The organism is Desulfobotulus mexicanus (assembly GCF_006175995.1).
GTDB lineage: Bacteria > Desulfobacterota > Desulfobacteria > Desulfobacterales > ASO4-4 > Desulfobotulus > Desulfobotulus mexicanus.
Genome location: NZ_VDMB01000018.1, coordinates 1 through 57,671, shown reverse-complemented (window position 1 = coordinate 57,671; position 57,671 = coordinate 1). Strand labels below are relative to the sequence as shown.

Here is a 57,671-nt window from a genome sequence, read left to right as displayed (position 1 = left end):
TGCGGAATGGAAGGCATCAGCTCCATGAAAGCATCCAGGGCAAGCCCACGGGTATCCGGCACTATCAGGGAGGAAACAAGGATAGACCTCAGAAGTTCCTGAAGCTGCTCATGGCGAAGCAGCACATCCCTGCGCTGCATCCATTCAATATCAGGGCCAAGGGGGGTCACTTTTTTCAGATTTTCCACAATCTCATTCAGCATGGGATATGAAAAAACCTTTGTGACCAGCTCCAGCACGGGTCCAGCCACTTCCTGCAGATCTTCAAGGATATCAGGAGTGATAAAAGGCTCTTCACATACAGCATCCACCCGCCGGAGAAGAAAATGCAGCATAAGGCTGTTTTCTGAGGGCTCCCAGCTTCCGGGGCTGCTGACACGGCTTAAACTGAGATCCATATCAATGGTGGGCAGGCTTCGGTTGTACATGGCATAGTCTGCCACAAGCTGCCCTGGAAGACCCAGCACCCTCTCCCAGTTTTCGGGCTTTGAAAGAATCATGGTCCTCAGCCCGTTGTCGGGGGAAGCATAAAGAAGCCCCAGAAGATAGATCATTTTCTCCTGAGAATCCTGCCTGTTCCGCAGACTGTAAAAGACAGGATAAAGGTAGTGCTGACGGACAAGACCTGTCAGTCTTTCCACCATTATTTTTTCCTGCTCAGGGAAAAAGTCAGGGAGTATCCTTGACGCAAGATTCCTGCCCCTGCCCACGGGAAAGTGAACATGCAGCTCTTTATAGGACGATGGCTTTATCAGCTCCATGACATCAAGGTGGCGGTCCATCTTCTCAAGTTCATTGTACTGAGCCGCAAAAAGGGCTGTCATACCCAGCAACCCCACCCCAAGAATACCACCGGCAGCCAGGGGGTGCCGGTATCTGCCCAGCCTGAAATCAAGGGATTCCTTATGGGCTGTCATGCTGAAGGGCCCGCTGCTTTCAAGGCCCTGACCTTCTCCGTGAAAGCTCATGCGCATCAAGTAAGGCGTTCTGGAAAAAGGATCCTCAGCCAGAAGAACCTTTGTGAAAGCCGAAAGCACACCAAGCCATCTCCCTGCATTCTCAAGAAAGTCAACCATGGCAAGGTAATCACCGGAAGGAACCCTTGTGAGGGCAAGGGGAAGCATGGCAGCGTAAATATCCAGCGCCCTTTGAATGTCCGGAAAACCTGAGCCTTCATTCCATACAGCTTCCAGGGACATGCCCTGAGATTCCAGAAAGGATACCCACTGGCTGTACCCTGTTACAGTATCCATGTGGGTCAAAGAAAGGATCAGGGGAACGGGTTTTCCGGACGGAGAAGCCATGAGGTTGATCTTGCCCCGCAGATAAAGGGCAAGGCGCTTAAGGTTTTCAGGGGTTTCTTTTTCAAGCATGGAACCCTGGATACAGACAACCCCGTGGGGTATTCTTTTGCCCGGAAGGGCCTTCCAGAGTTTGACCAGCGCCCTTCTTCCGTCAGCTTCCTTATGGAACAGAATGCCCGAGGGCATTTCCATAAGCACAGCCTTTGAAGAAAGACAGATCTGAAACAGGGGGGATGTGGTATGGCCCGCCTGAAACTGCAGGGACAGGGCCTCATAATCCGTATATTTCCGTATAAGCTCCGTCTTGCCGCTCCCCGATTCCCCCATGAGCACATACACGGGAAGCCTGCCGGTATACCGCCTTATTCTCCATGGTATCCCGGTCAGAAACTCCTTCCAGACCCGGACAAGGCTTTTTGCTGGCATGGCAGGTTTTTTATCGGGGCCAGACTTTTCGGAAGAATCTTCTTTCGCCTTTTTTCTCTTACGAATCCATAGGATCAGCAGCCCCACCAGGGAAATTGCCAGGGCCATGCCAATGACAATCACCTTGGGGGGAAGGTTCAGGGTCTGCTGAAGCCAGGACTTCACAAATGAATTGAGCATGTTCAAATATTTCATATACGGCCACAGATCCTTAATATTGATGAAAAGTCAGGCCTGATACACATCTGTATCAATGGTTATTCCCATGCCCTTCACCATCTTCATCATCTTCTTCACCATGGGATTCAGAGGGAGGGAAAGGTGCAGCTTCAGAAGCCATTTCAGATCCTTCCTGTTCACCCTCCGGGAACAAAGGCCTGCCATCCTCCCCTGCCCTGCTTATATTTAAGGTATTGTCCCTGACGGATACAAGAAGTTGCCCCCCCTCTTCCATCCCATCCTCAATGAGCATTTCAGCAAGGGGGTCCTGAAGCCTTGTCTGTATGACCCGCTTCAGGGGCCTTGCACCGTAAAGGGGGTTGTACCCCTCTGCGGCCAGAAATTCCCTAGCCTCTGCATCCACCTCCAGGTGTATCTTTTTATCCTCAAGAAGTTTGGAAAGACGCATTAGCTGAATATCCACGATGGGGTTCATGACCTCAGGCGTAAGGGGACGGAAAATGATAATATCATCGAGGCGATTGAGAAATTCCGGCCTGAAAAAGCCCTGTACCACCTCCATGATGGCCTGCTTCATCTTTAAAACGTCTTCTTCCGTCTCTGCGGCCTCTATGCGGTCCGCTCCAAGGTTTGAGGTCATGAGAAGAACGGTGTCATAGAAGTGGGTTGTGCGGCCCTGCCCGTCGGTGAGCCTTCCGTCATCAAAAACCTGAAGAAAAATATTATATACATCGGGATGGGCCTTTTCTACCTCGTCAAAAAGAACAACGCTGTAGGGTTTTCTTTTTACCTTGTTGGTCAGCACCCCGCCCTCATCATATCCCACATAACCGGGAGGCGCTCCCGTAAGGCGGGCCACAGAGTGCTTTTCCATGAACTCGCTCATATCAATCCGTATCAAAGACTTTTCATCATCAAAGAGAAACTCTGCAAGGGCCTTGGCAAGCTCCGTTTTACCCACCCCCGTAGGCCCGAGCATCAGAAATGAAGCCACAGGCCGGTTGGGATCCTGTACCCCTGCCCTGGAACGGCGTACGGCTCTGGCAACGGTACCAAGGGCTTCATCCTGCCCTGCAACCCGTCTGCGCAGGTGAGACTCCAGCTTAAGCCAGCGATCCTTTTCCCCTTCCATCATCTTTGACACAGGAACTCCGGTCCAGCGGGAGACACAGACAGCCACATCCTCAGGCATCAAATCTCTGGGGCCGGCTTCTCCGGCATCACTGCCCCCATCAAGATCCTGATACTGTTCCAGTACCTTTTCAGCTTCGGGAATCACCTTGTACTGAAGCTCGGCTACCCTTGCAAAATCTTCCTCACGAATCCTCTGTTCAAGCTCTTTTTTAGCGGATTCAAGGCTTCTTCCAGCTTCCTGAACAGCTATCAGAGCATTTTTCTCATCTTCCCATGCGGATACCCTTTTTTCACTTGCTTCCTTAAGGGCCACAAGCTCAGCCCCAACAATTCCAAGTCGCTCCACACTGGCCTTGTCCGTCTCCCCCTCCAACGCCCTTACTTCTATCTCAAGGGCCACAATCTCCCTTGCCATACGTTCAATGTCTTCGGGTCTCGAAGCAAGGGCGATGCGCAGACTGGCCGCTGACTGATCCACAAGGTCGATGGCCTTGTCCGGAAGAAAACGGTCTGTGATGTAGCGCTTGGCAAGCTTCACGGCCGACTGCAGGGCCGCATCCGTAATATGAACGCCATGGTGGGTCTCATACTTTTCCTTGATCCCCCTTAAAATGGCCAGACTCTGCTCCATGGAAGGTTCATCCACGGTAACGGTCTGGAACCGGCGCATTAGTGCGGCATCCTTTTCAATATGCTTGCGGTATTCTTCCAGCGTTGTGGCACCGATGCAGCGTATCTTACCCCTGGAAAGGGCTGGCTTGATGAGGTTGGCCGCATCCATTGCACCTCCCGAAGCCCCTGCACCCACCAGCATATGAATCTCATCAATGAAGGTGATCACATTTCCTGCGGACTCTATTTCCTCCAGCACCCGCTTGAAGCGTTCTTCAAACTCCCCCCTGTATTTTGCCCCTGCAATGAGCTGTCCCAGATCCAAAGCCAGAATGGAAATATCCTTGAGACTGTCTGGTACATCCCCCTTTACAATGCGAAGGGCCAGTCCTTCCACCACGGCGGTTTTGCCTACACCGGGTTCACCAATTATAATGGGATTATTCTTAAGACGACGGCTCAGGATCTGTACGGTCAGATGGATTTCTTCATCCCTGCCAATTACAGGATCCAGCTCTCCCCTGCGGGCCGTTTCCGTAAGATCCCTTGTGTATTTTGCCAGATATTCAAATTCCTGCGAAAGGCCTGTTCCACCCTTTTCAGAGGCAGATGACCGCATGGCCTTCAGCGTTGTCCCCAGCTTTTCTTTATCTGTTCCTGATTCGGTCAGTGCAGCCGCAGGCTCTCCCACATCCAGCATGGCCAGCAGCAGGTGATGAATACCGATGGCAGATTCCCCAAGCTGAGTTGCCGTTTCTTCGGCCAGAATGAAAAGCCTTTCCAGATCCCGGTTGATGGGCGTCTGCTGGGCACCTGCAAGGGCCTTGGGAAGGGTAAGAAGATGACCGGATATCCTTGCTTCCAGAGACTCCATACTTGTTCCTGCATCGGACAAAGCCGAACGGACAGGGCTTCGGGGGGCCTCCAGAAGGCTTGAAAGAAGATGCCATGGGGTCACACACTGATGCTCCTTCTTGACAGCCAGACGACAGGCCTTTTCGATCAGCTCCTGGGACTTGAGATTAAAACGGTCAATAATCATCCTCTTATCCTTTCATTGATTTTTCCGTTATCCGTGCTGTCCTTATGGGAAAGACTAAAGCTGCACCGTCACCTGACCGGCAAAACTGATGGAAATCACCCCACCCCACATGCACATCAGCTTACTGGAATCCGTCAGTGCCGGAAAATTGCCTATGAGTACCGTGGGTTTTCCGGGAACCCATGGGGCCACCGTCACCGGGACACAGGGCATGGGTGTCAGCACACCCAGAGCGGCTGCCGTTGCTGCTGCCACCGCAGGGTTGCTCGGCGTGGTACACATGCCAAAGGGAGGGATATTCACAATCGGTATAAAATCCATGATGGTTGCGGCCGGGGTCGTGGCAAAAACCATATTTACGGGCAGCACAATCAGGGAAGAAGGCGCAACGCCGAAGCTGCATGTCATCACAGCACCATTGGTTACAAGGAATCCCATGTAAAACCTTTCTTTATACTCTGCCAGTGCCCTAAAATTGAATATTACGTACGATCATTTTTGAAACAAAGCGATGAATATAATGGCTATTTATTACTTTCTCCCCTCACCCCGACACTCAGGCCAACAGTCTTCAGTACATTACACAAGTCCAGTTTTTAGCCTGTGTGCCGGGCAAGGCCCCGGCCCCTCCCTCTGGGCTGGGCTTTACCCATAATTTTTATCAAGCCTGTTGAGTTGTAAAAATTTAATTTTGAGGGTGTCCAAATACTCTTTTACCCTCACCTTCCTTAATGACCTTAAAGTCCTTAACGACAATACCCACGACCAGCCTCAACGCCATAAAGGAACAGGTAGGGTAGCACAGAATCTGCACCTGCGAATGGATTGTAGAGCCCCTATTTTTGTAGGGGCAGGCCCCTGTGCCTGCCCTGGGGTGAGGAAAAAGCCGTTCAAACCTGAAGCCTTTCTGCCTCCATACGCTTTCTGTGGTGGCTGCGGGCGAGTTCAAGGGCCATGGCCTCATCCGTTGCTCGGCAGGCGGAACAGATTTCAAAGCCCTCTACCTCATGAAGCCTTCTCAGGGGCAGCCTGCGCAGGCATGCCTCACATACTTCCGTTTCAGAAGCTGAAGATGCACCATGGAAAGAGCGTTCATCTTTCTGCGCCAAAGCAGGCCCCTGAATTGCTCTTTCTGGCGGAAGCAAAAGAAAACAGTCTGGACAATAGCGTTTTTCCTCCACAGGCTTTGCACCACCAAGGGGGATGCTCCGTCCACAGCCTGCGCAGAGAACACTTTTCATGTGATCCGGAACGAAAAATGCATCTTCCCTGCTCCCCCCGTCTTCTTCCGCTTCTTCAAAAGTCTCTTCCCTGACGGGCCGGGGCGGAGATGGTGCCATGACAAGATCCTGAAAACAGGTTCTGCAGAATTTCCATATACCGACCCTGCAATCATCCTCACCAAGGGGAGCGCCGCAGAGTTCACAACCCGGCATCTTTTTATCTTCATCCCCTCCATGGACTTCCTGGATTTCCTGGCTGGCCCCGCCGCATTCCTCTGTATCCTTTGCACTGACAGCCCTGTCTCCACCCGCCAGCAGCGTTTCAAAGCATAGGGAGCAAAAGGGCCAGTCTGCTACCATGGTCATGCCCTCATCTGAAAGCGACTCAATGCCACACCCCTTACATTTCACAGGAAAACCCCCTTCCATTTCAGTTTGCTCTTCAATCTGCCAGCGACCTGCAGGTATAAACAGAAAGCTTTATTCAACAGGGATCAGAAATCCACAAAGGCATCGGGATCCACCTTGAAAAATTCCCGCATGGCCTGCCACTCCGGACTCTCCTTCATTTCTTCAAACTGCATGACATCCTCACTGCGCAATGCCAGAAGCATAAAAAAACGACTGAAAAGCTTAGGAAAATAAAGTCTTGGATCAAAATTTTCTATGGTCTGCATAATATCATCGGCCACAAGGGCCGCCCTGGGGTACATTTCCTTTTCCATGAGCTGCTCAAAAATTTTAAGCTTTTTCAAAAGCAGCTCCAGATGAACGGAGCCCTCAACCAGAAGCCCATCGCCGGACGGGGCACGGGGACCTGCCCCGCCAGGAGCTGCAACTTTTTCCTGTTTTTCTTCTTCGGAAACCTCTGCTTCCTCCGGGGCCTCCTCTGCCACAGCCTCCTCAGTGTAAACCAGCCTCTGGAAAGCCCTGAGCCAGTCGGATATTTTTAAAAGCCCGTCCAGCAGAGGCTCTGCGGCATCTTCAAGGACCTGAGACATGACCCGTCTTAGGTCTGTAGCAGCTTCCAGGGCATCCCCTGCATCATCGGAATGGGTTTCCTGCAGCCACTGCTGCCAGATTCCCCCCTTTGAGGATTCTTCATGCTGAAGTTTTTTCAAAAGCTGATTAAAAAACCAGCCCAGCCCCACCTGCCCGTGCTTTTCCCGCTTCTTTTCAGGTCCCGTATAATTCCAGTTTGTTTCCAGAAAAAAAGAAAGACCCGAAAAGACTTCTTTCAGACCCCGCACCCCATCTTCAAGAAAAAGGCCGTAAAGGAAAAAACCCATAAGCCTTACATCATAAATCCCTTCTTCAAAAACCCCCTCAACGGCCACTGCCGCTGCCATGTACTCACCGTTCTGGGCGAGGGTGGCAATGTCCACAAGCCTTGGATCCGTAATGTCAAGGCCTGGTTTTTCACTGGGTGACAGCTCTCTTCTCAGGTATTCAATATTCATTGATCCCATCCCTGACTGATGATTAAAAAAGCACGGTGGACTTTCCTATGGATGCAAAAAAACAAGACTACTCAAGAACACAGCCTGAAAAAACCGGCAGAATACGGTGCTTTGAATCGCCACCCTCTATGACATCATAACCAAGGGAAGCACCGGATCTGAGCTGAACCGGATTTTTTTTGCCTGACAGCACAAGAAAGATTTCAAGCTCCACTCCCACAGCCCCCAGAACAGGAAACACGATTTCCTCAAGACGCCTGTTGATCAGCTGCATCCAGGGAAGACCGCAGGGTGCCGTTTCACTGTCCGTGAACATCTCCACCCGAAGGCCCCTTGCTGGCTGACGTAAGCTGCCCCCAAGCACTGCATTGCGACCAAAAACAGCCGTTCCGAGGATAAAGGCACTGGCGTTCAGGCGGGCATGATGCTTTAAAGTCCCCTTCCTGACATGGACAGTAAGTTCAGGAAAAACCGCATCCATCACCCAGTGAAGGGTGACCGGGGAGCGAAGGGAAAGCATCTGCAGGGTGCTGCGCTGACCTTTTTGATAATCACTGTAAATTCTTGTATCCGACTCAGGATAAACACTTCTGAAAAAATTCAGCAGGAGAAAATGATCAAAGTAATGAATAAACTGAATAAAGCTCAGCGCATCAAGGGTGTGGGACTCCATTCTTTTAAAAAAATAACTTGGAAGGGGACTCTGGGCGGACAAAAGCCCCATATTCACGGAAATCAGTACATGGGAATAGGGTTTTTGAAAAAAACGAATGTCTTCAAACAGGGTTTCCCTTGAACAGGAGTCCGGATGTCCAAGGAAAAAAATCTGATCCATTTTATAGCCATGGTGCATGAGAAGACGCATGAGAGACAGGGCATCGCAGTCCCGGATTCTCTTACGGATTCTACCCTCAAAAGAAGCCATTCATCCCTCTTTTTTCGTCTATACTCAAAAATAATATCAGATCAGACACCCGCATCCAGCATCAAGGCCTCAAGAAGATCCTCAAAACGGTCCAGCTCCATACGGATTTCCTTCCAGGATACAGCCTCTTCGTCCTCGCTTAAAACCATATCCTTTTGATCGCTTAGCCCTGCAAGGACCGTAATACGCTTCAGCTCCGCCTGAAGACTTTCAAGGTGTCCGGGAAAGGATAAAAAAAGACGGTCAAGCTCTTCTTCAAGATCAGAAAACATGGCAGCAGGCATGGCTTTTTCATCAAAGGCCTTTTCCATTAAGGATTCAGGCCCTGATTTTTTTGCATCCCCATCGGCCCCGGACCAGCATCGCCTGAGTTTTTCAATGGCAAACAACTCCTTTGACCCATCCATTTTCCAGATACCCTCTTTGTGGGTGAAACGCTTTTCCCTTTCATTGGAATCCTGAAAGGAATGGAGAAAATCAGCCCGACAGAATCGGCCCTTAAAAATTCATCTCCATCCAGTAAGAGCCCAGATAACTCAGGATAAAATAAAAAAGAATCAGACAGGAAAGAGACCCCCCATAAAGCAAAAAGGGGGAAATCCTGTCTTCTGCAACCGGAGTCAGCTCCCTTTCCCAGACATGTGACAATCCAGACATCTCCGGCACAGGAATACGGTTGGTAAGCCTTTCCATAAACTCCTGTCTTTTTGCCGGATTGTTCACCATACGGCCATTGAAGCCATCACTCAGACAGAAATAATACACCTCAAAAATCGCAGGCAGGGTCTGGGGTTTCAGCAAAAGATCCTCCAGGGTCTCGTAGAAAACCACACCCGCCGCATCCGTATCAAAAAGCTCCCTCTGCAGAGGCGGCCAGCCTCCGGATATGGCAGGATCCATGTAGCGGGTCTGAACCCCTTCATCGAGATGGGCCACAATGGGAAAAAGGATATAATACACATCCCTTTCCATAAGCTCCCTGGAAAGGGCCTCCCTCAAATTTTCAAGGGCTTCACGGATTACAGACCTTGCCTGCACAAGATCATCGGGACCGGGTTCCCGGATACGGGTATAAAGTCCTGACCTTTCAGGATCGTTTTCCTTTTCTGAAGCAAAGCTCTCTCCCCCTTCCCCCACAGAGGCCCTGAATGGAGAAAAAACCCTGTCCCTTGTCCTGAAAACCTTATATATTTCAGCCCATAAACTTTTATTCATGCGGTTTTTCCCCTCCTGACGGGAGTCAGGCCTGATTCCATTTCCACCTCTACAGGCGTATCCGCCACCCAGGCATTGAGAATGCGCTGCACATGGCGCCTGAAATTCTCCAGCAAGGGCATGACAGCTTCGCCCACGTCGCGAAAACCAAGGGAATACACCTCTTTGAGGACCGTGTTCCCTGAGGGTTTTCTGCAGGGGGCATGCTGACAGCGTGCATCCTCCAGCAGCCCCATGGCTTCCCTGTACTCAGGTATCCTGTCTATTCCTGAAGCCGCAAGAATCAGACGGATATCTTCCACGTTCAGTATGGTCTTGTTCATCAGTGTCACAAGCTGCAGAACACCGTCTTCATGCTGAAGAAAGGTATTTTCCATAAAACCCCGCCCGGCCCAGTCCCAGCGAACCCCTGGAATCTGTCTGGTAAAGGGAACAATACTGAGCTTCTGGCCCATAAAACGGGAAATCCATGGCTGATGCCAAAGACCTTCCACGGCAATCTGCCTGCCACCGTCAAAGGCCTCCGGATAATTAAGGATCAGTCCGTTGACAGCCCCCCCTGACCCGCCTGATGCATAATCCATCTCGTAGGAACCGCTGCTCCCGGATACAATACCCGGCATCAGGGGAGAAAGGCCTTCCTTGCTCACCTCATACACCCCCTTTACCGAATGCAGGGCAAACCCGTACTCTGGTCTGGGATGGAAAAGATCATAGCGTTCCCTCAGCCCCTCACAGAAGAGGGGATGGGTAAAATCCTTTTTAAGGTTCACCACGGGAGCAACAAAAAGCTGAAACATATCCGGATGCAGCACCGTATTTCTGGGCCAGCCATCATCCATATCCAGACATATGGTCAGCCGCTTCCAGGCATCCGGAGAAGGGGGCAGCTCTACATTCATGAAAAGATCCTGCTGGGGAAGGGTAAAAGCCAGCCTTTCCCTTTCCAGAGGATGGGTAATCAGCTCGGCCCCTTCCTCTCCCTCAGCCAGCGGCTGCATGCCAAATTTTAAGGTACAGGGAAGACCTTTGCTGTTTTCGTCCACGTCATCCTCATAAACCACGGAAGCCTGCTTCAGATGCTTTTTTATGATGTGCAGCAGCTTAAGAGAATCCCTGAAATCATTCAGATGGGTGATGTGCATGTTCAGTGTCCATCTGTCATCACGGCGTGCAAAGGGCGAAGCCAGACGCAGAAGAATACGAAAACCCCGGCCTGCCCCCAGCAGGGTACTGACGCTTTTCACTGCAAGGGGAAAAAGTCTTAGGCCCGTAACAAGCCTGAAAAAAGCCTGCCTGCCATCCGGCACCGTCATAAGAAACTCCGAGCCTGCGGGAATGCTCACTGGATCCACAAGCTGGGATGAGGGTCTGGCCTGAAGAAGGGCCATGGCAGGCACAGGAGAAACAAGGTAATCAAAAAACTGATGAAAAAGCCTCTGTCTCAGGGCCAGCACATGGCGTTCCGCCGCAAGCCTTGACCTTGCGCCAAAAAAGGCCATGGCCTCCATGAGCCGCTTCACATCGGGATCGTTCCGCTCCAGAGGAACAGATGGATACAATGCCGCATAGGAGATACGGAAACTCTCAAGGGCATTCATTTCCTCCTGAAAGGCCTTGTACATTCTTTCGTCCATGCGCATCATTTCCCCCGATAATATCAGCCAATCTTAACCATGGAACCCTGTACATTGACAATGGAACCCTTAAGAGTTGTGAGCTGGCCCTCAAGGTCAAGGGCTGCATCCGCTGCGACCTTCACGGCCAGCCCTTTCATTTCAGCCTTGGTCTTGCCGGAAAGATTCAGCATCAGGCCTTTCATCTCCGCCTTCTGCTTCGCTTCTGCAACAACATCCATACCCGAGAAAGACGCCTTGTTATCGGCCTTGATATCCACACTCTGGGCACTGAGTTCCGCTTTTTTGGAAGCCTTGACCTTCAGTGCGGCATCCGTGGTGAGCGTCATGTCTTTGGTACTTTTCACATCATACTTTTCATCGCTTTTATGGGTGGTATTCTTTGTGGAATGGCAGGTGATCTCCTCGGCATCAAGGGTAAAGGTCTTGCATTTTATGGCAATGCTGTCCTGCTTCTGGGTGATGGTACTGGTTTCCTCATCGCCCTTGCATGTCGTGACAATGGAAGTGCCATCCATGGATATGGTCTGGGTGATTCCGCCATCCTCATTTTCCACGGTAACGGTGATCCCCTTATGCTTATCCAGTTCAATGCGACAGACCAGAGTTCCCATATTCTGCCTTTCGCCCGTAAAAATAAGGTTTAAAATGATCAGCGGATGTCAAAAAGCCGGGCGTATGATCCCCGGCTTTTGCCTATTCCTTTTTCTCGCAGGTCTGAATCAGAAGATTACCATCTGAAAAAATGATGGTCTCCGTATCCTTATCCTCCACCCGCTCCATGGTGAAAACAGGCAGCTTGTTTTCATAGGTATGGCTGATGGCTGTGCGGCTGTCCGGCTTCAGGCCCATGAAAATCCTGTTGCCCTGGGTATCCTGGGGCAACCTTGACTCACCCCGCCAGTCCAGACAGGAAACAATGGCTGCCTTCTGAAAATCAAGGGCCACAAGCACCCTTGCATCCTTATAAACAGGAAAGTAAAAATGTCCGGAATGGACAAGGGGCATATAGGGTGCCTTGACCTCCTGATTATCCCAGAGGGGAATTTTTACCCTGTACTGCTGCTCCGAGGTACCGTCATCCTCATGCATTTCATAGCTGATGTCCTCTTCATCCCATTCATCACTGATTATTTTGCCCTCCACATGGAAGGGATAAACAGGGGGGATAAAATCCGGCAGATCCACAAAGGCCTCATCAAGGGTTTCCAGCCTGCAGGAAATGGCCGTTTCATAGCGGTTGAAGGTCATGTTGTGATCGGCCACAGGGTTCTGATCCGTGGCCAGAGCCCGGATATGAAGACTGCGCAGTCTGTATGTTTTTTCTTCGGTAAAAAGCTTTTTTCCCCACAGAGACCCTTTCAGTTTAAAAAGAAGCCCTGCATCAAGGAGTGTCATGGGCCAATTTGAAAACTCGATGAATAATTCATGCTCCCTTATCCTGAACTTTTCCTTTTCCAGTTCCTGCCTTGCCGTAAAATCCGCAGCCAGAGGGTATCTCCCAAGAAAATCCCGCCGCAGTCCAGCCACACCATCGGGATTTTCCGAAACATCCTGATTCATCGGGTTTTCCGAATAACCATTAAGCAGACAGGGCTTATCTCTCCGGGTTTGGGGAAAATCCACCCGAACGGAAAGTATGTCTTCTGAATTCAGAGATACAGGCTCTCCGTCTGCCTTTTTTTCCGCAGCAAAGGTGTAGGCACTGTCTTTGGCACTGCAGGTAAAAACACCGCCATGGAAGGAAACATACCAAATAATAAAATCATAGAAGTGTGAGCTGCCCTCCCCTGCTCCAAGGCCGAGGGAAAGCATGGGGTGTATCTCATCCAGAAGCTCCCACTCATACTTCAGTGTCACTTCAGGACTTTTATGGGCCTCCAGAAGATCCTTCATGCTTTGATCCACCATCAGATCGCAGGGCCGGTGAAAGGGCCACAGAACCTGAGCCTTATCCGCAAAATCAATGGAATAAACCCTGTAAACAACAGGATTTCCTACAAGAGCTCCGCCTTCTATGGTCTGCTCCCGCAAAAGGGATTTTGCCGTCACAAGGGCCTTGACACAAAGGGGGACAACGGTGATGCCTTTAGGGATGAAATGGGGCTTGATGGAAATATCAAGGGTAATCAGCTTTTTCCCGGTAAAGGCATCAAAGACCTCATCCTGCTCCTTTTCAAGGGAAACCATAAAAACAGCCCTTCCCCTGTAACCCCATGAATAAAGATCCAGCTCCAGAGACTTGATATTGCCCGCAGGAACAGAGACCTCCTTACCTGATAAATTCAGTTTCAGACCGATTGACAATGCATCAGTAAACATGGGACCTCGCCTGAAAAATTAAGATTTCTCCGTTCTTCGGACCACATAAAAGAAAGCCTTTATCTGCCTGCCTGATTCAGCCTGAAAAAACTGCTTGCGGAATCAAATACCACTTCCATCTCCTGGGACCTTCCAAGGAGTCTGCAACTAAGGCGGAAAAAAAGGTGCATGGGAGTTTCTTTTTCCAGATGCTCTATGCTTACAATCTCAAGCCTTGGTTCAAAGTTTTCTATATTATACCTGATTTCTTCCATAATGATGTTGCCTATGGCAGCCTTTGACCGATAATGACTCAAATCTTCCATACCCAGATTCCCAAGGGGAGATCCATAGTGTTTTTTGGTATTCAGGATGGCATTCAGATGTTCTACAATATCTTTGATCTCCTGCTGTTCCTCACTCAGGCTGCCCGGAGCCCGTGAAAACTTTCTGAACAATGCCATATTTCAGTTTTCCCTCCAGTAAAGAAAGAACCTCATGTCCTTCATGGAAGGAGGTTCGTAGAACACCAGTGACCTATCCTTGATGGCCTGATCCCACTCATCCCCCGGATGAAGCCGGTAAAAATCCACCTCCGGTCCGAACATATGCTGAAAAGGAGGCCTTTCCAGCCTTGACAGCGGTATCCCCTGAAGGGCAAGCCTGTGCACCAGAGAAAGCCTGCTTTTCGCTGCGATTTTAATACCATCCAGAAAGAGACGCTCCTGTACCTGGGATTTCTGAACAAGGAGATACACCTCCTTTGCCCGGCTCACCTCTTCAGGAAAGACAAGCTGAAGAAGACCGTCTCTGCTTTCAAAGGGAAGATAGGGGGAACTGCGCTGAAAATACCGGATATGCTCATAAAGGGGCTTAATGATTTTCCCAAAACAGGCCGCAGGATCTTCATGGTCATAGGGCTCAAGCACATGCTCGGGCATGAGATTCCTGTAAAAGGCCACCTCCGTAAGAAGATCTTTCAGCATTTCATAGAGATAGTAGGGATGCAGCCGTATATGTCCGGAGATATTGACAAGAAAGCGATGGGCACGAAGGGCACTTTTCAGACACTCCCTTGCGCTGAACATGCTGTCTCCACTGAGATAACTGGCTGAAATATTCTGAGATACCTTATGCTGAAAAACCTCAAGTATCTGTATCAGCTCAGCAGTTTCCGCCTTAAAATAAGGAGAAGCACCCAACTGAAGCAAAGGCGGCACACCGTCGCGTCCAAGGGACCAGCTGCCCTCAGGGTCTCTCACAAAGACACCCAGACGCATGGTTTCCAAAGCCCCCGTACGGGCCTGATCCGTTGAAATCACAAGGGAATGCAGCCTGCGGGGAATACCTTCGCTGTCATCTGCTCCATGTTCTGAACCTCCTTCCGCATCAGCGGAAAGCAGATGGAGATAAAGGGGAAGAACGGACCTGCCAAAGATATTCATGTTCAGGGATTCAGCCCTGGCATTACCCGGAATGTCGAGGAAAATACCCGAAGGCATGACAAGACTAAGATGCTGGACAGCAAGCACGCCCTCGGCCAGAAGGGAGGTGTTAAGCTGCAGCCTTGCAATACCGTGGGATGGCAGACCAAGGATTCTGAACCGTGCATCACACTCGGCAGCAAGGGCGTCTTCCTGGGCAATGAGATGTCCGGGAAGCAGTGTCTGACCCATTTCCCAGCGTATGCGAGCCAGCTTATCCATGTATCAACCTCAAAAAATAAGGATATAAGAAAAATGCAGGGCAAAGAGGCAGAATGTTTCTGCAGGCACAGAACAAACCTGTGCCTGCATCATAATCCTGCACCACGCCAATCAGCCCACGTTAACGCCCCATTTTTTAACAAACTTATCCGTATTAGATACGGCAAGGTGAATGTCCTGACTCTTGGGCTCAGGCATGACACCAAGGCTCATGGTATAGTTCTTGGGGCTTACCACCTCCATGGACTGGTTCATGTCTATGTGAAATGCGAGTTCTCCCCCGGACTTCATGATGAGACCATTAAGATCCGTCTCATTGGAATGGAAGCAGAGATAATACATCTTGGCATCGGGATCATAATCATAAATATTAAACTGCATATTCACTTCCGTATTGGAAAGTTCACTGTGCTGAAAAACAGCAACCTTGTTTTTCACCGCCGTACTCACCTGAAAGGCAAGCTGGATGGGATCCGCATAGCCGCCATTCCAGTAAATCTGGGAAATAACCCCAACAACCTTGACATATTCGGACATATTGGCCGATGTGGGATCCGTCACATCCATATCCGCTGTCAAAGCTTCACCCCCTATAGAAAGGGATACCAGATGCCCCACAAGCTCCTGACCATCTTTCTGAAAATTAAAACCCTGATATACGCTGCAATTAAATGAAGATTCGGCCATGACTTTCCTCCTTGATAGAATTAAAAGGGTGCGCTAACGGAGATTATCATCACAGATAATTGCCTAAAGCCTTGCATCCAGCCTCAGCTCCACATCCATGCCTTCAAACTGAATATGGGGAAGAATGCTGATACCACAGTCGTACCATCCGATCATACCTTCTCTGGGGGCCACCTCCACGGCTGCCGCCTTAAAGGGGTAGTAGCGAAGCGTAAGGTCATCGGGGTTCACCGCTGTTGTCACATATTTAAAAATCCAGGCTTCAAGGGTCTGCTTGATATAGGATGCATCGGCCGTGCTGCCGATGTTATCCCGCATGATGCATTTCACATAATGGGCAATGCGGGTAATGGAAAGGGTGTAGGAAAGGTTGGTGACGAGCTGGGCGTTTTCCGAGTCTTTGGGGTCTTTGAATTTCTTGGCTTTTTTTAGGGACTGGGCACTGAAGAAGGTGGCATCCGCCGTTCCCTTTCTGTAAACAAGGGGCATGAAACCGGCATTGGCGAACTCAAGCTCCCTGTAATCAGGGATAACCATTTCCACAGGCACCTTGATCTCATCCTCACCCCGCACATTGAAGGTATGTACGGGAAGGCCCGAAACCAGTCCGCCCCCCTTGGGTCCCCGGATATGCTGGCACCAGCCGGACTGGGTAAAGGATCTGACCATGTTCTGGGCAAAGAGGGCTGCGCTGCTGCCCCATACATAATCCTTATTGTCGCTACCCTTTACCTCTTCCCTGAAAATAAGATCGCCCGTAGGATTGGTTACAGGATCATAGGGAAGCCGTGCAATGTATCTTGGCAGGGTAAGGCCGATGTAGGCGGCCTCCTCAGAATCCCTGAGTTTATTCCATGATCCGTATTTGGGATGGCTCATGAGACCTTCCAGATCCTTGATGCCAGCCAGCTCTTCTATGGACTCGCAGCCGAAAAAGCGGGGGGATACGGAACCGATGTAGGGAGCATGACTGGCTGCGGCAACCTTGCCCATGGTTTTCAGCCAGAACTCATCCTGGGGCGTATGATGGATCTCATACAATCCTACAATGCCTCCAAAGGGCTTGCCACCATACTGATCATATTCTGCCACATACACCTTTTTGAAAAGGGCGCTGCCCGTAATATCCACGGCATTGGACTCAAAATCCTCAAAAAGCTCATCCTTGGACACGTCAAGCATATCAATCATGACATTGGCTTTAAAATTGGTGTTCAGGATCAGATCATTGAGGGATCGCCAACTGGATTCCACCTTTTTAAAGGTTTCATGGTGAATGACCTCATTGATCTGGTTGTTCACCATTTTGTCTATTTTTGCAACAAGGTCCAGAATAATGGCCTTGTCAAAACGGCCCGTTGCAGGGTCCATATTCATCAGCAGAGCTGCAAGTCCGGAAATAAAACGATCCTCATCGCTCACATCTTCCTGAACCGTGGCAAGGCCATCCTGTACCATGGGAACAGGCTCATTAACCTCTGTACTGAGGCGCATGCTGGAAAGAAAACGCTTCAGGTCCAGAGCCTCGGTCTGATCTTCGGTTTTAACTTCCTGCAAAGTTTCATCCGCCATAGCGTTTATTCCTTATGTGTAAAGGGTAGAAGGGAGAGAAGAAGGGTACCGAATAACGATCTGAAAGGAAATAACAGCCAGAGATTCTAAAGACCGGGCCTTAACCCGCAGGTGTGGAAGAATTGTCGGGAAGCTTAAAGCTGTCAAAGGCCTTCAGCTCCTCCTGCATTTTGGAAAGGGCATCCGGATTGCTGACAAGATCACTGAGAAGCCTTCTGAATTCCTTTCGGTTGTCAATGTTGGAATTCACCTCCTCAAGCAGCCCCTTCAAGGTTAAAAGCCCTTTGATCCTGGGTATTTTCTGGGCCACCTGCTCAGGAGAAAAGCCCCGCATGCCTTCAATGGGAATTTCCACCTGCATATCCTCTTCTTTTTCCGGATCAATACGGTTGGGAACCGTAAAGCTCAACTTTATCCCCATATCCTTCATAACCGCATCGGTGTTTCTGCCGTCCATGTTCCGAAGCTGACGTTCATCAAGGTCTACCTTGCGGTCCTTGGAACTGCCCAGGGAATAATCCCCTGTGACCAGCAGCCTTAGTGGCAACTGCACATCCTCGGGCTGCCCGTTGATTTCCGTTCTGTACCTGAGTGTCAGACGTGATTTGGGAATTTCATCCTGAATTGCCATACGCATCTCCTTGTCTCAAGACTTAAGGTTACAGTATTTTAATGTTAGCGATTCATGACAGCAGCCTGCCACAACCACAGGATATCCATTCTCATTTCAAAGCCGGTGCACCTCGCTGTTCTTACTTTGCCATTGCCCAGCCCGGCCCACCACAACCCCGACTCTGAAAACAAAAACCCTGCACAAAGACAGGGCACTATATGGCCAACGGTGTTTTGTGTCCGGATACAAACATCCAGCCTTTGAAAAAAGACACCCTTGCAGTTATCCATAACAGCAGCAGAAGCGCTGATGCCATCACCTGGTGCAAAAAAACACAAGACCAAAAACTTTTATTCATGAAATCCTCTGTCACCATAACTTGGAAACATCATTTTTTCCAGAAAAAAATCACGGGAACCATCTACGGAGGTCCCCCTTCCCGTATTCAGAATTTTAAGTACATCCCTCCTGCCCTTCTCCTTGCCTTTTTCCTCCATAAAATGGTAGGAAGATGCGGGCTGTAAAGTCGGAATCCGACCGGAGTCAGGCCGGATTTCCCTGCCGGGAAACTTCCCCTATGCGGGTTCGTTTCCCTTTTTTTCCTTTTAAAAGCAGTCAGGATGCCTGACATCCTTATGCAATATCCGGGAGGTCTGCCCCATGAATGTCAATTACCGGGAAATCCCGTACAACTACACTTCCGCCGACGACCGTCAGGTCATCTGCCAGATCCTTGGCAATGATATCTGGCAGGTTCTGGAAAATCTGAGAAGCCAGAGGGTGACAGGCCGATCCGCCCAACTGCTCATGCGCTTTGCAGGCGATCTATTCATTTTGCGTCGCAACCCCTTTGTCTATGAAGATCTCATCAATTCCCGCCGCAGGCAGCAGGAGTTCTTTACCAATGTAAAAAAAGATCTCAAAGCCGTTGCCGAAGCCGCCCTCAATTCCGACGTGCAGATCGTGCTGGATCGCTGCCACACCCGTCTTGAGGAGCTTCAGAAGGAAATCCGCGAGATCAAGGCCCTGAGGCGCAAGGTAAAAAAACGGCTGGCTCCCATAACTGGAGAGGAAAGTATTTATTTTGATCCCTTCAGCCTGAACAGCCACGCCACGGATGCCACGGACTGGCGGCTCTGCCTCCCCTTTGCCGTGATCCGACCTTCCGGGGAAGATCAGATACCAAAGGTACTGGCAGCCATCGGAGACATGGGCATGCACGCCATTCCCAGAGGTGCAGGAACAGGCCTTACTGGCGGGTCTGTTCCCGTACGGGAACGCTGCCTCATGGTAAATACGGAAAAGCTAAACCATATCCACGGCATCGAAGATCAGCCCTTTACCGGAGACGACGGCATTGAAAAGCACATGCCCGTCATACGCCTTGAAGCCGGTGTGGTCACGGAAGCGGCCATGAAGGCTGCGGAAGCCAGAAACCTTGTCTTTGCAACGGATCCCACCTCTGCCTGGGCCTGCACCATAGGCGGCAATATTGCAGAAAACGCAGGGGGCAAAACCGCCGTACTCTGGGGTACGGCCATAGACAACCTTGTTGCCTTTAAAATCGCCATGCCCGACGGCCGTTTTCTGGAAGTACGCCGGACCAACCACCCCATGCGGAAAATTCAGCCTGAAGATGTGGTGGCCTATGCGGTAAAAGACTTAAAAACCATGCACACGGAAGAAATCCGCATCCTGGGCAGCGAAATCCGCAAGCCCGGCCTCTGGAAGGACATCACCAACAAGGCACTGGCAGGGGTTCCCGGTATTCAAAAGGAAGGCTGCGACGGTGTTATCACATCAGCAGAATTCATCCTGTATGAAGCCTATGAGGAAAAAGCCACATGCTGCCTTGAGTTTTTCGGCAAAGACATGGAAGAGGCCAGCCGGGTTATTGTTGCCCTGTCCGAGACCTTTGAAAACAGGGGCGAAGAAGCCCTGATGGCTCTGGAACATTTTGATGATGAATACATAAAAGCCATTGGATACAAGGTAAAAGCTGCGCGCAGTGAAATTCCCAAAGCCGTACTGCTGGTGGATATGGTAGCCCACAGTCCGGAACAGCTGGAGCGGGGAAAAGAAAACCTGGCCCAGCTCCTTGGGCCTTATCCCAACACGGAAATCTTCTTTGCCAAAGACAAGGCAGAATCCACACGCTTCTGGCAGGACCGTAAGCGCTTTGGAGCCATTGCGGCCCGCACCAATGCCTTCAAGCTCAATGAGGATATTGTGCTGCCCCTGCCAAAGCTGGCCGCCTTTGCCCGCTTTGCCGAAGACTACAATGGCGAGGAAAACCGCTACAATCAGCGGGCTGCCGTGGAAGCCGTACGCATGTATCTGGACACAGCCCAGCCTGCCGATGCAGAAGACACAGACTGGGTAAAAAGCAAGGCATCCACTGCCGTAGAGCTCTGCGAAGACACCCATCTGGCCTTAAGCTCTGCCACCCATGAAGAACTGGCCGCCGAAAGCCTGCTCAAGGAGTTTCAGGAAGATATCCTTGAGCTCTTCCAGGGCTATAAAAAAATATCCGCAGAAATTGCAGAACTCATTTCTGCTGTCAGGTCAAGACAGATCATCCTTGCCACCCACATGCATGCCGGAGACGGGAATATCCATGTCAACATTCCCGTATTTTCCAATGATCTGGAGATGATGGCCAGGGCCAACAAAACCGCCGATGATGTAATGGAAAAGGCCGTGGCCCTTGGTGGCGTTGTTTCAGGGGAGCACGGCATCGGTATTACAAAGATGAAGTACTTTGATAAGGAGCAGATCCTTGCCCTGAGCCAGTACCGCAAAAAAGTGGACCCCAAAAATGTCATGAACCCCGGCAAACTGGAGGACCCTTCCGTTCCTGAAAAAGTATTTACCCCCTCCTTCAACCTTCTGGGCATTGAGGCTAAAATTCTGCAACACGGCTCCCTAAAGGAGCTTTCCGATAAAATCGCCAAATGCGTACGCTGTGGCAAATGCAAGGCAGACTGCTGCACCTTTTATCCCAAGCAGAATCTTTTCTACCATCCAAGAAACAAAAACCTCGCCGTGGCTGCCCTCATCGAGGCCATCCTCTATGATGCCCAGCGAACCCACACGGGCCGTTTCCGCGCGCTGCGGCATCTGGAAGAAATTGCAGACCACTGCACCATCTGCCACAAATGCAAAATTCCCTGTCCTGTGGACATAGACACAGGCGAGGTTTCCATACTGGAAAGGGAAATTCTGGCAGCCCTCAAATACAAAAGAAAAGCACTGCCCACCCGCATGGTACTGGCTTACCTTAAAACCAATGCCCAGCTTCCCAACATCATCTTCCGTAAGGGTGTGCTGCGTTACGGCGGAGAAGCCCAACGCTTAGGCGCTAAAATAGTTGGCCGTATCCGGGAAAAAAGCCCCTTCCATATAGGAAAAGCAAGCTTTTCTCCCCTGAATCCAGCATGGGTGAGAAATCTTAAACCCATGCAGCTGCTGGATGCACCCATGCCATCTTTACCAAAAGAGACATTGCGTGATGTGCTGCCCGCCTGCGGTCCCAATCAGGTACTGCTCATGGAACCCCAGGGAGAAGCCAGTGCCACGGTATTCTACTTCCCCGGCTGCGGTTCAGAGAGACTGCACAGTGTCATCAGCCGTGCAGGCATTTATATTCTGCTCAAGGCCGGGATCCGGGTGGTTCTGCCGCCGCCCTACCTCTGCTGCAGTTTTCCTGCCACAGTCAATGCGGAAACCCTACAGCGGGATCATCTGCATCTGCGCAATACTATTTTATTCAACCAGACAAGGGAAATGCTGGGTTATCTGACCTTTGACGCCTGTGTGGTTACCTGCGGCACCTGCAAAGAAGCCCTGGAAGAACTGGGAACGACAAATATATTTAACTGCCCCGTAAGGGATGTTTCCCGCTTTGTCATGGAAAAGGGCCTTGAGGTTCCAAAGGAAGAGAGTCTCCGGCTTTACCATGCCCCCTGCCATGATTCCATGGAAGGAAACGCCATCCGGCTTTTCCGGGAAACCAGTGGTGAAACCCTGAAAGACACCCCCCACTGCTGTTCTGAGGCAGGCACCATGGCTTTAAGCCGTACGGACATCACCAACCGCATGCGGCTGCGAAAGCATTCGACCCTGCAAAGAACACTTAAGGGGCTGGACAGCAGTGAGCCTCCCGTGCTACTTACAAACTGTCCCTCCTGTATTCAGGGCCTTGGTCGCAATATGGACCTCGGCATCATCCCCCGGCATATCACCGAAGAACTTGCCCTGCGCATCGGTGGTCTCCAGTGGGAAAAAGAACTGAAGCGGCTTCTGGCCAATACGGATGCCATAAATATCTGATACCCCCTGTATCTGAAGCTGTCATGGCGGGATGTTTTTAAAATCCATCAGAAGAGGTCCGGCTCCCGGTGGAGCCGGACCTTTACGCAAGGTGATATCCCCCCTTCCCTCTGGAGGAAAACATGTTCCGTCCTTTAATAAACAATAAACTCCTCTGGATGATCCTCTTTTTTTTCCTTTTATCAGGCTGTGATAAACTGGCTTTTCTCATAGGGGAGGCACCCTACAAATACAGCTTTTCTTACATGGGAGCAGTAGAAGACGGCAGCTATGTAAGAGCAGAAATAACCCTTGGCTTTTCCGATCAGGAAGGCGTTCTGGAATCCCACAGACAAAGGGAGAGAATGCGCTACGCCATGGATCTCATTATCCGACCCTATACCAGCAGGCAGATGGATGACAAAGGAAAGCGCATGAGAAAAATAGCCAAGCGGGTTGCCGACAACATTCTCACAACGCCGGTGAGGAGCATCACCATTACGGATTTTGAAGTAGTCTACAGGGAAGGTACCGCCCCCACACAGGAAGAACTCGACAGCCAGAGACAAAGTATTTTCCCCAGAACCTTCCACGGAGAATAAGCCCTCCAGCCGGTTCTTACACTCTATCTGATGCTCACCCAATCCCAGCCACTGTTTTCCAGGTACCATACCTGCAAGGCAGATGCACAGGCCCCAGGCTATTTGCCCGTGACGCAATCTTATTCGGGAGCTTCTTGCCCTGTTTTGTAGCAGCAGCCTCCACGGATAAAAGGGAAGGAGATCAAAAAAGCCAAATAGTTCTTGACAAGTTTTTTAGCCACGCCTAAAAGAGATTCCACAACTTAACTTTTAAAGTAACGGAATCCCATGCGACTTGCCAGCCAGTTCAGACTGATTACAGCCATCCACATCCTTCTGCCACTTCTCATCATGGGCATCACTGCCAGCCGCAACGGCCTGCTTGAGGAAAGTCTCTTTCAGGATGTACTGGGCATTGCCCTGATTTCAGCCTTTTTCATCATTTTTTTCAGCCCGGAAGCGCCGGGTATCAAATGGATGGTCAGCACTCCCCTCAGCCGTATCATGGTTTTCTGCCGCACACTTCAGGATGAAAAAAATCCGCACTTTTCTCTGCCGCCCCAAAAAGATGATGAAAACGAATTCATCACCCTCATGCGCCACATGAACTGGATGGCCCGCAAAATCCGTATCCGGGAAAATGAACTTGAAGAACGGGTACAGGAGCGCACCCTTGCACTGGAAACCGCCTATCACCAGCTTGAAGAAGCAAGGGATGCTGCGGAAGCATCCAGCCGGGCCAAAGACGGTTTCCTTGCCACCATGAGCCACGAAATCCGTACCCCCATCCATGCCATTTCCGGCATGTGCGATGTCCTTCTGCGTTCCTCCGTAACCCCGGCCCAGTCCGAACACCTGCGCATTATCCAGACGGCCAGCAAAGCCCTGCTGGACCAGATGAACGCCACCTTAGATTTTTCCCGCATCAGCGCAGGCCGCCTGCCCCTGAACGAGGCACCCTTCCGCATAGGTGAAATGGTGGAAGATGTCTGCGCCATCTTTGCTGCGGAAGCTGGAAAAAAAGAAATAGAACTCATTGCCGATATAGCAGAGAACGTTCCAGCATGCGTCAAAGGTGACGGGCCGAAAATCCGTCAGGTGCTCATCAATCTTCTGGGCAATGCCCTCAAGTTCACGGAATCGGGTGATATCTGCCTCAAAGTTCTTTTTGATCCTGCAAGCGGCCTGACCAGCTTTGAGGTAAAGGATACGGGCATGGGCATTGCTCTCAAGCATCGAAAGGAAATCTTTCTGCCCTTCACCCAGGCTGACGGCTCCATTACCCGCAGATACGGCGGCACAGGTCTGGGGCTTGCCATATGCAGGGGCATCATAAGGCTCATGGGCGGACAGATTACCCTTGACAGCAAAGAAGGCTTCGGCAGCACCTTTTCCTTCTCCCTGACCCTGCCTGCCCAGCCAATAGCCCGGACAAGGCCGCCCCTGCCGGAACGGCTCCAGCGCCTGCACTGCCTTGTGGCAGAAGATCACCCGGTAACGGCAAGGGTACTGGGGCGCTACCTGAAGGATTTCGGCTTTTCATTTCACCATGCAGAAACAGGCCAAAAGCTTCTGGATACGCTGAAAGAAAAACCCCATCCGGACCTCATTCTCCTTGATATCAGTTTAAGGGATACGGACGGCCTTGCCCTCTGCCGGGAACTGGCAAAAACGCATGGAACGCTGCCGCCGGTAATTCTCATGGGCTCCCGCCCCGATGAAGAAGGCATTGCCATGGCCAGCCCCGGATGCACGGCCTTTCTAAACAAGCCCCTGCGTCCTTCAACCCTCTTTGACACAATCATGGAAATTTTCGGTGCAGATCTCCGGCTAAGGCCATGTCCCGTTACCACAGACACAGCCAGTCTTGCAGGACTCAGTATCCTTCTGGTGGAAGATAACAGCGTGAACCGTATGATCGCCCGTGAGCTGCTTATTCCCGCAGGTGTTCATGTGCATACCGCATCAAGTGGCGATGAAGCCCTAACATTCCTTGAAAAGGAAGATGTGGACCTCATCCTCATGGATGTTCGCATGGAGGGAATGGATGGCCGGGAAACCACCAGAAAAATCCGCAGAATACCGAAGTTTAAAGAAATACCCATCATTGCCCTGACCGCTGATGCGGGCATGGAGGAAGAATCCCTGTCCAGAATGGCAGGCATGGATGCCCATCTCACCAAGCCCCTGAATGCCAAAGCCCTTTTTTCCATGCTGGCCGGGTATCAGAAAAATAACAGCAACAATGCATCTGCAATCCACCCCGCACCTTTCGGGCAGCCGCACCCTGACGGAACTCCCCTTGACAGCCATAGGGCAATCCACCGCTTTCTCGGCAACCGTCAGCTCTATGAAAAGGTGCTGGAAGAATTCTCACGCAGCCAGTCCCGGACACCGGAAGAAATAGCAGGCTGCCTTGACCGGGGAGACAGAGAAAAAGCCCGGCTGCTGGCCCACACCCTCAAAGGTACGGCAGCCAATATAGGTGCCCATGATCTGTCCATGGCTGCAAAGGAAGTGGAAACCCGAATTATTCATGATACAGGCCCCGTGCAGGAAGCCATAAATCAGCTCACCCAATCCATGGAAACGGTTCTTGAAGTGATTATAAAAAACAGTCCTGAACAGAAAAATCAGGAACCTGAATCCTGCACGGCACCATCCCAGGAGCTGCTCTCCGCCCTTGGGGAACTGGATCATCTCTTTGCAGCCAACCGCATGAACGCCAAGGCAAAGACGGCTGAGCTGGAAAATCTTCTGTCCGGATGCGGCAGGGCCAGAGATTTCAGAAAACTCATGGATGCGGCGGAACGCTATGATTTCCAGAATGCCCGAAACATTCTGCAACAGATTCAAAATGGCCTCAGCGCAGCATTTCAGGAAAACCATCAGGGAGTACAGCCATGACATCCGAACCCATGGAGCAGGCCCGTCTTCTCATCGTGGACGACACACCTGCCAACATCGATATTCTGGGCAATCTGCTCATGGACAGCTACGCCATACAGGTTGCCACCAGCGGTAATCAGGCCCTTGAACTGATCCACAGCGCACCTTTCAAACCCGATCTCATTCTCCTTGATGTAATGATGCCCGGAATGGATGGCTTCACCGTGTGCAGGGAACTTAAAAAGAATGAAGATACCCGGCACATACCCGTAATCTTTGTAACTGCAAAAACCGATGAGAGCGATGAAGCCGAAGGGCTTTCCATCGGAGCCGTGGATTATATCCGCAAGCCCATTGCCCCGGCCATCACCCGCAGACGGGTGGACAACCATGTGGCATTGAAACGCTATCAGGATCACATCATCTCCCGGCACAAAACCCGCTGTGAAACCATGGCTCTGGCCCTTCACGAGGAAAACAGAAACCGCATCCGTCAGGAAAGCTATTTTCGCCAGCTTTTCGCCCATGCTCCCCAGGCCATTTTTCTTGTGAACAATGAAGGGGAAGTCATGGAGGCCAATCCCGGTGTGGAGCGCATTCTCGGCTATGCCGCAGAAAGCCTTACGGGAAAACCCATCTCCTGCCTTGAAACGGAAAAACCCGAAGAGCACAAAGAGTTTCTTTCCCGCATCAGCACAGGAGAGACCGTCCACTGTGAAATCCGTACCCGCCACGCCAATGGCCACCCCGTTCCCGTGGCCATGGTGGGTTATCCTGTACATACATCCCCTGAAAACCGGGACATCTTCCTTGTGCTGGAAGACATATCCCGGAGAAAACGTCTGGAAGAAGACCTTCGCCATCAGGCGTCCCATGATGCCCTGACGAATCTTGCCAACCGCAGGCTTTTTGCCCGGCACCTTGACAGCCTTCTTCAGAATCAGGAGCAGAAAAACCGGAGTGCCATTCTTTTTGTGGATCTGGATCGCTTCAAGGCCGTCAACGATACGCTGGGGCATTCCGCAGGGGATCGCCTTCTCTGCGAGGTGGCCAGACGTTTCAGGGAGAATATTCGTCCATGGGATCTGGTGGCCCGCATGGGCGGTGATGAATTCGCCCTGCTCGTCACATCCGTCAGCACCTTACAGGATGTGGAGGAAATCAGCCGACGCATACTGGATACCGCTGCCAGCGCCTTTGACGTGGATGGAAAAACCGTTCACATCGGTGCCAGTGTCGGCATGGTATATCCCCTGAACAGCTACGAAACATCGGAATCCGTGATGCGGGATGCAGACCTTGCCATGTACAGGGCCAAGGCCTGCGGCAAGGGGCGTTTTGAAATTTTTCACAAGGATTTTCACCACAAAGCCGTGGATGCAATGGAAATGGAGGCGGCACTGAGGGAAGCCCTCAGCCAAAAAGCCTTTCCCGTGTGGTTTCAGCCCATAGTTGACCTTGAAACCGGTAAAACCGCAGGTTTTGAGGCCCTTGTCCGCTGGCAGCAGGCCGATGGTTCCATGGTTTCCCCCGCAGACTTCATTCCCCTTGCCGAAGAAACCGGACTGATCGTTCCCCTGGGCCAGCAGGTACTGGAAAAGGCCCTGAACACAGCCGCGGCATGGCCCTGCATGGAAAATCAACCCTACCTTGCCGTCAATGTCTCGGCACGCCAGTTTGAGGAAATAGGCTTTGCGGACATGGTGGCAGAGAGCCTTAAGGAAAGCGGCTTTGAAGCTGCAAGGCTTCACATTGAAATCACGGAAAGTCTTCTGTTTTCCCAATCAGAAACGGCAACGAACAGCCTGAACCGTCTTCGGGATATGGGCATTGGCATTGCCATTGATGACTTTGGCACAGGTTATGCCAATCTGGCCTGTCTGAGGAAATTCACCCTGAACCAGATCAAGATAGACAGAAGTTTTGTGGCAGGGCTTCCGGACAGGCCCGAATGCATGGAGATTGTCCGCAGCGTTATGGAACTTTCATCCCGTATGGGCTTTTCCGTGGTGGCCGAAGGCATTGAAACCCAAAAACAGCTGGATGTTTTGAAGGGCTTTGGCTGCCCCCTGGGGCAGGGATACCTTTTTTCAAAGCCGCAGGCTGGAGATAATTTTTTCTCTAATCCGGCAAAATCTTCTGACTGCCTCTGTACAACGGTTTTACAGGCAGAACCCACGCAGTATTCCGGCTGATTCTTTTTTTATAAACACTCAAAGCAATTGGATTTTATGACCAGCACGATCTTTAAGCCATGCGAAACTTAAATCAGGGAAATTGCATAAGCAGATTTTACGCCTGCCCGGGTCCACCCGCAAAGGATGCCCACTGTTATTAAAGGCCATAAGAGGGGGGAATGAACGGAGGGGCATACCAAAGACTCATTCCCCCGCAGGATAAGCTAATCGTGCTTTTACCTGCTGATATGGCTGTCAATTATCTTCTGAAGTTCTCCGGAAGCCTGCATTTTTAAGATTTCAGCATTGAACTTTTTCACAAAATCATCTTTGAAGGGAAATTTTCCCTTATCCGTGTCCGTGAAGCCGAGGTAACCCTGTTCGGAAGCAACAAGGGCACCTTCTACAAAATCTTTCCCCTTGTATTCACCGCTTTTTTTCAGCCTGTCCAGCTCAAAGAGCACGGAAAGGCGGTCGTTCATGTAGCAGTCAATTCGGTTTGCACCAAGCTTCAGGATATTGGGACGGCTGCCAGTGGCCTCTTCAACCCGGATTTTTCTTTCCTCCACGGCCTTCCAGAACTTGTCTCCCCCCAGCTTGAAGCCAAGGTTCAGACCAATGGTCAGGCCATAATAATCTTCGGGCCAGCGGTTTCCGGATTTGGGCAGACTGTCTTCGGTGCAGAAGACTACTACGCTTTCATCAAGAATGGGTACAGAATAGGGCTTCATCCAGGGTCTGTTTGTGGGATGGTGATAGGGGGGAAAAATGGCAAGACCCTCTCCGGTTTCAATAAAGTTCAGCCCCCTTGCCCAGGGTACCAGTTCAATACTGACGGCATAATCGGGCATCCTGGAAAAGGCTTTTTTGAGGATTTCAGTGTAGATGCCCTTTGCCTCCTTGCCCTCAAGATAGGCATAGGGAGGATAGTTGTGATCCCCATAGACAGTGACAGGGGTTTTAGCCCATGCCGCTGTGGAGATAAGAAGAAAAAATACTGTGATAAAACGGAGTGTCTGCATGGCAAGTCCTTTCATTTGGGGTGGCAGGGCAGATATGCGCCAGATAAATCCGATTTATGGACTCAGAATCTGACGCAAAAAAGAAGGAGGGTTTTCCAGTCTGCAGAAAAAAGTAAAACCATGATTTACAGAAAAAAATACGGCTACTTCCGGGATTGAATGCACCTTGAAACAAAGAAATGCTTTTTTTAAAAAATAAAATGGCGGGACTTATTGGAGGCAACTATTACTAAACATTATACAACCTGCCTTAAATTGTAAATCTAAAAAATCCATGGGACTTTACATTCTGCATTTTCAGAACATGCATCCCGGCTTGAAAATACAGAAATGACATATTGCAACCATTGCCTTTTCCTTATTGGGACTTAAGGAATTTTTTTTCCGTATACAGGATAAAGGTCTGGAGAAAAAAATCCTCAAACCAGAGCCTCTTCCCCTTTACAGCAGATGTGGTAGCAGTCCTCCATCACTGCCTAAAGGGGAAGCTTGACTCTGAACTTTAAAAATCAGACACTCTGATCCTTAAACCCTTCCCGGATCACACGATATTCCCCTGTCTGGGTATTCAAATCATAGATATTGAAATTGCTACGAACATCAAAGCCTTCATAATGTACGGCAAGGTTCAGGGATGCGGACCCCTCTTCTCCGCTGCGGATTCTGTGGAAAACATTCACAGGCCAGACCAGCATCCCTCCCCCTTTATGGATCACTTCTCCGTTTTTTTCAATTCTGTCCGGAGTCACCACAAAGGTTTCCACCTTTCCGTGGGCCACGGAATAGATATCCACGGTTCTTTCTCCATAAAACACCATGAGATTGTCCGCCTGATGAGGGTGCATGTACCAGGGCCTTTCCACATCCCCTATGGGCCCCGGAGATACGGCACCTCCCCTGTGCATAACCCTGTCCATGGAATGGATATCCGGCATGGCGGAATTGGGCAGAATATCAAAGGTGACTCCGGGAGTTTTCCTGAAGGGTTTCAGGGCAACAATCTGATACAGATCCTTTACTTCCTCAATAATATGATCCATTTTCCATCTCCGTTTTCATGTCCTGAAGGGATTGATGCTGATTGCTCCCCTGACTCAGCCACAGTCTGCTGGTCGGGTGCTTGCCAGCATCCATGGTGCCAGCAGATAAGGGGGAAACAGGTGCTGCGAAACAGTTCCCTTGAAGCATCCTCTTTTTTAAGATACATAAAATCAGTTTTCATTACAAAAAAACTTCTCACAAAAACATCTCCTGTCAAAGTACCGCTGTATTGACTGAACACAGGCATTCTCGGGAGTCTCCATGAACAAAACCCTGCCCCTGCTTCACATTAATACAGGCACCCTGGCCCTCCCTGAGCTGATGGCCTTTATTGAGCAACGATGTTCAGATCTTATGCTCATGCCCGCCGTATGCCACAAAATTCAGCTGGCCGCCGAAGAAGTGACAACGGCCCTGCCGGAAAACACACCCCTTTCCATACAGGTGCAGGAAAGGGCCGACCGCATCACCCTGACACTGACCTGCCCTCCTGTGGAAATGGACCTTTCCGCCTTCAACCTCGCCTGGCGACCGGATCTTGAAAAAGATGCCTCCGGTCTGGGTCTGGCGCTGGCCAGCCGTTGGGTGGACTTTTTCTCTTTAGAAAAAGACCAGAGCCGCCGCCTGCACCTGACCTTTTCCGTGGAAAAAGTCTTTGACCAGCCCGTTCCCCTTCCGCCTCCCCTTGCAACCCACCGCTTCTACCGCCTCATCCGGCCCACACCGGAAACCATGGCGGCCTGCGGGCAGCGGCTTTTTCACCACATCAAAGGCATCAGCCCTGATACAAAAACCTTTCATCCGGCAAGGCTTGCCGCCCTTACGGCAGAGGGCAAGCTTTTCGGTGCTCTGGCGGAAACGGAATCCGGTGAAGTGGCAGGGGCCGCCTTCTGCATTCCCGAAGAAGGACGACTCCTCCGGGGCTATGGTCCCTTTGTGTTCACGGACAAAGACAGACTCCGCATGGCTGAGGATCTGGCCTGCCACTGCCTGGAGCGGGTGGGACGCAAACCCTTTTCCGGCGTGCTGACAAGGATTTTTGACGAAGACTGCTTTCCCGAAAAATTTTACATCCCCGCAGGAGGCCATGCCCGATCCGACAAAAAGGCAGCCTGGCATTTTCCCCTTTGCGATGATGCGGGCGGCCTTCTTCATTATACAGCCGACATCGCCGCCTTCATTGACACCGCCGTCACCCGACAGGATCTTCCCAGAAAAAAAATCCTCATAGAATCTAACCTTTGTGAAGCCAAAGGCCCCGGCGTCTTTTCAAGCTCCCTCAACAGAAAAGAAAAAAAATGCCGCATGCGCCCTCTTTTGGCAGGAGAAGACATGGAAGCCAACCTTGAGGCCCATCTGTGCTGGTTTCAGGAAGAAGGAATAAATTTATGCGAAATGTATCTTGACCTTGCAAAAACAGAAGAAGCCTCCCTTCTGCCCCTTCTCTCCCAAAAAGGCTTTTCTCCCACCCTGCTTCTTCCCGGAGGCGGGAGCCTCGGGGATCTGCTCATTCTCGAAGCCCGGATGGGGCAGAAAGGAGAATGCGCATGAAAAAGCATCCTTCCATGCTGGTACCTGAATTCATACGGGAGATTGATCCCTATATCCCCTCAAGACCCGACCACTATCTCATGGCGGCCTACGGCATTCCCGTTCTCCATCGCCTCAACAACAACGAAAACCCCTTCGGCCCGCCCCCTTCGGCCATGGAAGCCATACAATCCCTCGATCCAAAGGACATGGCCATTTACCCCAGCGGCGATGCCTTTGACCTGCGCTGCCATATGGCCGAAAAACTGGGCATTTCTCCGGATCAGATCCTCTGCGGCAACGGAGCCAACGAGATCATCCAGTTTGTCATTTCCGCCTACTGCGAGGCAGGCGATAACATCATCACCGCAGACAAAACCTTTGCCGTGTATGAATGGGTAGCGGAATTTTCCGGTGTGGAAGCAAGGCTTACCCCCATGAAGGATCACGGCTTTGACCCGGAAGCCATGCTGGCCTTCATGGATGAGCGCACCAAGATTTTTTTCATCTGCAATCCCAACAACCCCACGGGCACCTTCTGGGACAAAGAAACCTTACATAAATTTCTGGAGGCCGTGGATGGCCGGGCCATGGTGGTGGTGGATGAAGCCTACTGCGAATTTGCAGAGGATGAAACTTTCCCGGATGCCCTCATCCTCCTTGACGATCATCCCAATCTTCTCATCTTCAGAACCTTTTCCAAGATGTACGGCCTTGCAGGTCTGCGCATCGGATACCTCATCGGCCAGAAAGACCCGGTCTTTGACATCTGCCGCACCCGCATTGTGTATTCCATCAACAGTGCGGCCCAAAAAGCGGCCATGGCCGCCTTTGATGACAAGGAACACATTGCAAAAACAAAACTTATGGTGAAAGAATCCAAGGACTGGCTGAAAACAAGGCTGGAAGGGATGGGGCTTTTTGTCATTGCAGGGGAAGGCAACTACCTGATTGCGGGCCTGCCCTTCAACGACCAGCTGGCCTACCGCAAACTGATCCGGAAAGGCTACATGGTGCGCACCATGACGGGCTTCCGTTACCCCAACCACATCCGCATCACCTTAAGGGAAAAACCCCTCATGGAAGGCTTTGCTGCTGCTCTGGAAGAGGTGTTGGAGGAAAGGGGCTGTCTTAAGATGATACCATCAGAACCCAGAAAAACCGAATGGAAGCCAGTGGAATAAAAACAGGCTAAATCAAGCAGGTAATCAAGCTATATTTTACCTCCGCCCGGCAGGCCGTCGGGATTGGGAGCAGGCGATACCGCCAGGCCATCGACACCAAAACAACCGCTTTCCCAGGTTCCCGTAAAAGCCCTGATAAAGCGTGAAAGCATATCGGAATGATCCATAAAAACCGTCATCCAGACACTGAAAAAACCCGTTTGCACCGCCAGCTTGACAATATACCTTTGCAGCTCCCCGTTTTCAGGACTGCGCTGCAATTCATTTTTCGCCTCTTCTGCCGCAAGCCAGGCCTCCATCCGCTGTTTCATACGATCAAGGGCTACCTGCCTGCCGTTTTCATCCGGGGTATTCAGAGCCGTTTTGTCTAAACCCGTAAGATGCAGGGTTTTATCCGCTATGGCCTGAAGCCCCCTTGAAACAGCATGGCCCGATGGAACAATGGTTCCATCGGGCAGGTAGTGAAAAGCTGAGAAAGTATTGTCCCGATCCGGCAACAGCACACTTTCCGGATCAACATCCCTGTTTTTTTTGGTCGAATTGCAGTTGACACAAGCCAGCAGAAAATTGCTCCAGCACCCGATCAGGTGGCTGTATATCGGCAAGCCCTTGGGTTGAATATGCTCAACAGCCAACTGCGTAACCACCCGTCTTTCACAAAAACTACAATACAGCCCCAGACGGGCAACCAGATGTGGTTTTGCATCTTTGTAATCCATATCATCAGCCCCTTGCGGGACATGTCCTCTTCGTATGGGACGCATGCCTCATTCTCCCAGTTTCGCTGCACGTTTCATTTCCAGAAAAGCCTGAAACGCCGGGTTATCCGCATAGGGCGCAAGGGGTTCCGCAAGCTTTACTCTGAAATCCTCAAGGGCTTCCTTCGGAGCCTTTGCGGCTTCTTCAAGGGTTTCCAGGTAGTTTCTGGCAACGCCTTTCATCTCTTCATAACGGTGGCTGACCTGAGGATTTGCGACCTGCTGGATACCTCGGGCAATCTCTTCAAGGGACAGATTCCCAAGGGCTGCGGTCGGCTGCCCATCCAGCATCAAAAGCTCTTCCCCACTCCGAAGGGACTGAATCAAAAAGGGCGAATGGGTCGTGCAGATGAACTGAATTTTGGGGAATGTCCTGCGAAGGTCTTCAATCACTCTCCGCTGCCAACGAGGATGCAAGTGCAGATCCAGCTCGTCAATAAGCACAACTCCCGGCGTTTCCCGCAGCACCCGACTGCCAAGCTGGGGGTTGAGTTTGGCAGCCTTGTGGGCAATATCTCCCACCATGGCCAGCATACACCGCTGCCCGTCACTCAGGTTTGAAAAGGGCTGGGTTCCGCCGGGAAAGCCAACCACAACCTCTCCCAGAGTTGCGTCAAAATCAAGGTTCCGGGCATCTTCAACACAGGAAACCAGCGCTTCTTTTACGGCACTGAAAACGGGAGAAATCCTGTTTTGCTGCTGGTAACTTATCCAGGACTGACGGGCGATCCAGCGGGTCAGCTGGCTGACGGACAGGCGGGGATCAACACTATTCCAGTATCCGGCAAGGCGGGACTGTTCCTCCTTGTTCGCCACTTTCATGGGATCAGACACCGTGAAAGCCTCGCGGGGTTCCTGCCACAGTCTGCCGGTTCCGTAATAGGAAATCAGCGGCAGCAGAATATCCTGCCCTTTACGGATGGCCTCGTCCGCCTCTGCGGCAAGTTCTTTGATACCGGCGGCACTGCCATAGGTGGTTCGCCCTCCCGGTGCGTTCAGGCTGCGGCTCCAGGAAAGACTCTGCTCCTGCACATGACCCTGCGCAAAAACTTCGCAGGGATAAACCCGATCCCACTGCATGGTGCAATGCCTATGGCCCTCTTCATCCATCTCCTCATGCTCAAAATGCCGGAGAAGCACTTCTCCCGGCCGGATATGGCGGGTATCAGCCCCGCGGACTCCGAGAAACCAGCTGCCCACCGCCACACTCACAGCATCCAGCACACTGGTTTTACCCGTGCCGTTCATACCGACGATCAGGTTAAATTCAGGGTGAAAAAAAAACTCTCTCACACCAAAACCCTTGAAATTTTTCACCAGCAGACTGTCAATTCTCATGGAGACCTCCAAAGCAAAGTCGAGGAATATTCCTTCTTCCAAAACAGAGACACAATTCCCCAAGACTTCAATTCTTATCGGTCTTTCCGGTAAAAGGCAATGCGCTTTTATACCTTCGGCAAGGTCCATTTTGTTCTCGTTTTTTAGCAAGGCCAGATTTGTTCCACTCGTCCCCATCCCAAAGCCTGCTTCCCCACTGGACAAGCCCCACCAAAAATCCTATGCTTTGCAGAATAAAAAAAGCAGCCTGCCACCAAACCTTACACAGCCCTTTTTCCGGAGAAACCATGCCCACCCAAATACCCGGCACAGCAACAGAATCCCCATCCCGCTCCCCCATGACGATCGGCCATCCCCTGCCCAGGGGCGATGCCAGAGCCAAAGCCTGCGGCAGAGAACCCTATGCGGCGGATCTTTTCCCAGAAAACCTGCTTCTGGCCCAAGCCCTGCGCTCGGGCCTTCCCTGCGGACGGCTTCTGGAACTGGAGCTGGAAGAAGCCCGGCAGATTCCAGGTATCGTGGCCATTCTCACGGCAAAGGACGTGCCGGGCTCCAACCGTCAGGGCATCATTCATAAGGACATGCCCGTTCTTGTGGAAGATCACATCCGCTACTGCGGCGATCCCCTGGCCCTCATCATTGCTGACAACAAAGAGGCCATCCGCAGCGCCATGGCATGTATCCGCATCCATACCGAACCCTCTCCCGGTGTCTTTGATCTGGATGAGGCCATGGCAGAAAATGCCCCTTTAGTGCACGAAGACAAACCGGGCAATATGCTGGCAAAAGCCACCATTCAAAAGGGGGAGCCGGATTTTGATGCCTGCGCCGCCGTGGTGGAAGGCTGGTTCGAAACCCCCGTGCAGGCCCATGGTTTTCTGGAAACGGAAGCCGGTACGGCCTGTCTGTTGGAAGACGGCACCCTCCGCATGGAGGTTTCCACCCAGTCACCCTTCAGGGATCGCTTTGAAATCAGCCACGCCTTAGGGATTCCCTTTATGCAGGTGCATATCCATGCCCCCTCCTTAGGCGGAGGTTTTGGCGGAAAAGACGGGGCCACCGTGCAATGCCTCCTCGGCCTTGCGGCCCTGCACTGTCCCGGCCGTTCCGTCAAAATGCTCTGGGAAAGGGAGGAAAGCTTTGTGGCAGGCTACAAGCGCCATGCCTGCCGCATGCACTACCGTCTGGGAGCGCTGGCCGATGGCAGCCTGCACAGCCTCCATGCAAGGCTCTGGTATGACACCGGCGCTTACGCCCATCTGGGACCGGAGGTCATGGAACTGGGCATGGAACACGCCGCAGGACCCTACCGCATTCCCCACACCCTCACCGAAGGCTTCTGCGTCCATACCCATACACCCACGGGCGGTGCCATGCGGGCCTTTGGGGTCTGTCAGGTAAGTTTTACCTTTGAGTCCATGATGGACATGCTGGCGGAGAAACTGGAGCAGGACCCCCTGGATCTGCGCCTTAGAAATGCCCTTCACCGGGGAGATACCAACGGCGCAGGTGTGCTGCTGGAATCCTCCACCAGCCTTGCCGCCTGCCTCGAAGGCATCCGGAACCATCCCCTTTGGCAAACCCGCAGGCAATGGCAGAAAGAAGCCCCGCCCTTTTGCATCCGGGGAACCGGCCTTGCCGCCGTCTTCAATGCCGCAGGTTACGGAGGCGGGGTGCGGGATGCGGCCATCGCCAAAATCGAGATGGACGTGAAAGGACACTTCATTGTCCACAATGCCGTAACGGACATGGGACAGGGCAACAGCAGCGCCTTTTTGCAGATTGCAGGCCACATCCTCCGCCAGAGTGCCGAGGCCCTCCGCGTGCGCCAACCCGATACCCGCAGCGCCTATCCTTCCGGTTCCTCCTCCGCAGGGCGCACCACCTACACCTTTGGAAAAGCCCTCATCAGCGCCTGCGAAGAGCTGGCAAGCCGCCTCATCAACCGGGCGGGGCTCATCCTCTTTCTTCACAATGATGAGGGTCTTGTGCTGGAACCGGGACGGGTGCGGCATGAACCCTCCGGACGCTCGGTTTCTCTGGAACAGCTCGCTTCCTTCATGAGCCTTGAGGAAAGGGTCTGCCTTGGCCAGTTCATCGCACCGGTGTGCCGGGATGTGCCGGATACGTCCAAGGGCTTTTTCATCGGCTTTCCCCATGTGATTTTTGGCTACGGTGCCCACCTTGCACGGGTGGAAGTGGATACCCTCACCGGCAGGGTACAGGTGAAGGACTATCTCGCCCTCACCGACGGCGGGGCCGTACTCAATCCATCCATGTTCGATCAGCAGGTGCAGGGCGGTGTGGCCCAGGGCATCGGCTATGCCCTGTACGAGGATTTCATCACAGAAAAAGGGGTTGTGAAGACCAAAGATTTTACCACCTATCTCATGCCGGGGAGTCTTGATCTACCGGACATCCTCTCCCTTGCCCCTCCTGTGGAGGAAGAGGAAAGCGGGCCCTTTGGCATGAAGGGCATCGGTGAGGTGGCCATGAACGGTCCCCTGCCCGCCATTGCCAACGCCCTGCGGGATGCGGGATGCAGGCGCATCCACAAAGCGCCCATCCTGGCCGAAGCCGTGCTGGGGAGTCTGGAAAACCGATGAGGGCTGCAAGCCACGGCAGCCCCCTGAATTTATGTGCGTTTATGCACGCCTACGCACTCTACACGCGCCTACACGCGCCTACACGCGGTTATGCAAGTAGAAAAAGGCACCGTGGAAAGCATTGCAACCCTGTGACACTGCCGGGCCGTATCATCAATCTCCATACATCCTGAAAGTTTCACATGGAAATCAGAAAAACCCATCCAGAAAATCTTAAGGAGGAACGACCATGAAACCCATTGCCTTCATACTTTACACCCTCACCTGTCTTGCTCTGGGAAGCCTGCTTTTTCAAAATAACAGCACTGCCGCCGGATATTGTTCCCAGAAATACTACGATGTGTATGAACTGGGAGCACCTTCCGGATACAAAGCCACTTTCGGTATATCCTTCAAGGAGGGCGTAACCAGAAAAGATGTGATCGTTGACTGGAAAAGCAATCAGAATTTTGTCGTATATATCAAATAGCAAAGTCTGGCCGCTGTCCTTTAAAAAAAGACCGGGAGCAATCCAGCCAGACCTTCCTTCCGGCAAACATAAGAGATAAAAACCATATTCCCGGAGATATTCCCATGTCAAAACCCCCTGAAAACGCTCCCATCTCCTTTTTTCTGAACGGCAGTCCCCTTTCCCTGTCCGTCGCCCCCGGCCGCAGGGTGGTGGATCTTCTCCGGGAAGACCTTCCACTCACAGGCACCAAGGAAGGCTGCGGAACCGGTGAATGCGGGGCCTGCACCCTCCTTGTGGATGGCCTTCCCATGCTCTCCTGCCTCATGCTGGCGGCCCAGCTGGAAGGCCGCAACATAGAAACCGTGGAAAGCCTTGAAAAAGATCCTGTGGGAGAAAAGCTCATCACCTCCTTTGAAGAAAAGGGAGCCGTGCAGTGTGGCTACTGCATTCCCGGTATGGAAATGACGGCTCTAGCCCTCCTGCGAAAGCATCCCGAAGCAGATCGGGAAGACATCCGCAAAGGCCTTTCGGGGAACCTCTGCCGCTGCACAGGGTATGTGAAAATCCTCGATGCCGTGGAAGATACGGCAAAAAACCTCACAGCCCCAAAGGAGATGCCATGAACCCCGTTCTCTTTCCCCGTACAAAGGAGATGCTCCTTTCCATGGTAAAGGCGTATCCCGAAGCCCGGTTCATGGCGGGCGGCACGGATCTTCTGGTGGCCCTGCGTCAGAAGCAAAAAGCCCTGCCCCCCCTCATCGGCCTTGAACGCATGGAGGGCATGGGAGATATCCTGAAAGAAGGAGAGGAGATCTCCATTGGAGCCGCCTGCACCCTAAAGGAAGTGGCAAGCCATCCCCTGACCCGCCAGCACCTGCCCCTGCTCTGTCAGGGGGCCGCATCCGTGGGCGGGCCTGCCCTCCGAAACATGGCCACCCTCGGGGGCAATCTCTGCACAGCATCTCCTGCAGGCGATACCCTGCCCGCCCTCTTCCTGCTCGACGCCCGGCTGGATCTTCTTTCGGAAACGGGTCTGCACACCCTTTCCATGGAAGCCTTTATTACAGGTCCGGGCCGTACGGCACTGTTACCCGGTGAGCTTTTGCACCGCATCCGGATTCCCATCCCCCAAAACGCCCCCATCCAGCACTTTGAAAAGGTGGGCAACCGCAACGCCATGGCCATAGCCGTGGCAAGCCTTGCCGCCCTCATCCGCATGGAACAGGGCCTTGTGGCGGAAGCCCGTCTCGCCTGGGGCAGCGTGGGGCCGAAGGTCATCCGCTCTTCCGAAGCCGAAGCCGCCCTCGTGGGAAAACCCCTTCGGGAAGAAAGCCTCAAGGAAGCGGCCTTTTATGCCGGAAAAGCGGTGCAGCCCATCAGCGATATCCGGGCCAGTGCGGACTACAGAAAAACAGTGAGCGCCAGTCTCCTGCAAAGGCTGATCCTGTACCGGGATTCTGATTGCAGAGGAGAGCAGTCATGACGGCCATGGAAATTCTCAGTGCCTGCATGGAAATCCTTAAAGATAAAGCCCCCGCCTGCCTTGTGGCCGTCATCTCCCATACAGGCTCTGTGCCCGGCGATGAAAAAGCCCTCATGCTGGTGAAAGGGGATGGGAAAACACAGGGCAGTGTGGGCGGCGGCGCACTGGAAATGGAGGCCATGGCCCAGGCCAGACAAGCAATGGAAGAAGGAAAAGCCCGGCACATGGAAGCCCGTCTCACACCGGAGATGGCCGGAATGCCCTGCGGTGGCAGTGCTTCTCTCCTCCTTCTTCCCCTGAAAAAAGGGGCAGGCCCGGAGCTTTTTCTTCTTGAAAACCTTGTGAAGGATCTGGGGGAAAGGCGTGCCACAGGTTTTCAGGTTTCTTTTTCCCATGAAAGAAAAGAAGAGGTGGAAAAGAGATCCAAAGCTTTTCCCTGCCGTATCCGCATTCTGGAAGAAACGCGCTTCTCCATGGAAGAAAACACCCCTCCCTCATCGCTAAGTTTTTTCATCCGCCTTGAACCCCAGGCCAGCCTCCTGATCTTCGGAGCTGGTCACATCGCCCAGGCCCTCTGTCCCATGGCCCTTGCCGCAGGCTTTGACCCCGGCATCTTCGATGACCGCAAAGACTACCTCGAGGGCATCTCCTTTCCTGAAAATGTTCCCGTCCACAGTATCGAAAGTTTTGAGGGCTGCATGGAGGGGCTTTCCATTACGCCTTCCACCTGGATTCTCATTGCCACCTATGGCCACAGCCATGACCACGTTGTGCTGGAACAGGCCTTAAACACCCAGGCCCGCTACATCGGCATGGTGGGCAGCCGCCGCAAGCGTGAGGCCCTTTTTACCAAGCTTCGGGAGAAAGGTTTAGGGGATGAGGCTCTGGCCAGAGTACACTGCCCCGTGGGCCTTGCCATTGGAGCCCAGACACCGGGAGAAATTGCCGTAAGCATTCTCGGGGAAATGATTGCCATTCGCAGGAAGGGAAGCCTGTGAGGAAAAATACCCGCCCCCATCCCAAAAGAGACTGTGCGGTTCTTATCCTTGCCGCAGGAAAATCCAGCCGCATGGGCCAAGACAAGGCAGGGCTTCCCTTCGGAAACCGGACTGTCGTGGAACATCTCATTGGCCTCTACAAAAAGGCAGATATCCATGCCATCACCGTGATAAGCGGAGACAATACCCCTGCCTTGCAGGTGCTGAGCCTTGAAGCCCGCATCCTGCCCAATCCCGCAGCGGAAAGGGGGATGTTTTCTTCGGTGCAAAGGGGTCTTGAAACCCTTTCTCCGGAAACGCAGGCCTTTTTTGTCCATCCCGTGGATATTCCCTTAGTGTCCTGCCCCACCCTGCTGGCGCTGATGCATGCCATGGAAACCCATCCCCACAAAAAAACCTTCATCCCCGTTTTTCAGGGAGAAAGGGGCCACCCGCCCCTGCTCCGTGCGGAACTGGTCCCCGGCCTTCTTGCCTTTTCCGGCGAAGGCGGGCTCAGAAAATTTCTTGAAACAAGCGATGCCCTTGAAATCCCCTGCCCGGATGCGGGTATTCTAAAGGATATGGATACACCGGAAGCCTACCAGAGCCTCTGCCTTCTAGAGAGACTTTCCGGCTCCCCCTGTCCACCCTCCGGCAGATCCGCCCATCCATCCCCCACTCCATGAAAGGAAAAAACATGGATCTTCAGATTCGTCTCATGCAAAAAGATGATGCCCCCGGTGTTGTGGAGCTTTACCGGGCCGTGTATGGCGACCATTACCCCGTTGCCAGTGTTTATGATGCCGAAGCGATTTTTGCAGCCCAGGAAGCCGGGGATTTTTTTCGGGTGCTGGCCATCCTTGATGGCCGGGTGGTGGGGCAGACAGCCGTTTACCGCTCCGGCCCGCCCAACAGAGATCTCTACGAAGAGGGACAGGGCATTGTCCTGAAAGAGCTTCGCAATCAGGATATTCTGGGAAAAACCATGGGCCTTGCCCACAGCAGGATCTATCCGGAAAAGGGGCTGCACAATCTCTGGGGAGAAGGGGTCTGCAACCATGTTTTTACGCATAAAGCGGGAATCCGTCTGGGCTATATCTCCACAGGCATAGAAATTGATCTCATGCCGGCAGATGCCTATGACAAGGAAAAAAGCAGTTCCGGAAGGGTTTCGGCCCTGATCGGCTTTAAAATAAAGGATAACGAACACCGCAGGGTGCATCTCCATCCCGCCTATACCGACATCCTGCCCTCTTTCTATGAAGGCCTCACTCTTTCAAGGGATTTTGTTGCGACATCTTCTCCCCTGACGGATACAAAAAGCAGGGTCACGGAAAGCATCTATGCATCCGCAGGTATTGCCCGTTTCACCTTCCTTGAGCTGGGCGGAGATTTCGGGGATATCCTGAAAAAAAAGGAAAAAGAGGCTGTGGATCAGGGCTGCACCGTGATTCAGGTCTTTTTGGATCTCAGCAGGCCGGAGGTGGTTCCAGCCTTAGAGATTCTTCGCCATCAGGCCTATTTCCTTGGCGGTGCCCTGCCCTGCTGGTACGGAGAAGACGGCATTCTCATGCAGAAACTTCTCCATGAACCCAACATTGAAGGCATAAAGCTGTATGGAGAACGGGCGGAAAATATTCTGGCTGCCCTCTTAAAGGACAGGGAGGCCACCCGCAGGAGCTGAGATTGTCCTGACTTTCATGGGGCCGCCAGCCGCCGTATGGACCAGATCCAGAACATTCCCATGGCCGGAAGCAGGGCAAAAAGGGAAAAAAGACCGGCATAGGAGACGCCTGCTCCAAGGAGGACTCCTGCCAGAAGCGGCCCCATGAAAAAGCCTCCGTCCATGGCAAAAAGCATGAGATTGCTGTTCATCCCTTTGAGATGCACAGGGGAGATGTCAAACATGAAGGCATTGAGCTGGGGCATGAGAAAGCCGATGACCATGCCGTAGAAAAGGGCAAGACCCAAAACCAGGGCAGGCACTGTGGAAAGGGAAAAAAAGCAGAGACTGAAGGCCAGAAGACAGAGAAAAGAAAGCAGCATCCAGGCCCGGTTGATGCCGTCCATAAATTTTCCGCAAAAAATACGCACCAAAAGGGTGGCCACCGTTGTCAGGGTGAAAAAAAGCCCCGGATTGGAAGCCCCCAGACGTAAAAGGTGATCCTTCATGTAAAAAAAGACCATGGTGCTTGCCGTAAAAACCAGAAAGTTCACCCAGAGAAGGGGGAGAACGCCGGGATGCTTCAGGCCTGCAACCATATCCTGAAATCCCGGCTTTTTCATGGCTTCAGCGGGCAGACTCACCCATCGTTTCTTCAGACGGGAAGAAAGTGGAAGAAGAAGCAGGAGGGCTGCGAGAAAAAGGGGGGCACCCAGTACGTAAATCCTCACCTCACTTCCCGCCCAGGGCAGAAGCCTTTCCATCAGAGGCGGCAGCAGGGCATAGGGAAGAAGGGTCATGACCGTAAACACCCCAAAACCCTGACCGCTTCTTTTTTTGGGAATCAAAAGCACCAGCACATGAATCACTGCGGAAACCAGCAGCACAAAACCCAGACCATGGCAGATTCTCACCAGAACCAGATAGCGGATATCCTGAGCAAGGGCATATCCCCCAAGGGAAAGGGCCAGAATAACCAAGCCCAACCCCATGATTCTGATGCCGTTACGGGGAGAAATAAAAGTGCTGACAAGGGGCCTCAGGGCAAAGGCCGTAAAGGGCTCCAGACTGATCAGTACCCCGCGCCACACCGCAGGCACGCCCGCATGTTCCAGATAGGCATTGAAACCGTAAAACATGGAGATGTTGCAGAAGGCGAGAAAGGCAATGAAACTTAACAGGATAAATTCAAAGGAAAAAAGGGACTGTTCTGCGGACTGTGGACCTGACATGGAACCGACCTTTCAAAAAAACAGATGATTTAAAACACCATAACTTCTTCTGAACAACTTACATTTAGTTTTTTCAATTCAAATATTTAAAAATTAACACATTGTCTGTCTGTGCTCAAAATGATTCTGAATATGGCAACAAGTTACTCTATGACAAGACGCCTTAGCAGGGCGTAAGCTGCTTCTGACGAACTTAACAGGCTCCCCAGAACTTACCTTGACTTTTGCTGCCGGGTATAGAAAAAAATAAGGGTGTGCCTGCCGCATTAAAAATGCTTTATCCCGGTATCCACCCCCGAAAGCACCTTATATGCACTGCCATGTCCCTCTTTTCCGGAGATCCTTATGACCCATGCTTTCTTTTCCGTTATTTCATTAGATGATGCCCTCAAGCTCATACACCGCTTTCCCCGGATGCAGAAAGAAAAAATTCCCCTATGCAGATGTCTTCACCGCATTGCCGCAGAAGATATCTTTTCAGAGGAAACGGTCCCCCCCTTCAGCCGCTCCACCAGAGACGGATTCGCCCTAAGGGCAAAGGACAGCTTTGGTGCTTCTGAAAGTGCTTCTCCCCTTTTTATCATCAGAGGCAGGGTCAAAATGGGAGAAGCCCCGGACTTTTGCATTGGGCCGGGAGAAGCCGCCGCCATTGCCACAGGCGCCATGCTTCCGGAAGGTACGGACTCTGTAATAATGATAGAAGACACAAGCCCCGTAGACGAAGGCCTTGTGGAAGTGCACAGATCTGTGGCACCGGGTACCCATGTAATCCGGCAGGGCGATGATGCCCGTCCGGGACAAAGGCTTCTGCCCCATGGAAAAAGGCTCCGTCCCCAGGATCTGGGATTTCTGGCGGGAGCGGGCATCACAGAGATAGTGGTGTACAGACAGCCTGTCATTGCCATTTTGTCCACAGGCGATGAAATAAGGCCTCCGGAAAGCCCCCTTAAGCCCGGAGAAATCCGGGATATCAATACCCGGACCCTGTCAGCCATGGCTGAAGAGCAGGGAGCCATTGCTCTGGAAATGCCCATTGTAGCAGATGATGAAATGGCCCTGTACAAGGCCCTCTCTGAAGCCCTGAACCGGGCGGATATGGTGCTTGTGTCAGGGGGATCTTCCGTCGGCACCCTGGACTTTGCCCCCCGTGCCATTGCCAGACTTGAGAATACGGAAATTCTGGCCCATGGTCTGGCAGTCCGTCCGGGCAAGCCAACCCTGATTGCCCGGTGCGGAGAAAAACCCCTCATGGGACTTCCCGGACATGCGGCCTCTGCTGCCGTCATTTTTCAGATTCTAATCAAACCCCTGATCCGTCATATCACCGGCGAAGAAGGAATGAGGCCGGAAGAACGGCCCTTTTCCGCCCGCATCTCCCGCAACATGGCTTCGGTCATGGGCAGGGCGGATTATATAAGGGTTGCCATTGAGGAAGGAAACGAAGGGGCTGTGGCTGTACCCGTACCCGGTGAAGCAGGCCTGATAAGAACCCTTGTGGAAGCCTCAGGCCTTGTCTGTATCCCTAAAGATACCGAAGGCCTGCTAAAGGACAGCCCCGTCACCGTTTATCCCCTTTAAGACACACACCCAAGGAGCCACCATCATGTCCCGGCGAAATATCTACCTTTCCATGATTCCTTTGGAACAGGCCAGACAGCTTACCCTTGAAACCTTTGGCCAGATTACAAAAAAACATGAGAGTCTTCATGCATCAGAGGCCACAGGCCGGGTGCTGGCGGAAGCTGTTTTTGCTGCTGTCTCCTCCCCTCCCTTTCATGTGGCAGCCATGGACGGATATGCCATCCGGGCAGAAGAAACCTTCCATGCCTCGGAACAGAGTCCCGTATTCCTTCAGGAAGAAAAAAATGCCTTTCCCGTGAATACGGGGCAGGTTCTGCAGGAAGGCTGTGATGCCGTTGTCATGATCGAAAAGGTCACACCGGAAAAAACGGGGCTGCGCATTGAAGCTCCGGTCTTCCCATGGCAGCATGTCAGAAAAATCGGAGAAGACATTGTGGCAACGGAAATGCTCTTTCCCGCCACCCACGGGATCACCCCCTACTGCATCGGTGCCCTGCTCTCGGCCGGTGTGCGGCAGGTTCCGGTGCTGGCAGAACCCGGAGTTCTCATTCTGCCCACCGGCTCAGAACTGGTTGACGCCAAACGGGATCCTGCCCTCCTTAAACCCGGAGAGGTCATTGAATCCAACAGCCATGTACTGGGAAAACTCAGCGAAGCCTGCGGAGGCCGCTGGATTACGGCTCCCCCCATAAATGATGAGATTCACCTTCTGGCAAAATTCATTCAGGATGCAGCCAGCCGGAAAGATGTGGATATCATCCTCACCGTGGGCGGATCTTCGGCGGGTTCCCATGATTTTACCCGCCTCGCCTTAGAAGAGATCGGTGAAATTCTTTTCCATGGCATCACCATGATGCCGGGTAAACCAGTGGTGCTGGGCAAAGTGGCAGGAAAACCCGTATTCGGAATTCCCGGCTACCCCGTATCCGCCATCCTTGCCTTTGAAGAGCTGGTCAAACCCCTGATCCGCAGCATTCTGGGCCGCAGGGATATACCCAGACCCAGCTGTCCTGTTTTTTTATCAAAGGCCATTCCCTCAAAACTCGGCCTTGAAGAATTTGTCCGGGTAAGACTGGCGGAAGTATACGGACGCACTATAGCTGCCCCCCTTCCCAGGGGAGCCGGATGCATCACCTCCATCACAGAGGCCGATGCCATCCTCCGTATACCCGCCCACAGCGAAGGCATGGCCGCAGGTTCCGAAGCCATGGCTGAACTGCTGCGCCCCCTGGAAGAAATCCACAACACCCTCCTTGTAACGGGCAGCCATGACAATGCCCTGGATCTGCTTGCCAATGAACTGAAACCCATGGGCATCCGCCTTTCATCCAGCCACGTGGGCAGCATGGGCGGTCTCCTTGCCATCCGCAGCAGAAGCTGCCACATGGCAGGCTCCCATCTGCTGGACCCGGAAGACGGCAGCTATAACCAGAATGCCATCCGCCGGGTACTGCCGGATATTCCCGTATGCCGCCTTCATCTTGCCGTCCGAATTCAGGGTTTTATTGTGGCAAAGGGCAACCCCCATGAAATCCTTGGTGTACAGGATCTTACAAGGACTGAAATCCGCTTCATCAACCGCCAGCCCGGCTCCGGCACCCGCATTCTGCTGGACTATGAACTGCAGAAAAACTGTATTGCTACCCACACCATCCGGGGCTATGACAATGAGGAAACCACTCACATGGCCGTTGCTGCGGCAATTCTTGGGGGCAGTGCCGATGCAGGACTCGGTATTGCCGCCGCTGCCGGAGCCTTAGGCCTTGACTTTGTGCCCCTTACCCCTGAAACCTATGAACTTATCTTTCCTGCGGAACTGGAAAAAACACCCCGGATACAGGCTGTGATAAAAATTCTTTCCTCGGAAGAATTTAAACTCTCCCTTGAAAAGCTCGGAGGCTATGACACTAAAAAAACGGGTACCATCATCCGCCCTGAAAACAGCCAAAGTTGAAACCCTTGATTTTTCTGACGGGAAAAGGCAAAAAGCAACAGAAATATCTTATTTAAAGATAAAAATGATTCCCCATCCCTGTCTGCAGGAAACAGATAAAAAAGAATGGTAATTAATCAGCACAATTTTCCTTTGGTAAATCGAATACCTTTAATCAGGTGCATAGACAACCGGACCATTTGTTCGTGACGCAATCTTATTCTTAGAGCTTCTTGCCCTGCACGGAAGCGGCAAAAACTCGCCGTCACAGGCAGGATAAGCTTTTTGATTACCATGGCAAGCTTAAGCACGCTGCCTTTGTGGCGGCTCAGACAGTTTGCCGCTTCTTTCGCACAGGCCTGCGAAGCTCTGACCCGAAACGATTGCAATGTCACTCACAAACAGCCAGCTTGTCTCTTACTGGAACCAAGACCTTGAAATTAAAGCACAATATTTCCTAGAAAAATGTGCTGAACAGTTACAAAAGAATGCAGATAAGGAATAACGGATTTCCACATTCAAAAAAACATAAGGAGCAGACATGAACCCCGGTATTTTCAGGGAATACGATATCAGAGGCATTGCAGAAAAAGATTTCAACGTGGATGATGTCAAAGACATAGGCAGAGCCATGGGAACCCACATGACCGCCCATGCCTGCAAAACCATTGCAGTGGGTCGGGACTGCCGCAGCACCTCCGATACCTATCAGCAGGCTCTGGTCGAGGGCCTTATTTCCACAGGTATAAATGTGGTGGAAATAGGTATCTGCCCCACACCCGTACTTTACTTTGCCACCCACCACCTTAAAACCGATGCGGGCATCATTGTTACAGCCAGCCATAACCCTCCTGAATACAATGGCTTTAAAACCACCATGGCCGGAGCTTCCCTTTTTGGTGAAGAATTGCAGACCATCCGAAAAATCACCACAGAAAAAGCCTTTTCCGTGGCAGATACACCGGGAGAAATTTCAGCCAAAGATCCCATCCCCGCTTATCTGGAACGAATCCGGACGGATATTCAGATCAAAAAGCCCATGAAGGTTGTTGTGGATGCGGGCAATGGCACAGGCGGAGTGGTGGCCCTACCCCTCCTTAAAGCTCTGGAATGCGAGGTCATCCCCCTTTTCTGTGATATGGACGGTTCTTTCCCCAACCATGAAGCCGACCCCACCATTGCCGAAAACCTTGCGGATCTTATCCGTACAGTAAAGGAAACGGGCGCAGATGTGGGCATCGGTTATGACGGAGATGCGGACCGTATTGGTGTGGTGGGGCCGGATGGCCGTATTTTCCATGGAGATCAGCTCATGATTCTCTTTTCAAGGGAAATCATCAAAACCAGCCCCGGTGCCACCTTCATTTCAGAAGTCAAATGTTCCCAAACCCTGTACGATGACATTGCAGCAAAAGGTGGCAAGCCCATCATGTGGCGTACCGGTCACTCTCTGATCAAACAGAAAATGAAGGAAACCGGTGCCGTTCTTGCAGGGGAAATGAGCGGACACATGTTCTTCGCAGATCGTTATTATGGCTACGATGATGCGATCTATGCCACATGCAGGCTTCTGGAAATCCTTTCCTCCACGGAAAAAAGCCTCAACGACCTTCTGGCCGATGTGCCTGAAACCTTCAACACCCCTGAAATCCGTGTGGACTGCGAAGATGAGATAAAGTTTGACATTGTCCGGGCCATCACCGCCCACTATCAAAAAACCCACAAGGTGATTGATATAGACGGTGCAAGAGTGCTCTTCGATGAAGGCTGGGGCCTTGTGCGGGCATCCAACACACAGCCTGCCCTTGTACTGCGCTTTGAAGGAAACAGCCCTGAAGCCAGAGACTCCATAAGGGAGGAGATGGAAAAACAGGTCCATGCCGTCTCCGCTGCGCTTCAGTCAAAAAGTGCATAAAGACTGACTACATCAGAAATAACAAGGTACAGGCATTGCTGCACAACATAAAAGAACACAGACAGCCTTGCCTGTTCCATCTGTTTTAGTTTTAAAAAACTATAAAAATACCTGAGAAGTCCTTGCATTTCTGGTGCGTTGCATGGTAAAAAAATTGAACTTATAATATTTCAGAAAAAGTACAGCTTTAAAAAAATTTGAGTTTCACATACATTCTGGATCATCAGACATGCTTTTTCTGAAGGTATAATGCCCGGGAAGACAACAATCCAGCACTTCAGCACAACAGACGGTATCCATGGCTTTAACTGCACACAGACTTTAAGATTTTTCTCCATGGACTTCCTTTCCATACGGCATTTGCAAATAAAACGGAACGTCCACGACGAACCGATATGAGGCCGGCAGGCAATGTCAAATATTTATATTATCTGCCACAACCGTGTTCAAAGGAGGAAGTGTTTTGGAAAAGTCTGAAGGTACCGTCAAGTGGTTCAGCGACAAAAAGGGTTATGGGTTTATCGAAAAGGACACCGGAGGAGACATTTTTGTACATCATTCTTCCATTATGATGCAGGGCTTCCGGACCCTGGCAGAGGGTGAACGTGTAGACTTTGAGATTGAACAGAATGACCGGGGGGCTGCCGCCAAAAACGTTTCCAAGGTCTGAACAATCTAAAAAATCTTCCAACAAAGAGGGAGAGGACAGCCATCCAGGCCTGTCCCCCCTCTTTTTTTGTTTATGCTCTGCACGGCCAGTTCTGAAACACCGGCCACCATTAAAACATAAGGCAAAAAAAGCCATTTTAGAACTTTTCTGGTTTTCACATGCCACCAGACTGAGCATTCAGAGTATAATTCCCCGGCTGCTGCCTTGTCAGAAAAGCCTGCTACTGTTACCATAACTTCCTTTTTCGGGGCCTGATCCTGTACTCTCCCCCGGCAACCCGAAGCCACCAACTTTTATAAAGACTTATAAGGATTTATTTTCATGGATCTTTCCAAGGCCCAGCAGGATGCTATCGTACACATGGATACCCCTGCCCTTGTCATTGCCGGAGCCGGTTCCGGCAAAACCCGCACACTCACCGCCAAAATAGCCCATCTGCTGAAAAATGGTTTTTCTCCGGATCACATACTTGCCATAACCTTTACCAATAAAGCTGCCGAAGAAATGAAAACCAGACTTGTGCAGCAGACAGGCCTTTCTTCAGACAGCTTCCCCTGGGTCCGCACCTATCATTCCGCCTGCCTGCAGATTCTCAAAAAACATGCAAACAGAGTCGGATATACATCGCCTATACAGATCCTTGCCGGATACCAGCAGCAGAAAACCCTACAGGAAATAACAGTCCGGCTGAACATAGACAAAAAAGAAACATCACGGCTTCAATATAAAATATCCATGGCCAAAAACCACGGGAATCCTGAAGAATTTATCCAGACCCTGCCAGAAATTGAAAGGGTACAGACCTTAGAAGTTTACCGGCAGTATGAGAAAACCCTTAAAACCATCAATGCCGTGGATTTTGATAATATTCTTCTCAAAGTACGGGACATGCTACGGGATGAAAAGGATATCCGGGACCATTACAGGGAACTTTTCCGGTTTATTCTTGTGGATGAGTATCAGGACTCCAACAATCTTCAGGAAGAACTTACAAGGCTTCTTCTGGGGCACGGCAACCTCTTCTGTGTCGGAGATGACTGGCAGGCTGTCTACGGATTCCGGGGCAGCAATGTGAACCACTTCCTGCGTTTTCAGAAAACCTATCCTGAGTCAAAGCTTTTCAGACTGGAAGAAAATTACAGAAGTGCCGATGAAATTGTGCAGGCTGCAGGTGCCCTGATAAAAAACAACCCCCGTCGCATGGAGAAGCGCTGCTATTCTGAAAAATTCGGCGGTAGCGTTGAACTTTATTATTTTTACAATGAAAACGAAGAAGCCAAGTGGACGGGAAGAAAAATTGCAAAACTTGTCCAGAGCGGCGTGCCCCTTGACCGTATTGCCGTCATCTACCGGACCAAATTCTGCTCCCTTGCCTTTGAAAAAATATTCCGGGCCATGAACATTCCCTACCGCATGCTGGGCTCCAAGGGCTTTTTTGAACGCATGGAAATACTAGACATCAACGCCTACCTGACAGCATCGGCCTTTTCAAAGGATGATGCCAGCTTTGAACGTATCCTCAACACGCCCAAGCGGGGAATCGGGCCTGCCATGGTCAAAAAAATGCAGCAGGTCCGCTCTTCAGGAGACAGCCTGCAGGATGCGGCCCGGCACATGCTGGGAAAACGCATGCTCAGCCCCAAGATCCACAGCGCTCTGGAAAACCTTATTGGCGTACTGGACAGCATACGGGAGATGACCCCGGACACTGCCATACGGGAAGTGCTGTCCAAAACAGGGTATCTGGATTATCTGGAACAGCTTTCCAAGGCTGACAAAGGAGATTTCACAGCCCGGCAGGAAAACATCGATGAACTGATCTACACCGCAGGCCAGAAGGAAAACCTTATTGCCTATCTGGAAGAAGCAGCCCTTGTGAGGGAAGACAAGCAGGAAGATGAAGAAAAAGGACGCGGAGTCAACCTTGCCACGGTCCATGCCAGCAAAGGCCTGGAGTTCCATTCCGTATTTGTTGTGGCCTGCGAAGAAGAGCTTTTCCCCCACTGGAAGTCCATGCAGTCGGCTACGGAGCTGGAGGAAGAAAGGCGGCTCATGTATGTGGCCATGACAAGGGCGGAACGCTGCCTTTTTCTCTCGGCTTCGGAATTCAGAAGGGGCAGACCCTCGGAAGCCAGCCGTTTTCTTGGGGAAGTGCAGGATGCCATTACCCTTTGAGTCCGGCTGAAATAAAAAACCATGGGTAGCGCCATGTCCCTTCTGACCATGCCCCGCAGCCCGAGGATGCCTTTTGGTTCTCTGGCTGAGGGTCTTGTCATGTATTTTGTGAATATTTCTTCAGTCTTTCCCATGCCAAGTATTTTCCTTACAATCAGCCTCATCCTCATGCCAATATGTTTTCGCATTAAGAAAAAATCTAATTTTTCAGCACAATTTTAAAGGTATGATTCCTATAAGACAGATGCAAAGGCACCCAGGCAATTTCCCGTGACGCAACCTTATTCGGAAACTGCTGAAATTACAGCACCTGCCCAAAATGAATAACTTCTCATTTTTTTCTGGCTTTTTTAAAAACACACACGTATATTGTCACCCATCTCGATATTATTTTTTTAGCCAACAACAACAAAACACTGTTCTCCCTGACTAACAAAGACCATCAACAAGCGCCTGAATCTAAAAACAACGAAAGGAAACCCCCATGAACAAATCTTCTTTCTTTGCAACCCGCCACCTGCCCTTTCTTTTATTACTGACCCTGAGCCTTTGTCTGCCTGCGGCATCCATGGCAGGAGGGGATGCAAGGGGGTATATTGCCGCACCGGACGGCACCACAGGGATACTGGTCTATTCCCGCCACAGAACAGGTAACGAGGTCTATCAAAAAGGAAAAAAACTCACCAGTGATGCCAACTTTGACCTCAATCTTCAGATCATCCGCCCCGTTTACTACAAAGAAATTGCCGGGATTACCACTTCCGCACAGGCTCTTTTCCCCTTTGGCAACCTTCAAATAGGCGACGATTCCGCCTCGGGGCTTTTCGATCCCACCTTCATTCTGGGCGTATGGCCTGTGAACAACCGGGAAAAACAGCTCTGGATAGCCGTAGCCCAGTGGATCAAAGCACCCTTTGGCGACTATGACGCAAACAGAAACATTAACCTCGGTGATAACCGATGGGCCTTTAAAACCGAAGCCTCCATTACAAAAGGCTTCGGACCGCTCTATTTTGATCTGGTTCCCAGTATCGAGTTTTATACGGATAACAGCAATGATCGTGGACAAAAAAGAGCCCAGGATCCTCTTTTCCTCCTTGCCTCACACGTATCCTATGATCTGACCTCCTCTTTCATGATGGCCTTGAGCCATTACTACAGAAAGGGCGGAGAAATTGAACGCGACGGCATAAAGCAGGATAATGAAATCGAGACCCATGCCATGCAGCTCACCCTTGGTTTCCGGCTGGCACCCAAACATCAGCTTCTCACCCAGTACAGACGGGATCTTGAGGTTGAAAACGGCCTTCTTACCCACCAGTTCGGCCTTCGCTACTTCTACGTTTTTTAAAAGCATTGCGTTCATGCAGGGCAAAGACCAGACACAATCCCTTGCTGCCATGCATCAATACTTGACAAAGATTTCTTTTTATCCGATAAGTTGTCCATGAATATGAATGCTTTCCATACCTTCTTTTTTTACTTTAAGAACTTTTTTGGCGGCTTTACCTGCGCCTGGGGTTCTTGTGAAGGTGGAATGGCCTAAAAAAAAGCATCCATCCCGAAACTTTCAAGGACCGCAGGCATCAAGCTGGCGGTCCTTTTTTTATTCCGGTTCCGCCAGCCTGCCGCCCCCCACCAAAAGGAGCAGACCATGCAGCTTGGCAAACAGGTTCGACTGGAACGGATTTTCGACCGTAACACAAAAAAAACCATTATTGTTCCCATGGACCACGGAGTCACCGTCGGCCCCATACCCGGAATGATAGACTTAAGAGGGGCTGTGGACAAGGTCGCAGAGGGCGGTGCCAATGCCGTTCTCATGCACAAGGGCCTTCCCCGCCGTACCCACAGGGGCCATGGCCGGGACATCGGCCTCATCCTCCACCTTTCCGCAAGCACAAGTCTTTCTCCCTTTTCCAACACCAAAACCCTTGTGGCCACAGTTGAAGACGGCCTCCGCTTAGGGGCCGATGCCGTATCCGTCCATGTCAATGTGGGAGATGAAAACGAAAGGGCCATGCTCAGAGACTTCGGTGAAGTCAGCACAAGGGCCAATGAATGGGGCATGCCCGTTCTTGCCATGGTCTATGCCAGGGGCCCCCGCATTGCCGATGAAAACCATGTGGATGTGGTCAAGCACTGTGCACGCTTAGGGGAAGAACTGGGCGCAGACGTAGTGAAGGTGGCCTATACGGGCAGCCCGGAAACCTTCCGTCAGGTGGTGGACGGATGCTGTATACCCGTGGTTATTGCCGGAGGCCCGAAAATGGAAAATGATGCCCAGATCTTGCAGATGGCCTTTGATGCCATGCAGGCAGGAGCTGCGGGCCTTTCCCTTGGAAGAAACGTATTCCAGCACGAAAACCCCACGGCCCTGCTCCGCGCCCTCCACGGCATAGTCAATGAAGGTATGGAAGCGCAAATGGCTATGGAACGCTATCTGAACTGAATCTCCCCGGCCTGCCCCTCCTGAATCAAAAAAAGGACTGGCGGGCCGCACAGGATCTTCCCCCTTCGCCATTCCTCAGGGCACCGGTGTACCCACCCGGCGTCCTGACAGGCCGCCAGCAATAAAAACCGCCCCCCTCCTGAGATCTGCAAACAATACCTCAACAAAGAAGGCATCTGATGCAGGTATTTATTGAACAATATGTCTGAATGCTGATATGAATAATCTAAATACCTTTTTCACCTGCAGCATGGCCTGCCCTCCACAATCAGCAGCGCAACAGTACAAAGGAGATTTTCCATGCCAGATTCATCTCCACCTATCCATCATGGCTGGCAGCCTGCCGCCATCCTCCTGTTTCTGATATTTTTAATTTTTCCAGCTTCCAGAAGTGTTGCAGGCCCCCTTGAACCCCCTCAGAGTCCGGAAGAAACCGTTTCCTACACCCTTCAGGATCTGTATGATCGCCTGAACACAGGCGCCGACAATCCTCCAACTCAGGGATTCACAGAGCCTGCATCCGGTCCATCTTCAGACAACTTCAAAGATATCAATACAATTATGAACAAAGCACCAGCTACGGACACCAATAATGGTGCAGCAGCGGGCAATGTGCTTCAGGGAAAAACCTTCTGGGGCCTGCTTCCCGGAGAATGGGGTACACAGACCGGCACCATGCCGGATCGCGGGACTCCGGCATGGACACCGGGCACAGAAGATCAGCCCCTTGGCCCCGGATACTACAGCGGAGGCACCATAACAGGAGATCCCAACCTGAAACCCGAAAACATAAGGGCCGGAGTGGTGATCTTCGGCATCACCGGCACCTACAGCGGCATCACATGGTCCAATACAGGCCCCGATGCCAATGGACGATGGCATGATAACGGGGATGGCACCGTGACTGACCTTCAGGGAGCAGACGGAACGGGTCAGGGACTTGTATGGCTAAAAAATGCATCCTGGGGTGGTCAGCACACCTGGGAAAACGCCCACCCACGGGCAGAAGCCTTATTCAGTGGTATTGGCGGAATGATTGACGGCTCAAAGGCCAGAGACTGGCGTCTGCCAAGCGCGGAAGAGCTTAACGCCATTTCCCAGGGAAACGATCCTGTTTCAGGCACAACACCCGGCCCCTTTACCGGGATACAATCCTCCTCCTACTGGTCCAGTGATGCAGTAAGCAATCTTACGGGAATGGAATGGGATGTTTATCTGGAATTCGGAGGGACAATCCGTGGTCATACGGAATTCTCGCACTCCGTATGGCCGGTACGAAACTCCCGGTAATCTTTTTTAAGGATACGGGCATGAAATCAAAAATCATCCTTCTCCATACTGCCATCTGCCTGCTTATAACCCTTGCATGTATGACCATACTTCCGGCAGATATTCATGCCGTGCAAAAACAGAAAATTAACACCCTGCACAGGTTTGCCTGGTCAGAAACTTCCGGCTGGATCAACTTCAGGACAGAATCCGGTACTGCAACTATATATAAAAATCATCTGGAAGGTTACATCTGGGGAGAAAATGTGGGCTGGATCCGGCTGGGTACCCATACGGGAGGCGGCTCCCACAGCTATCTCAACGACAGTGCAGCCACCTATGGCGTAAACCGTAGCGATAACAGGCTTTCAGGTTACGCCTGGGGTGAAAACATCGGCTGGATCAACTTCGGTCCCTTACAAGGTGGCGTCAGCATTGACCCTGCCACAGGAAACTTTACTGGTCTTGCATGGAGTGAAAGCATCGGATGGATAAGCCTTGCAGGCACAGCTCAGGACGGTACGGCCTACAGGGTCAAAACAGGCCAGACAGAATATACCGTAAGCACTTCCGCCGGAAAAGGCGGAAAAGCAGCCCCTTCGGAGCAGACAGTCTCCCACGGAGAATCCGCCCTTTTTAGCATTCTTGCAGATACCGGTTACACCATTGACACGGTGAATGGATGCGGGGGTACCCTGTCAGGGGCAACCTATACCACGGCAGGAATCACAGCGCCCTGCACGGTAAACGCCTTTTTTATGCCCCTTCCGGATATTCTTACAGTGGAATCAGGAACAACTTTTTTAAACAACTCTGAACAGGATGGCATCATCATTGAGGAAGGGGGGACGGTCCTTAACAACGGGATACTATCCAGCATGAACAATCAGGGGACAGTGAATGGTGGATCCGTCTCCGGCACCTCCTTCAACTCAGGCCTTCTGGCACAGTCAGAAATCATGGAAGGAAGCATTCTTCACAATGCAGGAGGTACTGTTTTCGGTGGAATCAACCGGGGCAGTCTTTTTGGAGGAAAAATTTCAGGCAATTATGAAAACAGGGGCCATTTATCCGGCACGGATGCCGACGGGCAAACCGGCCCCGACAACATCATGACCATCACACAGGGTGCCGAAGTACATGGCGGAGATATGGCAGGAGAACTCATCCTCATGGGCCTTCTCAGGGACCTGCGCTTTTCTGCGGAAACCATAATCTTCTTTCCCCACTGGTCTGAAGGCGGACCCGGCAGGCTGGCAGGGCAAATAATCTTTAAGGATTCCGAAGGGCTTGTCACAGAAATCCGGATTCCTGACCATGCCGTATTCCCTGACCCTGAAAGCATCACTGAATCCGGATTAAGGCTCAATCTTCAGAATCTGTCAGACTATGCCCAAGAAAAGGAATGGAATATCTCAGAAAGAAAAATAATGCAGGCAGAGGCTGAGGAATCCATTCCTCCCTTACCCCTAGAATACCATATAATCCTGAAAATCGGATAAAGCGTACATTCTAAGCCCAAAAAGCAAGAAAAAAGCACGGTTTAGTTGAAAAACCGTGCTTTTTTCTTGCTTTTTTTACGTGTGCGCATTATAGTTATGCGTACACTTTAAAGAAGGATTTACGCATGGCTAAACCAATAACAGGAAAAACTCACATCGGTGAACGACGTGAAAAGCGTGCGAATGGAGATATTTATATCTATGAAAGGGTTACGGCCTACGATGAAAAGGCCAAAAAGACCTATACGGTAAGCCAGAAGCTCAAGGGCAAAATCAAGCAAGGAACACAAGAAGTAGTAGTGACTCGTCCCAAAAAAAACAAAGGCGAAGGAGGTATTGCCGATGCAACCCGTCAGCATACCGGGCTAACGGACATCCTGGAATGGGTTGGCAAGGCTTCCGGAATTGATGATGATGTACGTGCTTCATTTAGTGAGGGTGATGCGGCAAAAATTCTATCTGTCGCACGCTACTGGATCGGTTCCGGTGGCAACACGCTGCCGCGCCTTGAGAGTTGGCAGGTGATGCACCCCCTTCCATATCGTGAAGCAATCTCTGAAGACGTTTATGGTAAGCTGTTTAAGGATGTAGGGCGCAATGAAGAAGGCGTTCAGTGCTATTTTTCTGCTCGGGCGGCACGCTTGGCAGAATCTCCTGTGCTGGCGTTTGATTCTACCACTGTTTCGACCTACTCTGAAAATCAATCGGAGACACGGCAGGGATTCAACAAAGATGGCGACGGACTGAATACGATCAAGCTTTTGACCTTGTATTCCGTGAAGGCTCGTGAACCCATAGCCTTCACTAAGCAGCCCGGTAATATTCCGGATGTTATCTCCATTGAAAACACTCTGACACAGCTCAAGTGTCTCAATCTGGAAAAACCTCTGATAA

General features: G+C 51.5%; 44 protein-coding genes (1 of these 44 running past the window's edge). 23 read left to right on the top strand and 21 right to left on the bottom strand.

Annotated features, from left to right (window positions below; all coding sequences use genetic code 11):
• The 16 genes from FIM25_RS12825 to tssB form a co-directional block, all read right to left on the bottom strand.
• Positions 1-1,925: the 5' portion of a type VI secretion system membrane subunit TssM gene (locus FIM25_RS12825; protein WP_139449971.1), read on the bottom strand. Its footprint begins 1,660 nt before the window's first position; the window shows 1,925 of its 3,585 coding nt (coding positions 1-1,925); its start codon is at positions 1,923-1,925; its stop codon lies off the left edge, out of view.
• 55 nt (positions 1,926-1,980) lie between these two features.
• Positions 1,981-4,698 carry an ATP-dependent Clp protease ATP-binding subunit gene (locus FIM25_RS12820; protein WP_139449969.1) on the bottom strand — a complete coding sequence of 906 codons (2,718 nt, stop codon included), beginning with the start codon at positions 4,696-4,698 and terminating at the stop codon, positions 1,981-1,983.
• A 54-nt stretch (positions 4,699-4,752) separates the two neighbouring features.
• The gene (locus FIM25_RS12815) at positions 4,753-5,136 is read right to left on the bottom strand and encodes a DUF4280 domain-containing protein (RefSeq protein ID WP_139449967.1); all 384 of its coding nucleotides are present in this window, start codon (positions 5,134-5,136) and stop codon (positions 4,753-4,755) included.
• Positions 5,137-5,588: 452 nt separating this feature from the next.
• Positions 5,589-6,332 (bottom strand): hypothetical protein, encoded by a 744-nt coding sequence (locus FIM25_RS12810; protein WP_139449965.1) that lies wholly within the window; start codon positions 6,330-6,332, stop codon positions 5,589-5,591.
• An 83-nt stretch (positions 6,333-6,415) separates the two neighbouring features.
• Positions 6,416-7,381, bottom strand: a complete 966-nt coding sequence (locus FIM25_RS12805; RefSeq protein ID WP_139449963.1) for a type VI secretion system protein IglI family protein — start codon at positions 7,379-7,381, stop codon at positions 6,416-6,418.
• A gap of 67 nt (positions 7,382-7,448) precedes the next feature.
• Positions 7,449-8,306, bottom strand: coding sequence for a hypothetical protein (locus FIM25_RS12800; protein ID WP_139449960.1), 858 nt, complete (start codon positions 8,304-8,306; stop codon positions 7,449-7,451).
• Between the two features lie 41 nt (positions 8,307-8,347).
• On the bottom strand, positions 8,348-8,713 hold the full coding sequence (locus FIM25_RS12795; protein WP_139449958.1) for a hypothetical protein: 366 nt from the start codon (positions 8,711-8,713) through the stop codon (positions 8,348-8,350).
• A 91-nt stretch (positions 8,714-8,804) separates the two neighbouring features.
• Entirely contained in the window at positions 8,805-9,521 is a 717-nt protein-coding gene (locus FIM25_RS12790) for a DotU family type IV/VI secretion system protein (protein ID WP_139449956.1), read from the bottom strand.
• On the bottom strand, positions 9,518-11,158 hold the full coding sequence (locus FIM25_RS12785) for a type VI secretion system baseplate subunit TssF (protein ID WP_179953355.1): 1,641 nt from the start codon (positions 11,156-11,158) through the stop codon (positions 9,518-9,520). Before FIM25_RS12785 ends, FIM25_RS12790 begins: the two co-directional genes overlap by 4 nt.
• 23 nt (positions 11,159-11,181) lie before the next feature.
• A complete protein-coding gene (locus FIM25_RS12780) occupies positions 11,182-11,772 on the bottom strand; it encodes a hypothetical protein (RefSeq protein ID WP_139449952.1) in 591 nt (196 codons plus the stop codon).
• An 82-nt stretch (positions 11,773-11,854) separates the two neighbouring features.
• On the bottom strand, positions 11,855-13,480 hold the full coding sequence (locus FIM25_RS12775) for a hypothetical protein (RefSeq protein WP_139449949.1): 1,626 nt from the start codon (positions 13,478-13,480) through the stop codon (positions 11,855-11,857).
• Between the two features lie 59 nt (positions 13,481-13,539).
• Positions 13,540-13,923: a type VI secretion system baseplate subunit TssE gene (gene tssE / locus FIM25_RS12770; protein ID WP_139449947.1), complete on the bottom strand. Its 384-nt coding sequence runs from the start codon at positions 13,921-13,923 to the stop codon at positions 13,540-13,542.
• 3 nt (positions 13,924-13,926) lie between these two features.
• Complete coding sequence (gene tssK / locus FIM25_RS12765; RefSeq protein ID WP_139449945.1) at positions 13,927-15,165, bottom strand: type VI secretion system baseplate subunit TssK; 1,239 nt, start codon at positions 15,163-15,165, stop codon at positions 13,927-13,929.
• A gap of 111 nt (positions 15,166-15,276) precedes the next feature.
• A complete protein-coding gene (locus FIM25_RS12760) occupies positions 15,277-15,852 on the bottom strand; it encodes a hypothetical protein (protein ID WP_139449943.1) in 576 nt (191 codons plus the stop codon).
• 63 nt (positions 15,853-15,915) lie between these two features.
• Positions 15,916-17,424 (bottom strand): type VI secretion system contractile sheath large subunit, encoded by a 1,509-nt coding sequence (tssC, locus tag FIM25_RS12755; protein WP_139449940.1) that lies wholly within the window; start codon positions 17,422-17,424, stop codon positions 15,916-15,918.
• A 100-nt stretch (positions 17,425-17,524) separates the two neighbouring features.
• Positions 17,525-18,055, bottom strand: coding sequence for a type VI secretion system contractile sheath small subunit (gene tssB / locus FIM25_RS12750; protein WP_139449938.1), 531 nt, complete (start codon positions 18,053-18,055; stop codon positions 17,525-17,527).
• Positions 18,056-18,697: 642 nt separating this feature from the next.
• Between tssB and FIM25_RS12745 the strand changes: the two genes are divergently transcribed.
• The 4 genes from FIM25_RS12745 (at position 18,698) to FIM25_RS12730 (ending at position 28,013) form a co-directional block, all read left to right on the top strand.
• Positions 18,698-22,369, top strand: coding sequence for a DUF3683 domain-containing protein (locus FIM25_RS12745; protein WP_139449935.1), 3,672 nt, complete (start codon positions 18,698-18,700; stop codon positions 22,367-22,369).
• Positions 22,370-22,491: 122 nt separating this feature from the next.
• A complete protein-coding gene (locus FIM25_RS12740; protein WP_139449932.1) occupies positions 22,492-22,950 on the top strand; it encodes a hypothetical protein in 459 nt (152 codons plus the stop codon).
• A 267-nt stretch (positions 22,951-23,217) separates the two neighbouring features.
• Entirely contained in the window at positions 23,218-25,836 is a 2,619-nt protein-coding gene (locus FIM25_RS12735) for a response regulator (protein ID WP_139449930.1), read from the top strand.
• Positions 25,833-28,013 (top strand): two-component system response regulator, encoded by a 2,181-nt coding sequence (locus FIM25_RS12730; protein WP_139449927.1) that lies wholly within the window; start codon positions 25,833-25,835, stop codon positions 28,011-28,013. Before FIM25_RS12735 ends, FIM25_RS12730 begins: the two co-directional genes overlap by 4 nt.
• 218 nt (positions 28,014-28,231) lie before the next feature.
• Here FIM25_RS12730 and FIM25_RS12725 read toward each other — a convergent pair whose 3' ends face one another.
• Together FIM25_RS12725 and FIM25_RS12720 are read right to left on the bottom strand one after the other, a co-directional pair.
• Complete coding sequence (locus FIM25_RS12725; protein ID WP_139449925.1) at positions 28,232-29,017, bottom strand: substrate-binding periplasmic protein; 786 nt, start codon at positions 29,015-29,017, stop codon at positions 28,232-28,234.
• Positions 29,018-29,526: 509 nt separating this feature from the next.
• Positions 29,527-30,057, bottom strand: a complete 531-nt coding sequence (locus FIM25_RS12720) for a hypothetical protein (protein ID WP_139449923.1) — start codon at positions 30,055-30,057, stop codon at positions 29,527-29,529.
• Between the two features lie 262 nt (positions 30,058-30,319).
• Here FIM25_RS12720 and FIM25_RS12715 point away from each other — a divergent pair, with 262 nt between their 5' ends.
• Together FIM25_RS12715 and hisC are read left to right on the top strand one after the other, a co-directional pair.
• The gene (locus FIM25_RS12715; protein WP_139449921.1) at positions 30,320-31,609 is read left to right on the top strand and encodes a hypothetical protein; all 1,290 of its coding nucleotides are present in this window, start codon (positions 30,320-30,322) and stop codon (positions 31,607-31,609) included.
• Positions 31,606-32,772 (top strand): histidinol-phosphate transaminase, encoded by a 1,167-nt coding sequence (gene hisC / locus FIM25_RS12710; RefSeq protein ID WP_218961422.1) that lies wholly within the window; start codon positions 31,606-31,608, stop codon positions 32,770-32,772. Before FIM25_RS12715 ends, hisC begins: the two co-directional genes overlap by 4 nt.
• 29 nt (positions 32,773-32,801) lie before the next feature.
• Here the strand turns inward: hisC and FIM25_RS12705 are convergent, their stop codons facing one another.
• The gene (locus FIM25_RS12705; protein WP_218961420.1) at positions 32,802-33,491 is read right to left on the bottom strand and encodes a hypothetical protein; all 690 of its coding nucleotides are present in this window, start codon (positions 33,489-33,491) and stop codon (positions 32,802-32,804) included.
• 48 nt (positions 33,492-33,539) lie between these two features.
• A complete protein-coding gene (locus FIM25_RS12700) occupies positions 33,540-34,868 on the bottom strand; it encodes an AAA family ATPase (RefSeq protein ID WP_139449915.1) in 1,329 nt (442 codons plus the stop codon).
• 287 nt (positions 34,869-35,155) lie between these two features.
• On the opposite strand from FIM25_RS12700, the gene FIM25_RS12690 reads away from it, so the two are divergent.
• From FIM25_RS12690 to FIM25_RS12660, 7 genes are all read left to right on the top strand, one after another.
• On the top strand, positions 35,156-37,474 hold the full coding sequence (locus tag FIM25_RS12690; protein WP_139449911.1) for a xanthine dehydrogenase family protein molybdopterin-binding subunit: 2,319 nt from the start codon (positions 35,156-35,158) through the stop codon (positions 37,472-37,474).
• 229 nt (positions 37,475-37,703) lie between these two features.
• Complete coding sequence (locus FIM25_RS12685) at positions 37,704-37,943, top strand: hypothetical protein (RefSeq protein WP_139449909.1); 240 nt, start codon at positions 37,704-37,706, stop codon at positions 37,941-37,943.
• Positions 37,944-38,047: 104 nt separating this feature from the next.
• The gene (locus FIM25_RS12680) at positions 38,048-38,548 is read left to right on the top strand and encodes a (2Fe-2S)-binding protein (RefSeq protein ID WP_139449906.1); all 501 of its coding nucleotides are present in this window, start codon (positions 38,048-38,050) and stop codon (positions 38,546-38,548) included.
• Entirely contained in the window at positions 38,545-39,408 is an 864-nt protein-coding gene (locus FIM25_RS12675) for an FAD binding domain-containing protein (RefSeq protein WP_139449903.1), read from the top strand. Before FIM25_RS12680 ends, FIM25_RS12675 begins: the two co-directional genes overlap by 4 nt.
• The gene (locus FIM25_RS12670) at positions 39,405-40,406 is read left to right on the top strand and encodes an XdhC family protein (RefSeq protein ID WP_139449901.1); all 1,002 of its coding nucleotides are present in this window, start codon (positions 39,405-39,407) and stop codon (positions 40,404-40,406) included. The genes FIM25_RS12675 and FIM25_RS12670 overlap by 4 nt, the downstream gene beginning before the upstream one ends.
• Positions 40,403-41,071: a nucleotidyltransferase family protein gene (locus tag FIM25_RS12665; RefSeq protein ID WP_139449899.1), complete on the top strand. Its 669-nt coding sequence runs from the start codon at positions 40,403-40,405 to the stop codon at positions 41,069-41,071. The genes FIM25_RS12670 and FIM25_RS12665 overlap by 4 nt, the downstream gene beginning before the upstream one ends.
• 11 nt (positions 41,072-41,082) lie before the next feature.
• Positions 41,083-42,069: a GNAT family N-acetyltransferase gene (locus FIM25_RS12660; protein WP_139449897.1), complete on the top strand. Its 987-nt coding sequence runs from the start codon at positions 41,083-41,085 to the stop codon at positions 42,067-42,069.
• A gap of 14 nt (positions 42,070-42,083) precedes the next feature.
• On the opposite strand, the gene FIM25_RS12655 is transcribed toward FIM25_RS12660, so the two are convergent.
• Positions 42,084-43,280, bottom strand: coding sequence for an MFS transporter (locus FIM25_RS12655; RefSeq protein ID WP_139449895.1), 1,197 nt, complete (start codon positions 43,278-43,280; stop codon positions 42,084-42,086).
• 345 nt (positions 43,281-43,625) lie between these two features.
• Between FIM25_RS12655 and FIM25_RS12650 the strand changes: the two genes are divergently transcribed.
• The 10 genes from FIM25_RS12650 to FIM25_RS12605 form a co-directional block, all read left to right on the top strand.
• Positions 43,626-44,858 carry a molybdopterin molybdotransferase MoeA gene (locus tag FIM25_RS12650; protein ID WP_139449893.1) on the top strand — a complete coding sequence of 411 codons (1,233 nt, stop codon included), beginning with the start codon at positions 43,626-43,628 and terminating at the stop codon, positions 44,856-44,858.
• A gap of 25 nt (positions 44,859-44,883) precedes the next feature.
• The gene (locus FIM25_RS12645; RefSeq protein ID WP_246052184.1) at positions 44,884-46,815 is read left to right on the top strand and encodes a molybdopterin biosynthesis protein; all 1,932 of its coding nucleotides are present in this window, start codon (positions 44,884-44,886) and stop codon (positions 46,813-46,815) included.
• Positions 46,816-47,335: 520 nt separating this feature from the next.
• Positions 47,336-48,709 carry a phosphomannomutase/phosphoglucomutase gene (locus FIM25_RS12640; protein ID WP_139449889.1) on the top strand — a complete coding sequence of 458 codons (1,374 nt, stop codon included), beginning with the start codon at positions 47,336-47,338 and terminating at the stop codon, positions 48,707-48,709.
• A gap of 463 nt (positions 48,710-49,172) precedes the next feature.
• On the top strand, positions 49,173-49,379 hold the full coding sequence (locus FIM25_RS12635) for a cold shock domain-containing protein (RefSeq protein ID WP_139449887.1): 207 nt from the start codon (positions 49,173-49,175) through the stop codon (positions 49,377-49,379).
• A 321-nt stretch (positions 49,380-49,700) separates the two neighbouring features.
• Positions 49,701-51,554: an ATP-dependent helicase gene (locus FIM25_RS12630; protein WP_139449885.1), complete on the top strand. Its 1,854-nt coding sequence runs from the start codon at positions 49,701-49,703 to the stop codon at positions 51,552-51,554.
• 484 nt (positions 51,555-52,038) lie between these two features.
• On the top strand, positions 52,039-52,905 hold the full coding sequence (locus FIM25_RS12625) for a transporter (RefSeq protein WP_139449883.1): 867 nt from the start codon (positions 52,039-52,041) through the stop codon (positions 52,903-52,905).
• A gap of 303 nt (positions 52,906-53,208) precedes the next feature.
• Positions 53,209-54,006 carry a 2-amino-3,7-dideoxy-D-threo-hept-6-ulosonate synthase gene (locus FIM25_RS12620; RefSeq protein ID WP_139449882.1) on the top strand — a complete coding sequence of 266 codons (798 nt, stop codon included), beginning with the start codon at positions 53,209-53,211 and terminating at the stop codon, positions 54,004-54,006.
• A 300-nt stretch (positions 54,007-54,306) separates the two neighbouring features.
• On the top strand, positions 54,307-55,296 hold the full coding sequence (locus FIM25_RS12615) for an Lcl C-terminal domain-containing protein (protein WP_139449880.1): 990 nt from the start codon (positions 54,307-54,309) through the stop codon (positions 55,294-55,296).
• A 20-nt stretch (positions 55,297-55,316) separates the two neighbouring features.
• A complete protein-coding gene (locus FIM25_RS12610) occupies positions 55,317-56,777 on the top strand; it encodes a hypothetical protein (RefSeq protein ID WP_139449878.1) in 1,461 nt (486 codons plus the stop codon).
• Between the two features lie 125 nt (positions 56,778-56,902).
• Positions 56,903-57,671, top strand: a 769-nt coding sequence (locus FIM25_RS12605; protein ID WP_484068178.1) for a transposase, incomplete at its 3' end; no start/stop codon positions are given.

What these genes read in the sequence shown, in the direction of transcription:
- FIM25_RS12705 (WP_218961420.1), bottom strand. Translation starts at nt 33,491, where the DNA reads ATGGATTACAAAGATGCAAAACCACATCTGGTTGCCCGTCTGGGGCTG.
- FIM25_RS12815 (WP_139449967.1), bottom strand. Translation starts at nt 5,136, where the DNA reads ATGGGATTCCTTGTAACCAATGGTGCTGTGATGACATGCAGCTTCGGC.
- FIM25_RS12680 (WP_139449906.1), top strand. Translation starts at nt 38,048, where the DNA reads ATGTCAAAACCCCCTGAAAACGCTCCCATCTCCTTTTTTCTGAACGGC.
- FIM25_RS12745 (WP_139449935.1), top strand. Translation starts at nt 18,698, where the DNA reads ATGAATGTCAATTACCGGGAAATCCCGTACAACTACACTTCCGCCGAC.
- FIM25_RS12625 (WP_139449883.1), top strand. Translation starts at nt 52,039, where the DNA reads ATGAACAAATCTTCTTTCTTTGCAACCCGCCACCTGCCCTTTCTTTTA.
- FIM25_RS12610 (WP_139449878.1), top strand. Translation starts at nt 55,317, where the DNA reads ATGAAATCAAAAATCATCCTTCTCCATACTGCCATCTGCCTGCTTATA.
- FIM25_RS12670 (WP_139449901.1), top strand. Translation starts at nt 39,405, where the DNA reads ATGACGGCCATGGAAATTCTCAGTGCCTGCATGGAAATCCTTAAAGAT.
- FIM25_RS12645 (WP_246052184.1), top strand. Translation starts at nt 44,884, where the DNA reads ATGTCCCGGCGAAATATCTACCTTTCCATGATTCCTTTGGAACAGGCC.
- FIM25_RS12620 (WP_139449882.1), top strand. Translation starts at nt 53,209, where the DNA reads ATGCAGCTTGGCAAACAGGTTCGACTGGAACGGATTTTCGACCGTAAC.
- FIM25_RS12780 (WP_139449952.1), bottom strand. Translation starts at nt 11,772, where the DNA reads ATGGGAACTCTGGTCTGTCGCATTGAACTGGATAAGCATAAGGGGATC.
- FIM25_RS12760 (WP_139449943.1), bottom strand. Translation starts at nt 15,852, where the DNA reads ATGGCCGAATCTTCATTTAATTGCAGCGTATATCAGGGTTTTAATTTT.
- hisC (WP_218961422.1), top strand. Translation starts at nt 31,606, where the DNA reads ATGAAAAAGCATCCTTCCATGCTGGTACCTGAATTCATACGGGAGATT.
- FIM25_RS12805 (WP_139449963.1), bottom strand. Translation starts at nt 7,381, where the DNA reads ATGAATATTGAATACCTGAGAAGAGAGCTGTCACCCAGTGAAAAACCA.
- FIM25_RS12615 (WP_139449880.1), top strand. Translation starts at nt 54,307, where the DNA reads ATGCCAGATTCATCTCCACCTATCCATCATGGCTGGCAGCCTGCCGCC.
- FIM25_RS12735 (WP_139449930.1), top strand. Translation starts at nt 23,218, where the DNA reads ATGCGACTTGCCAGCCAGTTCAGACTGATTACAGCCATCCACATCCTT.
- FIM25_RS12640 (WP_139449889.1), top strand. Translation starts at nt 47,336, where the DNA reads ATGAACCCCGGTATTTTCAGGGAATACGATATCAGAGGCATTGCAGAA.
- FIM25_RS12795 (WP_139449958.1), bottom strand. Translation starts at nt 8,713, where the DNA reads ATGGATGGGTCAAAGGAGTTGTTTGCCATTGAAAAACTCAGGCGATGC.
- FIM25_RS12775 (WP_139449949.1), bottom strand. Translation starts at nt 13,480, where the DNA reads ATGTTTACTGATGCATTGTCAATCGGTCTGAAACTGAATTTATCAGGT.
- FIM25_RS12820 (WP_139449969.1), bottom strand. Translation starts at nt 4,698, where the DNA reads ATGATTATTGACCGTTTTAATCTCAAGTCCCAGGAGCTGATCGAAAAG.
- FIM25_RS12630 (WP_139449885.1), top strand. Translation starts at nt 49,701, where the DNA reads ATGGATCTTTCCAAGGCCCAGCAGGATGCTATCGTACACATGGATACC.
- FIM25_RS12740 (WP_139449932.1), top strand. Translation starts at nt 22,492, where the DNA reads ATGTTCCGTCCTTTAATAAACAATAAACTCCTCTGGATGATCCTCTTT.
- tssE (WP_139449947.1), bottom strand. Translation starts at nt 13,923, where the DNA reads ATGGCATTGTTCAGAAAGTTTTCACGGGCTCCGGGCAGCCTGAGTGAG.
- tssK (WP_139449945.1), bottom strand. Translation starts at nt 15,165, where the DNA reads ATGGATAAGCTGGCTCGCATACGCTGGGAAATGGGTCAGACACTGCTT.
- FIM25_RS12650 (WP_139449893.1), top strand. Translation starts at nt 43,626, where the DNA reads ATGACCCATGCTTTCTTTTCCGTTATTTCATTAGATGATGCCCTCAAG.
- tssB (WP_139449938.1), bottom strand. Translation starts at nt 18,055, where the DNA reads ATGGCAATTCAGGATGAAATTCCCAAATCACGTCTGACACTCAGGTAC.
- FIM25_RS12730 (WP_139449927.1), top strand. Translation starts at nt 25,833, where the DNA reads ATGACATCCGAACCCATGGAGCAGGCCCGTCTTCTCATCGTGGACGAC.
- FIM25_RS12800 (WP_139449960.1), bottom strand. Translation starts at nt 8,306, where the DNA reads ATGGCTTCTTTTGAGGGTAGAATCCGTAAGAGAATCCGGGACTGCGAT.
- FIM25_RS12685 (WP_139449909.1), top strand. Translation starts at nt 37,704, where the DNA reads ATGAAACCCATTGCCTTCATACTTTACACCCTCACCTGTCTTGCTCTG.
- FIM25_RS12790 (WP_139449956.1), bottom strand. Translation starts at nt 9,521, where the DNA reads ATGAATAAAAGTTTATGGGCTGAAATATATAAGGTTTTCAGGACAAGG.
- FIM25_RS12700 (WP_139449915.1), bottom strand. Translation starts at nt 34,868, where the DNA reads ATGAGAATTGACAGTCTGCTGGTGAAAAATTTCAAGGGTTTTGGTGTG.
- FIM25_RS12725 (WP_139449925.1), bottom strand. Translation starts at nt 29,017, where the DNA reads ATGCAGACACTCCGTTTTATCACAGTATTTTTTCTTCTTATCTCCACA.
- FIM25_RS12690 (WP_139449911.1), top strand. Translation starts at nt 35,156, where the DNA reads ATGCCCACCCAAATACCCGGCACAGCAACAGAATCCCCATCCCGCTCC.
- FIM25_RS12675 (WP_139449903.1), top strand. Translation starts at nt 38,545, where the DNA reads ATGAACCCCGTTCTCTTTCCCCGTACAAAGGAGATGCTCCTTTCCATG.
- FIM25_RS12715 (WP_139449921.1), top strand. Translation starts at nt 30,320, where the DNA reads ATGAACAAAACCCTGCCCCTGCTTCACATTAATACAGGCACCCTGGCC.
- FIM25_RS12655 (WP_139449895.1), bottom strand. Translation starts at nt 43,280, where the DNA reads ATGTCAGGTCCACAGTCCGCAGAACAGTCCCTTTTTTCCTTTGAATTT.
- FIM25_RS12785 (WP_179953355.1), bottom strand. Translation starts at nt 11,158, where the DNA reads ATGGACGAAAGAATGTACAAGGCCTTTCAGGAGGAAATGAATGCCCTT.
- tssC (WP_139449940.1), bottom strand. Translation starts at nt 17,424, where the DNA reads ATGGCGGATGAAACTTTGCAGGAAGTTAAAACCGAAGATCAGACCGAG.
- FIM25_RS12660 (WP_139449897.1), top strand. Translation starts at nt 41,083, where the DNA reads ATGGATCTTCAGATTCGTCTCATGCAAAAAGATGATGCCCCCGGTGTT.
- FIM25_RS12720 (WP_139449923.1), bottom strand. Translation starts at nt 30,057, where the DNA reads ATGGATCATATTATTGAGGAAGTAAAGGATCTGTATCAGATTGTTGCC.